This is a genomic window from Lutaonella thermophila (genome assembly GCF_055387725.1).
Map to the genome: position 1 here is coordinate 1,848,187 of NZ_AP043783.1, position 57,671 is coordinate 1,905,857.

The following is a 57,671-nucleotide window of genomic DNA, read 5'->3' on the forward strand; positions in this document are numbered from 1 at the left end:
TTCGTTTTTAATAATAGTATCTTTGCAATTTTACTACCTAAGGTATGACAGATATAGCTCAATTAAATCCAAAAGAAAATATAATAATTAAAGGCGCTAAGCTTCATAATTTAAAGAATATTGATGTTGCAATACCCAGAAATAAATTGGTTGTAATAACCGGTTTATCGGGTTCAGGAAAATCTAGTTTAGCCTTCGATACGCTCTACGCAGAAGGACAAAGACGTTATGTAGAAAGTTTGTCGTCGTATGCCAGACAGTTTTTAGGAAGGTTAAACAAACCTAAAGTAGATTATATTAAGGGGATTGCGCCGGCAATAGCTATAGAGCAAAAAGTAAATGCAACCAACCCACGTTCTACCGTAGGCACTACAACAGAAATTTACGATTATTTAAAGCTTTTGTTTGCAAGAGTTGGTGACACCTTCTCTCCTATTTCAGGCAACTTGGTAAAAAAACATACGGTTACAGATGTTGTAAATCATATCACGTCTTATTCTGAGGGCACCAAACTATTGTTGCTTTCTTCTGTTCATATTCCTGAAGATAGAAGTGTGTTGCAGGCTCTTAAAATTTTATCGCAACAAGGTTACGCAAGAATAAAATACAAAGGAGAAATTATTAGAATATCTGATATAGATAGTGAGATTGAGCATGATTTTTATTTAGTTGTAGATAGAATAGTTGTTCAACACAACGAAGATTTTAATAATAGACTTGCAGATGCTGTAGATACCGCTTTTTTTGAAGGTAAAGGAGAATGCTTGGTAGAAGAATTATCTACAAACACCATACATACATTTAGCAATAAGTTTGAATTAGACGGAATACAGTTTTTAGAACCAAACACACATTTATTTAGCTTTAACAATCCGTATGGGGCTTGCCCTAAATGTGAAGGTTACGGAGACGTAATTGGTATAGATGAAGATTTAGTTATACCTAATACCGGGCTTTCTGTTTTTGAAAACGCTGTTTTTCCGTGGCGTGGCGAAAGTATGAGTTGGTATAGAGATCAACTTGTAAACAATGCTTATAAATTTAATTTCCCAATTCATAAACCTTGGTATGAACTTACCGAAGAGCAAAAACAATTAGTTTGGGATGGGAACGAATATTTTATAGGGTTAAATCAATTTTTTAAAGAGTTAGAAGAGAAAAGTTATAAAATTCAAAACCGAGTAATGCTATCTCGTTATAGAGGTAAAACTAAATGCCCGGAATGTAAAGGAACTCGGTTACGTAAAGAAGCTAATTATGTAAAAATTAATGGCAAAACCATCACAGAATTAGCTAACATGCCTTTAAAGGAGCTTAGTTTATTTTTTAAAAATTTAGAACTTTCAGAATACAAACAAAAAGTAGCTAAGCGCTTACTAAAAGAAATTAATAACCGACTTGAGTTTTTAGCCAATGTAGGATTAGATTACTTAACACTTAACAGAAAATCTAACACGCTATCTGGCGGAGAATCTCAACGTATTAATCTGGCTACCTCGCTCGGAAGCAGTTTAGTGGGTTCTATGTATATTTTAGATGAACCCAGTATTGGTTTGCATCCTAAAGACACCGAAAAACTTATTAGGGTTTTAAAACAATTACGTGATTTAGGTAATACCGTTATAGTTGTAGAGCACGATGAAGAAATAATGAAAGCAGCCGATGTGATTATAGATATTGGCCCGGAGGCCGGAACTTATGGTGGTCGTGTAGTTGCCTCCGGAGATTACGCTACTATTATAAACGCTAACACGTTAACAGCAAATTATTTAAGTGGTAAGGAGCAAATCACTGTGCCGGAAAAAAGACGAGACGGTAAAAACCATATAACTATTGTAGGTGCCAGAGAAAATAACTTAAAAAATATTACTGTTACATTCCCGCTAAACAGGCTTACTGTAGTTACCGGTGTTTCCGGTAGTGGCAAAAGCACGCTCGTAAAAAAACTGTTATACCCAATTATACTAAAAGAAACCGGAGGTTATGGTGAAAAAGCCGGAGAATACACTAAAGTAGAAGGCAAATACAGTACTGTAAAATCTGTAGAATTTATAGACCAAAATCCAATAGGGCGCTCATCTCGGTCTAACCCGGTAACATATATTAAAGCATATGATGACATTAGAAACTTATTTGCTTCGCAAAAATTAGCAAAGCTAAGAGGCTATAAACCCAAACATTTTTCGTTTAATGTAGATGCCGGACGTTGTGAAACTTGTAAAGGTGAAGGCGAAGTTACCATAGAGATGCAATTTATGGCCGATGTACATTTAGAGTGCGAAACCTGTAATGGGAAGCGCTTTAAAAAAGAAATCTTAGAAGTTACTTTTGAAGACAAAAACATAGACGATATATTAAATCTTACTATAGACGATGCTATTGCATTTTTTAGAGCCCACAAACAAGATAAAATAGTTGGTAAATTGCAACCTTTACAAGATGTCGGGTTAGGGTATGTAACATTAGGGCAATCTTCTTCTACTCTTTCCGGTGGTGAAGCCCAGCGTATTAAGTTGGCTTCTTTTTTAATAAAAGGAAACACTAAAGACAAAGCACTTTTTATTTTTGATGAGCCAACAACAGGTCTTCATTTTCACGACATTAAAAAACTTTTAAACTCCTTTAATGCCTTACTTGAAAAAGGGCACTCTATAGTAGTTATAGAGCACAATTTAGATTTAATTAAATGTGCAGATTATATAATAGATTTAGGTCCGGAAGGTGGTAAAGAAGGTGGTTATTTAGTTGCCGAAGGTACTCCGGAAGAAATAGCTCAAAACCCAAACTCATACACAGGCAGTTATTTAAAAGAAAAACTACCTATGCTGCAATTAAAATAATCATCTGATTATTAGGCAATTACATATAACTGAAATTTTTTGGCACGTTGTTTGGTTTTAATTACGTGTAGCGTAAACCACTTAAATGTGGCAACGTAAGTAGTAACCCAAAATTTTTCAGTTATGAAAAAAATTGCATTATTAATTACAGCTTTGCTCCTGGTAGGAACAACTGTAACAGCACATCAAAAAGAAAACAAAAAAGGTATTGTTAAAGATGGGTTCACATTACGCTATCGTTATGCACAACCGGTGCATTTTGTTGAGCGCGGTGTTGAATTTTTTATCTACCCAAATGGAGAGATAGCTTTCAATACTCAAGCATTTGTTAGAAACCATTATCCTAACAGAAGAAATCCATTTTACGATAAATCAACAAGAAGATGGTACAATAAATCTAGAAATGTTCCGGTTTTTTACAACCGTTTTGGAGAAGTTGTTAGAGTTGGTAATGTAGCTATTGCTTACAATAAATTCGGACAAGTAAGGCGTGTGGGTAATGTGTGGGTATCTTATGATAGACGTGGCCTTGTTCACAAAGTTGGTGGTTTATTTGTAAGGTACTCTCATAAAGGCAAGTTAATTAAAAGGCATGGCTATGTAAACAGAAATAGTATTTGGTATAATAAACATGTATATAGAAAAAGACATAAAATGGCATATATAAACACTAAAAAGTTAAAGAAGAATAGACATATAATAAATAGACACTTTGATGATGATTACTTTGATGATTAATCTACATTAGTTTTGGTTGGTTGGTAAAAGCCTCAAGTATTTGTAAAACAAAGCTTGGGGCTTTGTTTTTTAATAAATAATAATGTTTGGCACGCTGCTTGATTATTAATTATTACCCAACCAATTATTGTTAAACTTAAAATACAACACTATGAAAAAAACAATCTATTTAATCGCTTTACTTGTTGTTGGTGGGTTGGGAATACCTTCTGTAAAAGCAGCAAACAATAGTTTAAAAGTTAATTCATTTATAAACGGCAATTCGTTTGTGTTTGTAGAAGATGGTATTACGTTTTCTGTATACCCAGATGGTGAGTTTGATTTTTTTATAAATGATAGAGTAAATAATTTACACTTAAATGCAAACGTAGGCAATGTTAATATAACTTTTAACTCTGGTTATAACTACGATCCTTACGTTCAGTATGATGACTATGGTGCTGTAATTCAAGTAGAAAATGTACCTATTTATTATGATTATTACGGAAGAGTTTCTCAAATAGGAAGTGTAAACATTTTTTATAATAACCGTCGTGTAGTTAGAATCGGTGGTATGTTTATTCATTATAATCCTTATGGAGCCTTTAGTCACTACACCGGTTATATAAACGTGTACAATAGGTATTATGTTTACAGACCGTGGTATAGGTTTTTTGTACGCCCTGCTTTTGATTTTTGTTTAGTTAGTTATAGGCCTTATAGAAGATATTATACCCCTGTTAGATATACTTACTACAGACCCTACAGGCAAAACTTTAGAAGAGCTTATGTTAAAGTAGGCAGACCTTATAGAAACCACAATAAAGTTCATAGAAGAGATGCTATTTACAGAAATGATAAGCGTGTAACCAGAAGAGATTACAGAGCTAACAACAGAATAAACAGCCGAACGAATGCCAGAAGTGTTAACAGAACAAGGCTAAGACATGAAAAGGCTAATTCTAATGCTGTTAGAAGCCAGTCTAGAGCACCAAAAAAAGACATTACTAGAAACAGTAGACAAAAACAAAGAGAGTATACTGTAAATAGAACTAGAACACAAGTTAATAATAACAGAGGTTATTCGGTAAATAGAACAAGAACGCAAGCTAAAAATAACAAAGGTATTATTAAAAGCAGACAAAAAACTAGTAAAGCAGTTAGACCAAACAATAAGGTTAGACAGCGTGATTATGCACACAATAAATCTAACAGAAGTGTACCAAAGGTTAAGCATAGAAAACAAGTTTCAAGAAAAGCTGTTAGTAGTAAACCTTATAGAAGCTCGTCTAAAAAAAGTACAAGAATTAGTCAGTCACGAACAAAAAAATCTGCATCATCTAATAGAAGCAGATCACGTTCAAGAAATAGAAATTAAACACTCACTATAAGTTAAACGTTTTTTGGTTGGTTAGTAAAGCCCGCAAAGTTGTTTTTACAATGAGCGGGTTTTGCGCTTTAATACACTAGAAATCATTGTAGTTACATCTTCAGAAATATTAAAATAATACGTAACTGCTAAGTAAAAAATGCTAATTAGGGTAGATTTTAAAATAATGTTTACAATAGGGTGAAAATTAAAATCCCAGAAATAAAAAACAATAACACTTGCTATTATTGCAGCAATAGCTTTAAGTGTATTAAATGTAAACGGGAGCATTTTGAATGTAAATTTTACAAATAATAGTTTAATAGTATTATAAATACTAATAGCCAAAAAGGTTGCAATAGCAGCACCGTTAATACCATATTTCGGGATTAAAACTATATTTAAAACTACAACTAAAAAAACTAAAATGACCCCAAATAAAAGTACCATTCTGTAGTAGTCTGATGAGAACAAAATAGCATTATTATTTCCCATGGCATTATCAAACAATTTGACTGCAGAAATAAAGAATACCACGTTTACAGCAATGCTATATGCAGAATCTATAAGTGTATATAACTGATGGATATTACAAACAATTAAAACAAAAATAATTCCGCCAATAACTAACAATGTTAGTGAACTTTTTTTGTATAGTTCTTTAAGTTTGTCGGTGTTTTTTTGATTTATAAATTGTGCTGTTAGTGGGTGTGTAATTTGATGCATCGCTCTAGAAGGTACTATTATAACGGTGCTTATATAAACGGCAACCCCATAAAATGCCACGTGCTCTATTGGTAAATACCTGCCAATCATAAATTTATCTACATCTAAAATTACTAAAGCTATAGAGCCGGCAATTATTATTAAACCTGCATATTTAATTACAGCAAGGGCATTTTTGGGCAGTACAAAATCTAATTTAGGGAGTTTAATACTAAATGCTGTTATTTTCATTAAAAACATGCGTACATAATAAACTCCGGTTAAGCAATAAATAAACGTTTGTACACTAATAACAGATTGCCAAACACAAATAAGTAAAATGCTGATACAAATTCTGTGAAATACTTCTTTTAAGAAGTTACCGTACATGCTTTTCATTTGTACTTTGGCCCAAGCATAAAAAATCTCAAAATAGGCCATAGCAATTGCAGTAACATAAATTAGCCAAACATAGTTTTTTACAATCGTATTTTCTTTGCTTAACCAAGTGGCAAAAGTTTCATAAAAGGTTGTGCCAATAAATCCTATAAAAACAATAAAAACTAAGGGCAAAAAAAGCATGAACGTTAAAAATCTATTTTGCTCTTTTTCTTGTTTGTATGATGAGTAAAACTTAACCAAAGCATTGTGCACTCCAAACGCTATTAAAGGCATCATTAAATTGGCTGTAGATAAAATAAATGTTACTAACCCATAATATTCTTTAGATAGAAAATGTGTATACAAAAACAAGGTGTTTATTGCACCAATCCCAAAGCCTAAATAAGTGCTTATGGTATTGGCAATAGCTTGTTTTTTTACAATTCCCATATTACAGTTGTTTTAAATAATTAGCCAAGGTTTGGGTTAGCACTCTCCTACTATACTGTTGCAAACCAATTGCATTAACCTTTAATTTATTATCCATATAAGCTGTAAAAAGCTCATTTACCTGTGCTTTTATAGCGTCTTTATCTTTATATGTAAAAACACTTCCTGTGTTGGTTTGTTTGATTATTGTTGCTACATCCCAATTTACCGGACCAACCGCTACTATTGGGCGTTGGGCTACCATATATTCAAACAGTTTTCCGGGTATTATTCCTCTTGTATCTTCTCTATCAATTTCTAATAATAAAAGAACTTGAGCTGCCTGCTGTAGTTGCCTTACTTTCTGATGAGGCTGATAATTGATAACCGATGTATTGGCTTGTAAGCCGTATGTTTTTATGGTTGCCAAAACATCATCACTAATTGTCCCAATCAGCTGAATTTCTAAATGTTCTTGAAACAACTTGTTTTCTTGGCAGAGTTCTGACAATGCTTGCCATAATGCATCCGGGTTTCGCTCAGAAAGCAAAGAACCAATATGAGCCATAGTAAATCTATTACTTAAAGGTGGTTTAGTTTCATTATATTCATCATAACCATTGGTAATAGTTACTACAGGAGCATTCGTTTTTTCTTTAAAATCTTCTGCTGTTGTAAAGCTTGTTGTTATAACAAAATCTGCCTCTTGTAAAACCTTTTCTTCTAACGCTTTATGCTTTTTTCTAGCCCATTGGGTTAATTTTAAATGTTTGTGATAACCAATTTGTGTCCAAGGATCCCTAAAATCGGTAACCCATTTTACTGAAAGCTCTTTTTTTAATGCTAAACCTATTAAATGCAAGCTGTGTGGAGGTCCGGTAGTAATAACACAATCTACATTATTTTTAGCTAAATAATTTTTTAAATACAATACAGATGGTTTTACCCATGATTTTCTTGCATCAGGGATAAAAAAATTTCCTCTAACCCAAAGTAAAAGTTTCTCTGTAAGTGTTTGTTTTTTTTTAGATATTATTCCGGAGCTTATTTGTTTTGTTTTTTGTTTTGATAGTAGTTTAGCCCATTTGTAAGGCTCTTGTATGGGCATTTTTATAATTTCTATGTCTTTGGGAACCTCATTTTTTAAAGAGGTGTCTTGTATTGGATAATTAGCATTTTCGGGGGCAAAAACTATAGGTGTTATCCCAAATTCCGGTAAGTACTTAACAAATTTAAGCCAGCGTTGTACTCCCGGGCCTCCTGCCGGAGGCCAATAATATAGTATTATGAGTACTTTTTTCATTTATTTTTTGGCTTGCTTTGTATTATAAACTAAACCGCCAACTAAAATTAATCCTAAAAGTACAGTGCTTATTAATGCAATTGTACTTCCTGTTTTAACAACATCCGGATCAAAAACAAAGGTAATTGTATGATTTCCTTCAGGTACTTGTATAGCTCTTAGTACATAGTTTACCCTAATAATAGGCACCGGTTTGTTATTTATAAATGCTTTCCAACCGTGCGGATAATACATTTCTGAAAATACGGCCAATCCGGAGTAATTATTAGTGCTTTTATAAACTAATTTATTGGGTTTATAATTTATTAATTGTATGGTAGCGGTACTATCTACCTCGTATCTGTTTTTAATAGTAATATCACTAAAATCTAAAGTATTAAAAACTGCCGTTGTTTTAGTATTAATACTATCTAATGCCAACAGCTCATCATTTGCAGAAACTACTTTTAAAACATCTTGAACAAACCAAGCATTACCATTTGCATACGGATTTCTGGCTGGATATACTTGTTGATTATCATTTTGCTGAATTATGTACTTAACATTTAACATATTAAGCACTCCTACATTATTTTTAGCAATATGAAAATCGTATAACTCTTGAAATCTTCCGGGTTTGGCAGCATGATATCCTCCTATTGATTTATGAAAATAAGATGCTCTTGCACTGGCTAAAGCTCCTGCAGGCTCAAAAACTCTAAAATGTGATGTGTCTTTTAAAATTTCTGCATCGGCTGCATTCATCTGAAAAGGTTTTTCCATAATTCTAGCCGACACAAAATCTTTATTATTTACATAACGTCTATCTACCCCAACTAAATCTATAACTATTAATGCAGCTATGGCAAGCAATGCCATTCCTTTTTTTACTTTTTGCTTAATAAATAGCCATACAAATAAAGCGGTAGCCGCAATAAACATCACAGAGCGCAAAATATCTTGTGTGTACAAGCGCATTCTATCCAATCTTATGGTCTCTACAATATCGTTCCCATAATACTGTCTTAAAATGGCATCACTTGCACCAACAAAATCAAACATATTTTTTGCCAATAGTAATACTGCTGCAATTCCTAAAATAATTACACTACTGTAGCGTAGTGCCTTCAGTTTTTCTTCTGTTTTTACCATATCACTTAATAATTTATGAAGTGAAAAAACAGCTAAAACAGGAATACACAGTTCAAGTATTACTTGAATAGATGAAACGGCTCTAAACTTATCATACAACGGGAAAAAATCTATCATAAAATCCGTTAACAACGAAAAGTTTTTGCCCCAAGAAAGTAATAGTGATATAATTGTACCGGAAAGCAGCCACCATTTTAATCTGCCTTTAACTAAAAACAAGCCCATAATAAATAAAAACACTACTACAGCTCCTATGTAAGCAGGTGCTGCAACAATGGGCTGGCTCCCCCAATACATAGGTAAGCCTTTTACAAATTCTCTCGCTTGGTTTCTGTTTACGCCTTGCGCTACTAAAAATGTATATGTTTCTGAATCTTCTCCAACAAACTCATTATTAGAGCCTCCGTAAAGTCGTGGAAAAATCAGGTTTAACGATTCTAAAATACCATAACTGTATTCTGTTATATATTCTTTAGATAAACCTGATTGTTTAACTTTTTCAGAGCCGTCAGGATTAATAGTTAACTCTGTTTTACCCCGCGTACTCCAATCTGCATATTCTTTAGTAGCCATTAAATTTGTGGCATTAACCCCAATAGCTAACACAACAGCAGCTATACTAATGCCTACAGATTTAAAATAATGTTGAAGCTGATTTTTTTTATAAGCATCTATAGCATATACAATACCTAAAATGGCTACTAATAACCCCAAATAATAGGTCATTTGAAAGTGGTTAGCGTTAATTTCTAACGCCATTGCTAAAGCAGTAACAATAAATCCTAAAAAGTATTTATGCTGAAAAATTAAAATTATGCCCGCCAATACAAAAGAAAAATAGCCAATGGCATGCGCTTTAGCATTATGCCCTACACCTAAAATAATTATTAAATAGGTAGAAAACCCAAAAGCCAGTGCACCAACGGCAGCTAATTTCCAATCTACTTTTAGCACTAATAAAAACAGGTAAAATCCAATAAAATATAGGAATAAATAATCTGCCGGCCTGGGTAAAAACCTAATTAAAGAATCAAGCTTTTTAATGTAGTTATGCGGGTATTGTGCCCCTAATTGATAAGTTGGCATACCACCAAAGGCACTATCTGTCCAATAAGGTTCTTCTCCGGTTTCTGCTCTAAAATCATTTTGCTGCTTAGCCATTCCGGTATATTGAACAATATCGCTCTGGTATATTTTTTTTCCTTGTAAAACCGGATTAAAGTAAAGTAAAGAAGTAACAACAAATAACAACGTTATTAATATATGCGGAAGATAGCGCTTTGTAATATTCATAGTTTGTGCAGCCCGTATTTAATTATTCTATTTCTTCAAACTCAATATATTCACCAACTTTTTTATCGGATTTGGTTTTTTGCTCCGGAACAGAATCAATACTAACATCTCCTACTTTACGTTCTTGATTAGGATGTTGGTTTTGTTGTGCATTAAAAGTATTAAAAAAATGTTTTTCTGCTTTTTTTGAAGCATACCGTATTAGCCATGGCGCTAATAACCTTAATAAAATTTTAAAGCCAAAATAAAGTAAAGCAATTATTAATATGGTTTTTATAAACCCCATTGTGTTATTAAATTAATTATATGCCAAAAATACAATTATACCCTTGTTTAGGCTCTTAAAAAAGTTAAAAAATAATAAAAACACCCTATATTTGATATAATAATTTTACCATGAAAAAACTCACAAAAAACATACTTTGCGGCCTACTTTTTCTTCCTTTTTTTAGTTTAGCACAGTATACAGATGTTATAAACTCTAATCGCCCGGGTGCTTCGGTAAGTGCTTTTAGTGTTGGTAAAAATGTGGCGCAAGGTGAATTTGGTCTTGCACTCGAAAAACAAAAACACGACAGATTATTAAACAAAACAAATGTTTTTGCTGTTGATTTTGCTTTTAGATACGGATTGTTTTTTGAAGAATTAGAAATTGTTTGGGATGGTACATATTTGTTTGATAAGCTTACGGACAATAGTGCGATTCCGCCCGAAACAAAAAAAAGAAACGGTTTTTTAAAAAATACAATTGGTGTTAAATATCTGTTTTTTGATCCCTTTAAAGACCCCGAAAGAAATAAGCCAAATCTGTATAGTTGGCGTGCCAATAATACGTTTAAGTGGCGTGATTTAATTCCGGCTGTTTCTGCTTATGTTGGTATAAACTTAAATGTTTTTGATTCTCCGTATGCTTACAACAATTTATTTGTAACTACGGCATCAAATTTTTTAGTATCACAAGAAGAACCCTTGGTAAGCCCTAGAGTAATGCTTGCTACACAAAGTCATTTAGCAGGTAGATGGGTTTTAGTAACAAATATTATTTACGATAAATTTACTTCTGATTTTCCTGAGCTTAGCTACATTATTACTGTTACACATGCTTTAAACAATCCGAAATGGACAGTTTTTGCAGAAAATCAAGGTATTAAAAGTGATAGGTATGCCGATGCAATTGTTAGAGCCGGTGCAGCACATTTAATCAATAAAAATTTACAAGTTGATGCTTCTGTAGGTACAAATTTCAAAAACACGCCTTCCAGATTATTTGGTGGTATAGGGGTTTCTTACAGAATAGACAATCATACAGATACTCCCGTTTTATTAGATGAAGGACGTGCTAAAAAACGTATTAAAAAACAACAGCGTAAGCAGAAGAAAAAGAACAAAAAAAGCACATTAGATAAATTTGATGATTTTTAAACCAAATTATAACTAACCCACTATTTTGAATATGATAGAAATTAAAGAAGTCAAAACCAAAAAAGACCTAAAAAGGTTTGTTCTTTTTCCGTTTAGCTTGTATAAAAACTCTCCATATTGGGTGCCACCAATTATATCAGACGAGATTGAAAATTTTGATAAAACTAAAAATCCGGTATTCCATAATGCTGATGCCACGTTGTTTTTAGCATACCATAACAATAAAATTGTGGGTAGGGTTGCCGCTATTATAAACTGGCATGAAGTAAATAACCAAAACCTAAAAAAAATGCGTTTTGGCTGGTTTGATGTGGTTGATGATATTAACGTAACCAAAGCACTTTTAGATAAAGTAGAAGAAATTGCAAAAGCTAATAATTTAGAGTACATAGAAGGCCCCATGGGTTTTTCTAACCTAGATAAAGTGGGAGTACTAACTGAAGGGTTTAATGAGCTAGGAACCATGATTACTTGGTATAACCACCCTTATTACGCTAAACATTTTGAAGCGTTAAATTTTACAATAGAAAAGCAATATCAAGAGAGCCATTTTAAGTTTAGTGATGTAAAACCAGAACTCTTTTCTAAAGCACAAGAGTTAATTAAAAGGCGCTATGGTTTAACACCCTTAAATTTTACTTCTACAAAACAAATTATGCCGTATGTAGATAAAATGTTTGATTTGTTTAATGAATCCTATGCTAAACTATCTTCTTTTGTTGCAATATCAGATGTTCAGAGAGATTATTTTAAGAAAAAGTACATTAATTTTATAAATCCGGAATATATAAAATTTGTTGTAGATAAAAACAATAATCCTATTGCATTTTCTATTGTAATGCCTTCATACTCAATGGCTTTACAAAAAGCAAAAGGCAAGTTATTTCCGTTTGGTATTTTTCATTTATTACGGGCTAGAAAGCACAGTAAAGATGTAATTTTCTATTTAATAGGAATTCACCCTGAATATCAGAACAAAGGTGTTACAGCAATTATTTTTAATGAGTATTATTCGGTTTTTAAGAAAAAAGGAATAGAAAATTGTATTAGAACTCCCGAACTGGAAGATAACATTGCTATACAGCAAATATGGAAACATTTTAACCCTAAGGTTAGAAAACGAAGAAAAACGTACAGAAAAAATTTAGTTCAATAAAAAAGCCAAGTGAACAAACACTTGGCTTTTTCAATATCTATAGCTAATTTTTATTCTCCCATAGCAGCAGAAACTGCAGCCGACAATCGTTTATATGTTCCATTTTCTAAACGTTCTCTAATGGCAGAGAAAGCATTTAGCGTCTCTTCTATATCTTGTGCAGTGTGGGAAGCTGTAGGAATCATTCTTAATAAAATTAATCCCTTAGGAATTACCGGATATACTACAATAGAACAGAATATACCATGGTTTTCTCTAAGATCTTTTACTAACGCCATTGCTTCTGGGATGCTTCCTTTTAAGTATACAGGCGTTACACAACTTTGTGTTGTGCCTATATCAAACCCACGCTCTTTTAAACCAGATTGTAACGCGTTTACGTTTTGCCAAAGTTTCTCGCGAAGCTCCGGCATTGTTTTAAGCATTTCTAAGCGTTTTAATGCTCCTTCTACCAATTGCATTTGCAATGACTTAGCAAACATTTGAGAGCGTAAATTATACTTTAAATAATCTATAACTTCCTTATCTGCCGCAATAAATGCTCCGGTACTTGCCATTGCTTTTGCAAATGTTGCAAAATATACATCTATCTCATCTTGCACGCCTTGCTCCTCGCCTGCTCCAGCACCGGTTTTTCCTAATGTACCAAAACCGTGAGCATCATCTACAAGTAATCTAAATTTGTATTTTTTCTTAAGTGCTACTATTTCTTTTAAAATCCCTTGCTCACCTCGCATTCCAAACACACCTTCAGAGATTACTAAAATTCCTCCTCCGGTTTGTTCGGCCATTTTAGTAGCACGCTCTAAATTTTTCTCTAAACTAACAATATCATTATGCTTGTACGTAAAGCGTTTACCCATGTGTAAACGAACTCCATCTATTATACAAGCATGAGAATCTACATCGTAAACTATAATATCATCTTTGGTTACTAAAGCATCAATAGTAGAAACCATACCTTGGTAACCAAAATTTAAAAGGTAGGCAGCTTCTTTATTTACAAAGGCTGCTAACTCATTTTGTAGTTTTTCGTGAAGGTCTGTATGACCAGACATCATTCTGGCACCCATTGGGTAAGCAGAACCATATTTTTTTGCAGCTTCTGCATCTACTTTTCTAACTTCTGGGTGGTTTGCTAAGCCTAAATAATCATTAACGCTCCATGTAATTACATCTTTACCTTGAAATTTCATTCTATTTGAAATTTCTCCTTCTAACTTAGGAAACACAAAATACCCTTCTGCTTGTGATGCCCACTTTCCTAATGGGCCTTTGTTTGCTATTATTCTATCAAATAAATCTTTCATGCAAAATGCATTTTTTAACTTAAAAAGTACCTATTATACCCGGCAAAAGTATGTAATTTTAGTATTCTGTCATAATAATTTGCCGAGGAGTTTTTTTGTTTTTATGCACAATAAAAAAGCAGCCTAAACAGCTGCTTTTCGGGTTTGCTGTACGTGAAGTTTTATTTTACAAACTCAATTTTTTGAGTTTCTTCTATATTCTTACTATCAAAAAATCCTTGATCACGCATCCATTCATCACTATATACTTTGCTCATATATCTTGAACCATGATCCGGAAAAATTACAACTACTCTACTATTATCATTAAATTCTCCTTCTTCTTGCAGTTGTTTTACAGCTTGTAGTGCAGCACCACTGGTATAACCTATAAAAAGACCTTCTGTTTTAGAAATTTCTCTTGCTGTATGCGCACTTTCTTCGTCTGTAACTTTTATGAATTTGTCTATTACATCAAAATCGGTTGCTGTTGGTATTAAGTTTTTACCAAGACCTTCTATTCTGTAAGGATAAATTTCATTGGCATCAAATTCACGTGTTTCGTGATACTTTTTAAGAACAGAGCCATAAGCATCTACCCCAATAATTTTAATGTCTGGGTTTTGTTCTTTTAAAAATCTGGCAGTACCTGAAATAGTGCCACCGGTACCACTACAAGCAACTAAATGCGTTATTTGCCCTGCTGTTTGCTCCCAAATTTCTGGTCCGGTAGTTTTGTAATGAGCATCAATATTTAACTCGTTAAAATATTGATTTATATAAACAGATCCTTTAATTTCTTCGTGAAGACGTTTTGCTACTTGATAATAAGAGCGAGGATCGTCTGCACTAACATGAGCTGGACAAACATACACCTTTGCTCCCATAGATCGAAGCATGTCTATTTTATCTTTTGAAGACTTAGAGCTTACCGCCAAAATACACTCATAGCCTTTAATAACACTTACCATTGCTATACTAAAACCGGTATTACCTGAAGTAGTTTCTATAATGGTATCACCAGGTTTTAAAATTCCTCTGCGCTCTGCTTCTTCTATTATATAAAGTGCTATTCTATCTTTAGTTGAATGCCCGGGGTTAAAGGCTTCTATTTTAGCATAGAATTCACCCGGAAAGCTTTTTGTAATGTGGTTTAACTTAATTAGAGGAGTATTACCTATAAGTTCTAATATGTTGTTATACGCCTTTATTTTGTTCTCCATAAGGTTTAGGTTAGGAATGTTTTATGAATGAAAGTAAACATTTTCTTAACAATTCACAAAACCTTGCAAAGTTAATAATTTTTTTATTTATGCCTTTATCCCCTCTAAATCAAGTAAAAAGGCATATTCTTCTGCAATTTCTTTTAATGCTTCGAACCTCCCGGATGCTCCACTATGTCCTGCATCCATATTAATGTGAAATAGCAGTTTATTGTTATCTGTTTTAAGCTCTCTGAGTTTTGCTACCCATTTTGCCGGTTCCCAATATTGTACTTGAGAATCATGATATCCGGTGGTTACTAATACATTTGGGTACTCTTGTGCCGTAACATTATCATATGGAGAATACGATTTTATATACCAATAGTACTCCTCATCGTTTGGATTTCCCCACTCATCATATTCACCTGTTGTAAGTGGTATAGAGTCGTCTAACATAGTTGTTAAAACATCTACAAAAGGTACTGCTGCTATAACTCCTTTATATAATTGGGGAGCCATATTAATAACAGCACCAATAAGCAACCCTCCAGCAGAACCTCCCATGGCATACAAATGGTTTGCAGATGTGTAATTATTGGCTATTAAATATTTTGAGCACGCAATAAAGTCCGTAAATGTGTTTTTCTTTTTTAAAAGTTTACCATCTTCGTACCAAGCTCTTCCTAAATATTCTCCTCCCCTAATGTGTGCAATAGCAAAAATAAACCCTCTGTTTAACAGTGATAATCGTGATGATGAAAAATACGGATCTATGGTTGCACCATATGAACCATATCCGTATAGTAGTAGAGGTGCGCTACCGTTTAAAGGTGTTCCTTTTTTATAAACTAAAGAAATTGGAACCTTTACACCATCATCTGCAGTTGCCCATACACGCTCAGACACATAATTATCTTTATTAAAATCTCCTCCTAATACTTCTTGTTCTTTTTTAATGGTTTTCTCTCTTGTAACCATATTAAAATCTATTGTAGATGGAGGTGTTGTTAAAGAGTTATATGAATATCTGAGTATATGCGTATTAAAGTCTAAATTTACAGATGTATAGGCCGTGTAAGTTTCATTGTCAAAAGGCAAATAATAATCGTCTGTATTATCCCACCTTTTAATCCTTATTTTATTTAAACCATTACTACGTTCTGATATTACTAAAAAGTTTTTAAAAATATCTATATCTTCTAGTAACACATCTTCTCTATGTGCTATTACTTCTTGCCAATTGTTTTTTGTAGTAGCATTTACGGGCGCTTTCATTAATTTAAAATTGCTTGCCCCATCTGCATTAGTTACTATGTAAAAATGTCTGTCAAAATGATAAACACTATATTCTAATCCTCTTATTCTGGGCTGTAAAATAGTAAACTCACCCTCTGGGTTGGTAGCATCTAAAAACCTGTATTCTGTAGTTAAAGTGCTTACAGAGCCAATTACTAAAAATTGCTTAGATTTTGTTTTGTAAATAAAGGTATTAAAGGTTTCGTCTTGCTCATAATACACCAACTTATCTGTAGCAGGATCTTCTCCTAGCCTGTGTTTAAAAATTTTTTCGCTCCTTAGTGTTTTCTCGTTTTTCTGTGTATAAAACAGTGTTTTATTATCGTTAGCCCAAGTGCTAGATCCTGTAGTGTTTGTTATTTTTACCGGATAAACTTCTCCGGTTTCAAGATTTTTTATTTGAATTGTATAAATTCTTCTCCCAACAGTATCTGTAGCAAACGCAACCAGCTTATTATCTAAGCTAATATTGATACCTTTTAAATGAAAGTAATTATGCCCTTTAGCTAATTCGTTGCAATCAAACAAAAGTTCTTCCGGGGCCTCTAATGTATCTTTTTTTCTAACGTAAATTGGGTAATCTTTACCGGTTTCGTATTTCGTTATATACCAGTAACCATTGTATTTATAGGGAACAGATTCATCATCTTCTTTTATTCTCCCTTTCATTTCGGTAAACAATGCTTTTTGTAACTCTTGGGTATGAGCCGTCATAGCGCTATTGTACTCGTTTTCTTGCTGTAAATAATCTAGTACATTTTTACTATCGCGCTGGTTCATCCAAAAGTAATTATCTATTCTTACATCGCCGTGCTTTTCTAATTTCTGTGGAATTTTATTAGCTTTTTGTGCTTGCATTTTGTACCGTTTTAATAGCGTTTGCGAAAGTAGCAATTATTGTTTGTTTTTATATTTTTTTATGATACAATTACTTTGTTTTAATTTTACGCTCTAATTTTAAATTGTAACAGTATGTTTGGAGATATTATGGGTATGATGGGTAAACTTAAAGAAACCCAAAAAAAAGTAGAAGAAACTAAAAAACGTTTAGATACTGTAATTGTTGAAGAAAACTCTGCAGATAATCTTTTAAAAGTTTCTTTAACTGCTAACCGAGCTATTAAGAAAATAGATATAGACGAGTCTTTACTTTCTGATAAAGAGCAGTTAGAAGATTATTTAATTTTAACACTTAATAAGGCAATAGAAAAAGCTACGAAAGTACAAGAAGCAGAACTTACGGCTGTAGCTAAAGAAGGTATGCCTAATATTCCGGGATTAGATTTTTTAAAATAAATAACGGCTCACAAAAGTGAGCCGTTGTCTAAAAAATAAACCAACCTAAAAAGCTTATAGTATAAGACTGCTAACCAAATAAAAACGCCTATACTTTACTTTGCTTTTTACTGTAACATATATAGTAATTTTTTTTAAGAGTAAGAATTATTTTATTACCGATTTGTAGTAAAATTAGACCAAACCACTTATATAATCGATTAATAACCAACAATATACTTATACCAATCTCTTAAAAATCTCAATTAAAAAAAACTACCCTTTTTTGCTGTTTAGTTGATTTTTTACCTTCAATTTTTTTATATTTAAAACATAATTAAAATCACACAAATTATGTTCGAATTATTTCAAAGCGAAAACAATCAGAAGTACTATTTTAATCTCAAAGCAAAAAACGGACAAATAATTTTATCTAGTCAAGGATATGCTGATGCAAGCGGAGCTAAAAACGGGATAGAGTCAGTTAAAAAAAATTGTGGTGACGATAGTAAATATGAACGTAAAACGGCTTCTAACGGTAAGTTTCACTTTAACTTGAAGGCTGCCAACGGACAAATTATTGGAAGTAGCCAAATGTATGCTTCTGAAGCCGGTATGGAAAATGGTATTGAGTCTGTTAAAAACAATGCACCTAATGCAGAGGTGGTTGATAAAACCAAATAGGCTAATTAATCATTTTAAAAAAGCCTTAGTGTTACGCTAAGGCTTTTTTTATGGTTATATTTTTAATAGTATTTAAAAAATATTCATGCTGGCTGTTGGTATAATCTAAATGGGTAACCATTCTTAGTTTTCCCTGCCCCATAGAAATTAGGTAGACACCTTTTTCTTTAAGAGCTTCAAAAAAAGCAGTCTCATCTACATCTGTGTTTAATGTAAAAATTACAATGTTAGTTTCTATTGGTTCTACTTGCTTTATAAATGGTAGTGTAGTTAATACCTCGCCTATTTCTTTTGCTTTTTTATGATCTTCTTCTAATCTGTTTATATGGTTGTCTAATGCATAAATACCTGCTGCAGCTAAATACCCAGATTGACGCATTCCACCACCTAAAATCTTTCTAATTCGGAGCGCTTTATCTATAGTTTTCTTATCTCCAACCAAAACAGAACCTACCGGACATCCTAATCCTTTAGACAAACAAACTGAAATAGTATCAAAAAGATCGCCGTATTGACCTGCCGTTTCGTTTTTTGCAACAAGCGCATTCCATAATCTTGCTCCATCTAAATGGTATTTAAGATTATGTTTTGTGCAAACATCTTTTATTTTTTTTAGCTCAGAGAATTCCCAACAAGCTCCACCTCCTTTATTGGTAGTGTTTTCAATACAAACTAAAGCTGTTTTTGGGCTGTGATAAAAATCAGGTGGGTTTATAGCTTCTTCTACCTGTTTAGCTGTAATCATTCCTCTTACTCCGTCAACCAACTTGCAAGATACTCCGCTGTTAAAACTCACGCCACCACCTTCATAATTGTATACATGAGCGTATTTATCGCAAATAAGCTGATCTCCGGGTTCTGTGTGCAGTTTAATTGCAGTTTGATTGGCCATTGTACCACTCGGAAAAAACAAGGCTGCCTCTTTATTAAACATTTTAGCCACCTTGTTTTCTAATGCATTAACAGTCGGGTCTTCTTTAAAAACATCATCGCCCACTTGAGCTTGCATCATTGCATTAAGCATTTGCTTTGTGGGTTTTGTAACGGTATCGCTAATTAAATTTACTTTCATAAGTGCTTAATAACAGTCCATTCCTATTGGTGAACCATCGGGTATTTTTGGAGATGGTTGTAGTTTATATGATTCTGGCTTTTTTAAATAAGTATCAATTTCTTTAGCCATGGCCAATGCGTAATCATCTTTTTGGTTTATTAACCACGTTTTTAACGATTGTAAATGTGCTGTTACAATGGCATTTACTTGAGGTAAGCTACTACTGTTTGCAGCTGCTTTGAGTAAATGTTTAACTACTCTAAAAGAGATTGTTGCATTTATTTCGTTTAAATAGGCATCTTTATAATTTGTTTTTATTGTTGCATTTGTTATTTGTTCTAAAACTTCTTGTAATCCTAAGTTATTTTTATCAAGCGCTTTTTGCTGAACTAATCTTGATAAACGCTCCGGATGTAGTAACAAAGACAAGGTAAAATCACTCGCTGTTTCTGCTGCACTTAAAGCATCAAAAGCAACTCCTGTTCTACTTTTAAAACTTTCTCTGGTTCTATTATATCCCATAGCTCTTGGCGGAAACAGCTTTAATTTATCTTTTGGGATTGCTAATGTAGTTACAGAGAGTGTTTTTAGTACTTGATTTAAAGCGTTTTGCTGTACGTCTTTATTTAAATAAGATGTGATTAATTGATTATCTCCTTTAACAGCGTAATTGTAATCCATACCGGCAATAAGCTTTACTGTAGCTTCTGTTTGATACCTATGAAAAAAATACAATGGAACAAAAACATCTTCTAACACCGTATAAGGTTCATTTGTTCTAATATTATGTTCGGAGAAATTAGTAATAGCAGCTTCTCTTATAGCCAAAACATTATTAAGTTCTGCAACCGCTTCTTTACCATTATCCCATAAGTGTGCATATGCATGTGCACCTCCTTTTGCTCTTGCATCGGCATCTGTAATGTACCTAAAGCCTTTTTGTTGTGCATCTTCTAAAATGGCATTGAGCGCCTGCTTTTCATCAATATTTTCATTAAAAGTTTGGTATGAGTATGCTACCGTAACTTTGTCCCAAGCTCCTATTCCGGTATCATAGGCTTCACTAAAATCTACCTCTCCATTTTTTAACAATAATTTTGGATGCGGATAATCCATCACAGAAGCTCTATTATTTGTGCTGGCAGCAAAATTATGTGCAAATCCTAATGTATGACCAATTTCGTGGGCAGAAAGTTGTCGTATTCTTGCTAGTGCCATGTTGAGCATAGCTTCGTAGTTATCATCACGCTCTTTAAAAGGTTGATTCATGAGCGCCTGAGCAATCATAAAATCTTGTCTAATTCTTAAACTTCCTAAGCTTACATGACCTTTTAAAATTTCTCCTGTTCTAGGGTCTATAATGCTTCCTCCGTAACTCCACCCTCTTGTAGACCTGTGCACCCATTGTATTACATTATACCTTACATCCATTGGGTCTGCATCGTCCGGCAATATTTTTACCTGAAATGCATTTTTAAAACCAATAGCCTCAAAAGCTTTATTCCACCATTTTGCACCATCTAACAAGGCACTTCTAACTGGTTCTGGCGTTCCGTTATCTAAATAATAAATTATGGGCTCAACCGGTTCGCTTACAGCTGCCTCTGGATTTTTTTTCTCTAATCTATGTCTTGTTATAAAACGTTTAAGAATAGGCTCTTGCACCGGCGAAGCATAATCATAATACGATATATAAAACGAACCACATCTTGGGTCAAACGCTCTTTCTTTGTAACCATCATCCGGTAACGCAATAAAAGAATGATGTTCTGTTACTGTAACTAAACTTGGGTTCGGGGCTACAGACCTAATATAATAACCTTGGGGCTCTCCTTTAAAGGTTAACAAAACATCTATTTCTGTATTTTTAGGAAAGTTTTTTGTTCGTTCTAAATTAAAAGCGCTTTTACTTTTATCTAAATTGTAATTGCCTTGTTTGGTTTGTTTTAATCTTCGGGCAACGCCATGCACATCTTGTTGTAAAAAATCAGTAGCATCTATTATATACTTTCCGTTTTTTTCTTCTTTAATATTAAATCCAAATAAAACAGATTTGGCAAATGCTTGCTCTACCGATTTTTTTTCTAACTCATTATCTGTTAGCGCTCTAAATTTTAAATTAGGTTGTATTAACAATAGCTTATTTCCTGCTTTTTTAAAATACACAACTTGCTCGTTACCAAGCTGTCCTCTGTCTAAGCCAATATCATTACTACCAATTCCGCTACTGAGCGAGTACACATACAGAAACTCTTTGTTTAAATCGGTAATTTCAAAATAAATTTTATCAGTTTGTTCATCATAATAAAAAGGAATAAACCCTTCATACTTTTTTACCGACTCTTTCTGTAACGAAAATTGAGCTGCTGCAGGCAAACTACAAATAAATAAAACAACTAAGAAGATGCGTATTTTAATCATGATTTATGTTTTGATTGGTAGAAGTCATAAATTTATACAAAATTGTTTTTACTGGCTTTATTAAATCCTATTTTTGCCAAAAATAGACACTATGGTTACAGCAGACCAAGTAAAAGATCTTATTGAACGCCTGGGTGCGTTAAGGAGGTATCTTTGACATAGATGCCAAACTTATAGAAATACAAAACGAAGAAGAAAAAACCTTTGCACCAAACTTCTGGGATAATCCTAAAGAAGCCGAAGTAATCATGCAAACCCTAAAAGGCAAAAAAAAGTGGGTTGAAGATTATGAATTGGCTAAATCTTTAGTGGCAGACCTCGAAGTACTTTACGATTTCTACAAAGAAGGTGAAGCGTCTTTAGAAGATGTGCAAGCACATTACAATAAGGCCCTTACGCAAATAGAAGACCTTGAGTTTAAAAATATGCTTTCTGATGAAGGTGATAATATGAGTGCTGTATTACAAATTACAGCCGGAGCCGGTGGTACAGAAAGTTGCGATTGGGCGTCTATGCTTATGCGCATGTATTTAATGTGGGCAGAAAAACAAGGGTTTAAAGTAAAAGAGCTTAACTTTCAGGAAGGCGATGTTGCCGGAGTAAAAACCGTTACTTTAGAGATTAATGGAGAGTATGCATTTGGATATTTAAAAGGAGAAAATGGTGTGCACAGACTTGTTAGAATTTCTCCTTTTGATAGCAATGCAAAACGTCATACCTCGTTTGCATCGGTGTATGTATACCCATTAGTAGATGATAGTATTGAGATAGAAATAAACCCTGCAGATATAGAAATAACTACTGCTCGTTCTAGTGGTGCCGGCGGACAGAATGTAAATAAAGTAGAGACTAAAGTTCAGTTATACCACAAACCAACCGGTATACAAATTTCTTGTTCAGAAACACGTTCTCAACACGATAACAGAGAACGTGCCTTACAAATGCTAAAATCACAACTTTACGAAATAGAACTAAAAAAACGTAGAGAGCAACGAGATGAAATTGAAGCCGGAAAAATGAAAATTGAGTGGGGTAGCCAAATAAGAAATTATGTAATGCACCCTTACAAGCTTGTAAAAGATGTTAGAACAGCTTATGAAACTGCCGATGTAGATGGCGTTATGAACGGAAATATTGATGCCTTTTTAAAAGCATATTTAATGATGATGGGCCAAAAAGAAAACAACCTATAAAAAATTACAATCATGATCACAATATATCACAATCCACGCTGCAGAAAATCCAGAGAAGGGTTAGAAATACTTGAAAACTCAGGAAAAGATTTTACCGTTGTTAAATATTTAGATACTCCTTTAAATGAAGCTGAATTAAAATCTATTTTAAACAAGCTTAATATTAAGCCAATAGATTTAGTTAGAAAAAACGAAACCATCTGGAAAGAAGAATATAAAAACAAAACGCTTTCTGATGCAGAAATTATTAACGCAATGGTTAAACACCCAAAGCTCATAGAGCGCCCCATAGTTGTTAATAATGATAAGGCTGTTGTTGGTAGACCTCCCGAAACAATTAAGAATATCTTGTAAGTATTTTAACAATCATTTAACTAAAGCCCGTTAAACCCCAAGTTATTTTTGTGGTCTAACACATAGTAACCACAACATAACCTTATACATTAATGAGAACTTTACATGTTGTTGTATTGCTGTTGGTAACAGTTTTTACAACGTATGCCCAGAGACCAAACTTTGCTAATGTTAAAAAAATTACACTTACCGGAAAAGTAGTAGATAAGGCAACCAACGAGCCTTTACCATATGCTACAATTACATTACAGCACACGCAAAGAGAACGACTACTAACAGGTGGAATTACAAACGAAGAGGGAGAATTTGAAATAGAAGCTATCCCCGGTGTGTATAATATTAAAGTAGAATATATATCATACAATCCCATTGTTATATCGTCTAGAAGGCTTACAAGTAGTGCCGATTTAGGAACTTTCTCTTTAGAGATAGATGTGGCTGCTTTAGATGAAGTAGAAGTTATTGCCGAAAAATCTACAGTAGAGATTAGACTAGATAAAAAAGTTTTTAATGTTGGAAAAGACATTACTTCGTTAGGAGGCTCTGCTACCGATGTGCTAGATAACGTTCCCTCTGTTTCTGTAGATGTAGAAGGTAACATATCGTTACGTGGTAACGATAACGTTAGAATATTAATTAATGGTAGGCCATCTGCCCTTGTTGGATTAAACGGTACCGATGCATTGCGTCAGCTTCCGGCAGAAGCAATAGAGAAAGTAGAAGTAATCACATCGCCATCAGCTCGTTATGATGCCGAAGGTACTGCAGGAATCTTAAACATTATTTTAAGAAACAATAAACTAAGTGGCATTAATGGCTCTATTAACACCAATTTTGGTTACCCAAACAGAGCCGGTGCTAATTTGAATCTTAATTTCAGAACAGAAAAGGTTAACTTTTTTACCAATACAGGCTACTCATACAGAGAGGGTCCAGGAAACTCTTTTAACGATACAGAATACTTAAATGGCGATGCTCCAAGTACATTTACCATAGAGGATAGAGAGTTTGACAGAATTAGAAAAGGACTAAATACAAGTTTTGGTGTAGAGTACTTTATAAATAAAAGTTCATCGTTAATTGCAAGTGTTTTGTACAGATCCGGCGATAACGAAAACACAGCAACTAACAATATTTTTAATTACGACAGTAACAGAACGCTTACCAGCCAAACAAGACGTATAGATCCGGAAGTTGAAGAAGACAAAACTCTTCAGTTTTCAGTTAACTATATTAAAAACTTTAAAAACGATGCAAAGCTAACTATAGATTTTCAGCACGAAGATAGCTCTGAAGAAGAACGCTCGTTTATTACTAACTCATCTATTTTTCCTACCGAAGAAATAATTGCACAAGAAACTGTTACAACTATTGATGATGAACGCAGAATATTACTGCAAAGTGATTATGTGTTGCCTATTGGCGAAAACGCGCAATTTGAAGCTGGTTACAGAGGTAATTTTGTAGATTTAACTACAGATTATGAAGTAACTATTGCCAACGATGAAGGAGTTTTTGAAATAGACACAAATCTGAGTAATGTTTTAAATTACAGAGAATATGTTAATGCTTTTTATACCCAGTACGGTAATAAAATTGGAAAGTTTTCGTACTTGCTGGGGTTAAGAATGGAGCACTCTAACATTACAATAAATCAAATTACATCGGGTGATTTTGCTCGTAAAAACTATACTAACCTATTCCCTACTGTAAACTTAACATACGAGTTTAGTGATACAGAAAGTATCTCTTTAGGATATAACAGACGTATTAGGCGTCCACGTTCACGCTTTATAAATCCGTTTCCTTCTCGTTCAAGTATAAGTAACATTTTTCAAGGAAATCCGGACATAGATCCAAGCTATTCTAACGGTATTGATTTAGGGTATTTAAAGCGTTGGAAAAAATTTACCTTAAATGGTTCTGTTTATTATCAAAAAGAAACGCAATCTTTTACATTTATTACAGACGAGACAAACGAAACTGCTGTAATAAGTGAAAATCCTTTAGTTGAAGTTCCTGTGCTTAGACGTTTTCCAATAAACCTTTCTAAAAATAACCGATATGGATTTGAGTTTACCCTATCGTATAACCCAAGCAGAAAGCTACGTTTAAATGGTAACTTTAATTTGTTTCACAACCAAGTTAGAGGAACTTACGAAGACATAAGTTTTGATGCAGATAACACCAGCTGGTTTGCACGTTTTAATAGTGTGTATGTGCTGCCGGGTAAAATTAATTGGCAAACCAGATTGTTTTACCGTGGACCATTTGAAAATGCCCAAAGCAAGAGTAAAGGAATTTTATCTACAGATTTAGGCTTTAGTAAAGATTTATTTAGCGAAAAGGCTACAATTGCTTTTAACATAAGTGATTTGTTTAACAGCAGAAAACGCCGTACAGACTCTTTCACGCCAAATACTATTAACTATAGTGAGTTTCAATGGCGTGTAAGAAGCTACAATGTAACATTTGTATATAGATTTAATCAAAAGAAAAACGAAAGACAGCGTAATAGACAACGCATAAACGGAGATGATGACTTTGAGTTTGAAGGAACATAAAATTACGCCTCAGAATAAAACAAAAAAAGAAGCCAAATTGGCTTCTTTTTTTATGCTTCTCTTTTAGCGCGCTTAGCTTCTCTTTTTTCTTTTATAAGCTCCATAATAGAGCCTCCCACCCAATAAGGAATTACAAAAGTGAGTAAGAAAATCATTAACCAAAAACCAATGGTTAAAATGGTTAAAAATGCTAAGAAGCCAAGATACTGATCAAATTCAAACATAATTCCGGAATTTTCTGAATTCGTGTTCAAAGATACCACATAAGTTTTAAATATGTAAAGCTTCCTTAATTTTTTATATATAATTAGTCTTATACAGCAATCAAAAAAATAAAAACAACTAACAATCTGCCTGAAAATTAGTAGTAAAAGCTGTAAATTTGCGCTCAAAATAAAACCAACATTCATGGAATACAGAATAGAAAAAGATACAATGGGCGAGGTTAAAGTACCTGCCGATAAGTATTGGGGAGCTCAAACAGAACGTTCAAGAAACAACTTTAAAATAGGCGCTCCGGCTTCTATGCCACTAGAAATTGTTTATGGTTTTGCTTATTTAAAAAAAGCTGCAGCGTACACTAATTGCGAGCTTGGAGTTTTACCGGTTGAAAAAAGAAACCTTATAGCTCAGGTATGCGATGAAATTTTAGAGGGTAAGCACGACAACCAATTTCCGTTAGTAGTATGGCAAACCGGAAGTGGTACCCAAACAAACATGAATGTTAATGAGGTGATTGCCAACAGAGCACATGAGCTTGCCGGTAACACTATTGGAGAAGGAGAAAAAACCTTGCAACCAAACGATGATGTAAACAAATCGCAATCATCTAACGATACCTTTCCTACAGCAATGCATATTGCTGTTTATAAAAAAATAGTAGAAGTTACTATACCTGGCATTAAGCAGCTTAGAGATACACTTCAAAAAAAATCTGAAGCCTTTAAAAATGTAGTTAAAATTGGTCGTACGCACCTAATGGATGCTACGCCATTAACACTAGGGCAAGAGTTTTCAGGCTATGTTTCGCAATTAGACCATGGTTTAAAAGCTTTAGAAAACACCTTACCCCACCTATCTGAGTTGGCTTTAGGTGGTACAGCTGTTGGAACCGGAATTAATACGCCAAAAGGATACGCTAACCGTGTAGCAGAATACATTGCAGAGTTTACCGGATTACCATTTGTAAGTGCTCAAAATAAGTTTGAAGCATTAGCTGCACACGATGCATTAGTAGAAACCCATGGCGCACTTAAGCAACTTGCAGTATCATTAAATAAAATAGCTAACGATATTAGAATGATGGCTTCTGGACCACGTTCCGGTATTAGCGAAATCATTATTCCTGCCAACGAGCCGGGTAGCTCTATTATGCCGGGCAAAGTGAACCCTACCCAATGTGAAGCTCTTACCATGGTATGCGCTCAAGTTATGGGTAATGATGTTGCCATGACAATTGGTGGTACGCAAGGTCATTATGAGCTTAATGTATTTAAACCAATGATGGCTTACAATGCATTACTTTCTGCCCAATTACTTGGCGATGCATGCGTAAGTTTTGATGTAAATTGTGCGCAAGGAATAGAGCCAAATCATACCAGAATTAAAGAGCTTTTAAACAATTCGTTAATGTTGGTTACGGCACTTAACACAAAAATAGGATACTATAAAGCAGCAGAGATTGCCAATGCAGCACACCAAAATGGTACTACATTAAAAGAAGAAGCTATCAGACTTGGTTATGTAACAGAACAAGAGTTTGATGAGTGGGTTAGACCAGAAGATATGGTTGGCGAAATGAAATAGTAAATTGCAATTAAATAACAATGCCTCTCTATGTTGGAGAGGCTTTTTTTTGCCCGTAATTTATACTTACTTTTATCCTTAAAATATACGTTGTGAAAACACTTTTTACGAATATAAAACAGCTTGTTCAGGTTAGAGATAAAAATGTAGATAAGGTTTCCGGTAAAAATATGGGAACGTTACCCATTATAGAAAACGCTTATTTACTTGTTGAAAATGATATAATTGTAGATTATGGCAATATGGCTCCTACTCTACAAGTAGAAGCAGACACAGTTATTGATGCTTCTAATAGAATTGTTATGCCAACATGGTGTGATAGTCATACTCATATTGTTTATGCCGGTACAAGAGAAGCAGAATTTGTTGACCGAATTAAAGGATTAACATACGAAGAAATAGCAAAACGTGGTGGCGGCATTTTAAATTCTGCAAAACGACTGCAAGAAACCCCAGAAGATATTATTTACAAAGAGTCAGAACAAAGATTACAAGAGGTAATTAAACTAGGAACCGGAGCAATAGAAATTAAAAGTGGCTACGGACTAACACCTGACGCCGAACTTAAAATGCTTCGTGTAATTAAAAAGCTAAAAGAAAATTACTCCTTACCTATAAAAGCTACTTTTTTAGGAGCTCATGCGGTTCCGGCCCACTACAAAAACAATAAAGCAGCTTACATAGATGAGATTATAAACAAAATGCTTCCGGAGGTTGTAACCAATAATTTGGCAGAATATATTGATGTGTTTTGCGAAGAAGGATATTTTTCTGTAGAAGACACAAAAAAGATTTTAGCAGCTGCAACTCAAAAAGGCCTAATTCCTAAAATACATGTAAACCAATTTAATGCTATTGGAGGTGTTCAGGTTGGTATAGATTTTAATGCGCTTTCTGTAGATCATTTAGAGGTTGTTAGAGATCAAGATATTGAAGCTTTGCAAAATAGCAATACAATGCCTGTTGCACTGCCTTCTTGTTCATTTTTTCTTGGCATCCCATACACTCCCGGAAGAAAAATTATAGATGCCGGATTACCTTTAGCACTGGCAACAGATTATAATCCGGGTTCTACACCAAGCGGAAACATGAATTTTGTGGTAAGCACAGCTTGCATTAAAATGAAACTTACCCCAGAAGAAGCTATAAATGCTGCCACCATAAATGCAGCCTATGCGATGGGTATTAGTAATACACACGGAAGCATTACGAAAGGAAAAAAAGCTAATTTAATAGTAACCAAACCCATTTCTAGTTACAACTTTATACCATATGCCTTTGGGAACTCTCAAGTAGATATGGTTTTTATTAATGGTGCTTTATTCTCATAAAAAAAGCGCCTTATGCAAGGCGCTTTTATAATATTTAGGCTTTTTTATTTTACTTTAAAGTAAACTTAGATGTACCTAATAATCTTAAGTTATCATCATATAAGTTTACAGTATAATTTCCTTTTGCAAATTCATCGCCTGGCTTGTTAATGTAATCACAAACATCTAACGATTTATTCTCATAGAAGAAGTTAGTTGCTTTACTGTAGTTAATTGCAGTACCTTCTTCGTTAGTAACAGTTGTATTCTCTCCAAGAACTCTTCCGGTAGGATCTAACACTTCTATAAAGAATTGACGATCACCAGACTTAGAAATTTTGTTATCTGCAACTGTAAAGCATACTTTAAATTTATCTGCACGTCTTGCTCTGCTTGTAGACACTAATTTTCCGCTAGAACGCTCTCTTACAGCATCTACATTAATTTTAGATAAGCTTAATGCAGATCCTAACTCTACTACTTTGGCTAATTCTGTATTCTGTACTAAAAGAGAATCGTTATAAGAAACTTGCTCCTCTAACAATACCATTGTACTGTCTCTTTGCATGGCAAGCATAGAGTTAGAACGCTTTAATGAATCCATTTGTGCCATTAACATTTCGCGTTCTTTTTTAAGAATGTTTACCTGACGTCTGTATTTCCAAAGTGCAGAAATATCTGCTTTCATGGTTTTTACAGAGTCTATATACAACGCAATTCTATCGCGAGCTTCTACTAATTCTTGATTGGTTGCGTTGCTCTCTTCAATAGCTTTATCGTACTCAGACTTAAGACTATTTAAATCTTCAACTACTAATTGCTTTTCTTCTAAAAGCTTAGCAGTTGTGTTTTTCTTGTCTTGATACAAGCTAATAGTATAAATTAAAGTGGCTACAAGAACTACCCCAAGTAATCCTGCCAAAACCTTTAATCCGTTGTTGTTTTTGTTATCAGTCATAACTGTAAATTTTTAAAAATTTTCTTTTTTTAAACTTGTTTTGTGATGTATATACGATTGTATTGGCTATTTAGATTTTTAAAACTACATTTATTTTCTGGAAATCGTGTAAAAAAATTATAAATACTGTATTAATGACCTCTAAGTTAAAGCTCCTCACACTCAAAAAAATAAGTCCTTTTATACACCACAGAAAAGGAGAAACTAAATTTGGAGAAAAAGTAGTTACGTTTACAGATACAGCACCTTTGCATGAGCAACTTGAACAAACCGAAGCTAAATTTATAGTTTTAGGTATTGCTGAAGACATTGGTGTTCAGGCTAACTATGGTACCCCAGGAACAAAAAATGCATGGCAAGTTGCCTTACCGGCATTGTTAAATGTACAATACAATAAATACAATAAAGCCAAGAAAGTAGCAATTTTAGGCTATTTAGATTTTTCGGAAGAGTATGCTCTTTTAGAAAACACTTTATTAGATGAAGCCCCTAACGTAACCAAACTGAGAAAAATTGTTAGTGAAATAGATAAAGAAGTTACTCACCTTGTAACCAATATTGTAAAAGCAGGAAAAATACCTATTGTTATTGGTGGTGGGCATAATAATGCTTATGGATTATTAAAAGGTTGTAGTCTGGCTTTAAACAAAGCTGTTAATGCTATTAATTTTGATGCTCATTCAGATTTTAGGGCTTTAGAGGGAAGGCATAGCGGTAATGGTTTTTCGTATGCTTTTAATGAAGGCTTTTTAAACAAATATTACATGTTTGGACTGCATTATAATTATACCTCTAAATCTCTTTTTAAGGAGTTTAAAAATCTCTCAGATAAAATAGCATATACCTGTTTTGAAGATATTGATCTACTTTCTTCAGACAGTTTTGAAACTGAGCTACAACGAGGATTAAATTTTGTAGCCAACAGGCCGTTTGGTATAGAAATAGATTGTGATGCTATAGCCAATATTCCGTCTAGTGCTGTAAGCCCAAGTGGGTTTACTGTTAACCAGGCTAGAAAATTTGTAGCACAGTGTAGCGCACAACACAATGCAGTGTATTTACACATTTGTGAAGCAGCACCAAATTTAGATAACAGACTAGAAAAACAATTGGTTGGTAAATTAATTGCTTATTTAATAACAGATTTTATTAGATATTATAATGATAATGAAGTGTAATACTACAGAGATAGTTTCTTATAAATCTGAGTACGCTACTTATTTTTATGAGTTAAATATAGAGTGGTTAGAAACGTATTTTTATGTAGAATCTTTTGATAAAGAAGTTTTAAGTAACCCTGAAAAGTATATAACTAATAAAGGAGGTCATATATTTTTTGCAAAGCAAAACAATAACGTTTTAGGTACAGTTGCCTTAATGCCAACACAAAAAAAAGCAATATTTGAGCTTACCAAAATGGCAGTTTCTCCTAGTGCTAGGGGTAAAAAAATTGGTCAGCAATTAATGCAATTTTGTATAGACTTTGCCAAAAAGCAAAACTACAAAGCGCTTATACTTTACTCTAACACCAAATTAGAAAACGCTATACATATTTACAGAAAGTACGGTTTTAAAGAAATTCCGGTAGAAGCTAATAGTCCTTATAAAAGAAGCAATATAAAAATGAAGTTAATGTTGGATTAGCTATTAACAGAAACCGTTGTTTTTAAGTGCTTATATATAATTTGAAAGAATTCTTTTTCATCATATGGTTTAACAACCACATCGTTAATTCCGGATTCTTTTGTTTTGGTAAGTACTTCAGAGAATTCTACAGCAGTTAATGCAATAATTGGTATGGCATCATTAAATTCTCTAATGGTTTTAGATGCCTGGTAGCCATCCATTTTAGGCATGTTTAAATCCATTAAAATTAAATTAAACTCTTGCTGTTGGGCTAAGTTAACGCCCTCTTCTCCATTATTCGCTATTGAAACTAAAAAGCCTTCTTTTTCTAATATTTTTTTAGTTACAATTTGGTTAATTCTATTGTCTTCTACCACTAAAATGTGCTGCTTATTGAATGCCGGGTTTTTAGAAGTTTCTTGGGGTTTAACCATCGGATTCTTATCAATATCAAAAACAATAGAAAAACTGAATTTAGCACCTTCTCCTTCTTGACTTTCTAAATAAATTTTACTGTTAAATTTCTCTATTAATTTCTGAACTATAGATAAGCCCAATCCGGTGCCTTGGTACTCTCCTTCTTTTCTGTTAAGCTGTGTAAAACTCTCAAAAATCTTACACTGCATTTCTATTGGTATACCAACACCATCATCTTTTACAACAAAAAGAATTTCTACCTCGTTATCTCCTATTTTATTAGTATGTAGCGTAAGCCATACATTACCGTTTTCTGTAAATTTAACAGCATTACCAACAAGGTTAATTAAAATTTGAGAAAGCCTAACAGGGTCTCCTAACAAAATTTGTGGAATACTATCATCTACGGCGATATGAATTTTATTGTTGTTTCGTTTTAATTGATGTTTAAAAGAAAGTTTAATGTTATTTAAAAGTTCTCTTACATTAAAACTAACGTGTTGTAATTTAACTTTATTAGATTCTATCTTGCTAAGTTGTAATACATCGTTAATTAAATTGATTAAATAATCTCCCGAAAACTTTAAAGAAGTAAGGTGCTCTTTTGAAGATTGGCTGATATTTTTATCGTCTAGTAAAATATTTGTAATTCCAACAATACCATATAAAGGGGTTCTGAGCTCATGACTAATAGTAGATAAAAACTTAGTTTTTACCTCTGCTAAGGCTTTAGCTTTTTGGGTGGCAAGTTGTAGTCTTTCGTTGCGGTTTTTTAGAGCCTTTGTTAGTCGGCTTCTAGATTCTTGATTTTTATAAAGTACTATAACTAATATTAATAATACCGCTACTACAAAGGTTGCTAAATACGCAAATTGCTTTGTTTTTTGTGTAATCTTCTCTGATAACTCATTAGCTTCTTTGGCAATTGCAAGTTCTCTTTTATACTCTTCTGCACTAAATTTTACATTTGCAAGGGTAGCTTCTTTAATTTTTTCTTGCTCATAGCTCATTTCTGTTAAGCTATCGTAAACAATAAAATTATCTAATGCTTCTTTATGCCTGTTGGTTTTTTTTTGAAGCATTGATAAATTGTAATATACATTAGATAAGTCTCTATAAAATTTAGTGGTATCACCAATTTTTAAAGCATTTAAATAGTGTTGCTCTGCAAGTTTAAAATTATTAATGCCTTCGTAATAAGCACCTAACAAATATTCAATTTGAATTTTTGCCGATACATCTCCTTTTTTCTCAATAAACCTCTTTGCTTTTTGTAAATACGGTAATGCTTTGTTGTATTCTTTATTATCTACATGAGTCCAACCAATGTTTAAAACCGGAGTTAACATATCGGCTGTATCATTAAGCTCTTTTGCATACTTATACGATAGTTGGTAATGCTCTATTGCTTTATGACTATGCTTTTTGTTGTAAGAATATAAATTAGCTAAGTTGTTATATGCACCGGCTAACAAGGCCTTGTTATCTGTTTTAAGGGCATGATATAATGCCTTATTATAGTTACTCCTTGCAGCTGCTGTATCATATACCATTTCGTTGTTTTGAGCAACAATGTTATAGCCTTTAGAAATGTAATACTGATTGTCTAATTTTTTTGCAGCAGTAATAAGCTTATTGGCAGTTTCTATAGATAGCCTATAGTTATACTCATCTAAATAAGCATACGCTTTAGTAGATAAACTATCTAAATACTCTTTTTTTTGGGCGTTAGCTATCCCAAAAATCATTACAAAAATTACATGTAAAATAATGCTTTTTCTGAGCATAAAATTAATTATGGTTCGATTTGGGCTTGGCATCAAACTTAAAAAAATATGTTTGTTTTTAAAAAACATTTTTAAACGCTAACTTTAAGCAAAACATTACATTATGAAACCTTTTCTTTTTACTTTACTACTATTAGTTAGCATTAATGCAAATTCTCAAGTTACAGATACCGATACTATTAACGACATAACAATACATCCTATTGTACACGGTACCTTAGTTTTATCATATAAAGAGCATATAATATATGTAGATCCCTACGGTGGTGCAGAAAAATTCTCTTCAATACCCAATCCTACAATGGTATTAATCACAGATATTCACGGTGATCATTTAAATATTAAAACCTTAAGTGGCTTACAAACAAACCAGGCCGTTTTTGTTGTACCCGAAGCCGTTGCTAACAAATTACCCGATAGCTTACCAAGAGCTAAAACAATAATTTTAAATAATGGTACTACAACAAAAGTAAATGGTATTAGCATAGAAGCTATCCCGATGTATAACCTGCCTGAAGATGAAACATCCAGACACCCTAAAGGCAGAGGCAACGGTTATGTGCTTACAATAAACAACACAAAAATTTATATAAGCGGAGATACAGAAGATATACCAGAAATGCGAGCACTTAAAGATATTGATGTTGCTTTTATTTGTATGAATTTACCTTTTACAATGACCGAAGAGCAAGCTGCAAGCGCAGTTTTAGACTTTAAACCAAAAGTTGTGTATCCGTATCATTACAGAGGTAGACCCAACATGAGCGACACTCAAAAGTTTAAAACATTAGTAGAAAGTAAAAATTCTAACATTGAAGTTAGACTAAAAGATTGGTATAAAAAGTAAAAAGCTCCGGAATACTCCGGAGCTTTTAATTTTATCGTGTTAGCTTTTTGTATTTAATTCGTTTTGGCATTATATCTGCCCCTAAACGTTTTTTCTTGTTTTCTTCGTACTCACTAAACGAACCTTCAAAGAAATATACCTGAGAATCTCCTTCGAAAGCCAAAATATGCGTACAAATTCTATCTAAAAACCATCGGTCGTGACTTATAACAACTGCACATCCGGCAAAATTTTCAAGCCCTTCTTCTAAAGCACGTAAAGTATTTACATCTAAATCATTTGTAGGCTCATCTAACAACAACACGTTACCTTCTTCTTTAAGTGTCATTGCTAAATGCAAACGGTTTCTTTCTCCTCCGGATAATAACTTTACCTTTTTATTTTGCTCGCTTCCGCTAAAGTTAAATCGGCTTAAGTAAGCTCTAGAGTTAACGGTACGGCCACCCATTAAAATTTGCTCTTGCCCATCACTAAAGTTTTCCCAAATGGTTTTCTCAGGATCTATGTTAGAGTGGGTTTGATCTACATAGGCAATCTTAACGGTGTCTCCAACTATAAATTCGCCTTTATCAGGCTTTTCTTCGCCCATAATCATCTTAAAAATTGTGGTTTTACCGGCTCCATTCGGACCAATAACTCCAACAATTCCTGCTTGTGGCAGTTTAAAGTTTAAATCTTCATACAGAAGCTTATCGCCATAAGCCATACTAACTCCTTTAGCTTCAATTACATTTGTACCTAAACGAGGTCCATTAGGAATATAAATTTCTAATTTTTCATCTAGTTGTTTTTGATCTTGACTTAAAAGTTTGTCATAGTTTTTTAAACGTGCCTTTTGTTTAGCTTGACGTCCCTTTGGGGCCATTCTAACCCACTCTAATTCTCGTTCTAATGTTTTTTGGCGTTTGCTGGCTTGTTTTTGTTCTTGAGCTAAACGTTTAGCTTTTTGGTCTAACCAAGAAGAGTAATTACCTTTCCATGGAATACCTTCACCTCTATCTAACTCTAAAATCCATCCTGCTACGTTATCTAAAAAATAACGATCGTGTGTTACGGCTATAACTGTTCCTTTGTATTGAGCTAAATGGTGCTCTAACCAATGTACAGACTCTGCATCCAGATGGTTGGTAGGCTCGTCTAATAACAACACGTCTGGTTCTTGTAATAGCAATCTACATAATGCTACTCTTCTGCGCTCTCCTCCAGAGAGTACACCAATTTTTTTATCGGGCTCCGGAGTTCGTAAAGCATCCATTGCAATTTCTAACTTGGTATCTAACTCCCACGCGTTAGAAGCATCTATTTTATCTTGTAATGCTGCCTGCTTATCCATTAGCTTCTGCATCTTATCCGGATCTTCATAAACTTCAGGCAAAGCAAACATATCGTTTATTTTGTTGTACTCATCTAAAATAGCAACGGTCTCTGCTACTCCTTCTTTAACAACTTCAAGAACGGTTTTATTATCGTCTAACTTTGGCTCTTGTTCTAAATAACCTACTGTATATCCGGGAGCAAAAACAACATCTCCTTGATAGTTTTTATCTACCCCTGCTATTATTTTTAATAAGGTAGATTTACCAGAACCATTGAGTCCTAAGATTCCTATTTTAGCTCCGTAAAAAAAGCTTAAATAAATATCCTTTAAAACCGGAGTGTTTGCACCTTGAAATGTTTTGGTAACTCCGGACATTGAAAAAATTACCTTCTTATCATCGCTCATCTTACACTCTACCTTTTAATGCGTTAAATACCCATGCAATTGCAAAAAAACCTACTCCTACAGCTCCGAATCCGTACCCTGCTACTTCATCATATCTGAATGCACCTAAAGCTATTAATGCTATTCCAACAATAATCATTATGGTAGTAGCCCATGCTAAAACCGTATTCTTATTCATTGCCATAATTGTATATAATTTTGTGGTTAGTAATAATTTAAGGCTTGCTCAGGTTGTTTAAAGTAAACAAAAAGCAAGCCTACAAATATCGTATTTTTAATGTAAATACCTGTTGTATAACACTTATTAGCGTATTAAATCTATGCCATAGGCACTTCAATAAGTAATAACTCACTGTCTGTTAGTGCAGTAATGTTAAATTCGTTAGTGCTTTCAATACCAATGGCGTCTCTACTTTCTAATTGGTGCTCTGCAATAGAAACTTTACCATTAATAACCATAGCGTAAACTCCGTTATTTTTATATTTAAGCGAGTATGTTGCTGATCTGTTTTCACTTAAATCTATGCGAGATATTACAGCTTCTTGATGAATTTTTAAGCTCTCAGAAGCTATATCATTTGTAGATGCAACAAGGGTTTGAAAGTTGTTTTTTCTGTTGTTTTCAGAAAACGACTTTTGGTCGTATCGTGGTTTTACATCTTTTGTGTTAGGTATAATCCAAATCTGAAATAAGCTTAAGTACTCGTTAGGAGAACCATTAATTTCTGAATGAACAATTCCAGTACCGGCAGACATTACTTGTACTTCGCCGGGTTTAACTTCTTGCCACTCATTATGCATAGAGTCTTTATGCTTTAAAACTCCTTTTAAAGGTACTGTTATAATTTCCATATTATCGTGCGGATGCATTCCAAATCCCATGCTGGGGGCAATTAAATCGTCATTTAAAACCCGTAAAGCGCCAAACTGCATTCTGTCGGGATTGTAATAATTTGCAAAACTAAAAGAGTAGTTGGCCTGTAACCATCCGTGGTTTGCAAATCCTCTTGTATTGGCTTTATAAATTGTTGTTTTCATAATAATCTGTTTTTAAAGTAAAAATTTTTTAGCCCCTAAGCTTGTCTAGTAAATCACTAAGTTTTTGAGCTTCGTTTTCTGTAATATGTTGTAATAATGTGTTGTTAAAAGTTTCTAAATCTGCTATCTGTTTTAAAAGACTAATACCTTGCGGTGTTATGGCGGTTTTAACCACTCTCCTATCTGTTTCACAGGGTATACGCTTTATTAAATTTTTAGCGCAAAGCTTATCCATTAGCCTTGTTGTGTTAGGAGATTTTTCTACCATTCTATCTTTAATTGTTTGTATTTTGAGTGGTTTTTTAGCGCCTTTTAAAATTCGTAATATATTGTACTGCTGTGGTGATATTCCGTATTTTTTAAAAAATATATTTTGATGATAGCTTAACCAGTTTGCTGTATAAATTATGTTAAGCAAGGCTTTAACTTTAGCATTGGGAAATTTAGAGTTGAGATCTTTAGATAAATCAGCCATTATTAAATATTTTCAGAAAAAATTGTTACTGCTTCATTTAACTGTTGCTCTAACTGCGTGTTAGTTATACCATCATCATTAAAATTATCTTGAAAAAAAGGTAGCGAGAAAGTAGCTACAATGTTAGCTCCCATTCTTGGGAATCTATCACTTGCAATTGCTAAAACTGAAGCCCCTCCTCTTCCTCCGGGAGAAGTAGCCATTAAAAGCATAGGTTTTTGCTGCCATAATTTCCCGTCTATTCTAGAAACCCAATCAAAAATATTTTTAAATGCCGTACTGTAAGCCCCGTTATGTTCTGCCAGAGAAACTACAATTCCACTACTCTGTGTAATTAAATTGTAAAAATCTTTAGCTTTATCGGGGATACCACTAGCCTTTTCTAAATCAATACTATAAATAGGAAGCTCAAAATCATTTAAATCAATAATATCTAGTTCAACATTGTTTAACTTTTTAGCAGTATAAATAGCTAATTTTTTATTGATAGATTCTTTGCTATTGCTGCCTCCAAAAACTAATATTCTCTTCATAATGCTTTTGTTTTGATGCAAATATACACAAAAATATTTACCATGGTAAATATTACCGTGTTAAATATATGTTAGCGTTTTTATCTGATAAACAACTTTTGTACTTTAGTGCCAAACTTGACACATATGGATTTAAACTTCAATAAAAACGAAGATCATAATAAATTACTTGTCTCAGATTTAAAGAGAAAATTAGCTAAAGTAGAGCTTGGAGGTGGAAAAAAAAGAATAGAAAAACATCACGCTAAAGGAAAATTAACCGCCAGAGAGCGTATAGATTATTTGTTAGATAAGAATGCCGAGAGTATAGAAATTGGGGCGTTAGCAGGAGACGGCATGTACCAAGAGCACGGAGGGTGTCCATCTGGTGGCGTTGTTGTAAAAATTGGCTACATAAAAGGCAAACAATGTATAGTTGTTGCAAATGATGCAACTGTAAAAGCTGGTGCTTGGTTTCCTATAACCGGTAAAAAAAATCTTAGAGCACAAGAGATTGCCATAGAAAACAAAATTCCTATAATTTATTTAGTAGATAGTGCCGGTGTTTACTTGCCAATGCAAGACGAGATTTTTCCGGATAAAGAACATTTTGGTAGAATTTTTAGAAACAATGCCGTTATGAGCAGTATGGGTATTACCCAAATTGCTGCTGTAATGGGAAGTTGTGTGGCAGGAGGTGCCTACTTACCTATAATGAGCGATGAAGCTCTTATTGTAGATAAAACAGGAAGTATTTTCTTAGCCGGAAGCTATCTGGTTAAAGCTGCTATTGGTGAAAACATTGATAATGAAACGTTAGGTGGTGCTACAACTCATTGTGAAATATCCGGGGTTACAGATTACAAAGCTAAAGATGATAAAGATGCTTTAGACACCATTAAGAATATTGTTGATAAAATTGGTGATTTTGATAAAGCAGGATTTAACAGAGCTAAACCGACTAAACCAAAAGATAACCCGGCCGACATTTATGGTATTCTTCCTAAATCTAGAACAGAACAGTACGATATGTACGAAATTATTAAACGCTTAGTAGATAACTCTGAGTTTGAAGAATACAAAGCAGGTTATGGTAAAACCATAATAACAGCCTACGCTCGTATAGATGGCTGGGCAGTTGGTATTGTAGCAAATCAGCGTAAAGTGGTAAAAAACAAAAAAGGCGAGATGCAATTTGGAGGGGTTATTTACTCTGATGCGGCAGATAAAGCTACCCGATTTATTGCCAATTGTAACCAAAAGAAAATTCCTCTGGTGTTTTTACAAGATGTAACCGGATTTATGGTTGGAAGTAAAAGCGAACATGGCGGAATTATAAAAGACGGGGCTAAAATGGTAAATGCCGTTAGTAACTCTGTTGTCCCAAAATTTACTGTTATTGTAGGCAATAGTTATGGCGCAGGAAATTATGCTATGTGTGGTAAGGCATACGACCCCCGACTAATTGTTGCTTGGCCAAGTGCAGAGCTTGCTGTAATGAGTGGTAATAGTGCTGCCAAGGTTTTATTACAAATAGAAACAGCATCATTAAAAGCTAAAGGAGAAGAAATTACCAAAGAAAAAGAGGAAGAGCTCTACAACAAAATAAAATCTCGATACGATGCCCAAGTTTCACCATATTATGCTGCAGCAAGATTATGGACCGATGCAATTATTGATCCGTTAGAAACAAGAAAATGGATTTCTATGGGTATTGAAGCTGCAGACCATGCCCCCATAGAGAAAAAGTTTAATTTAGGGGTGTTACAGGTATAAACAAACTTTTTAATAATTAACCTTGATAATCATAGTTTATTAATTTGTTAATTAAAAACTAAACTTTACCAATGAAAACATTATCTCCTTATCAATTTATAAGTGAGCTTCTTGATTTAATTATTGAATCCAAAACAAAACTAGTTTTTATATCTCCTTATGTTGACTTTAATTATTGTGAAAGAATTAAAGTTGAAATTTTAAATGCTATCCGAAGAGGAGTTAAAATTGACTTTTACATAAGATTGGATAATGAAAACTTCAAAAGTTGGGAACAAATCGAAGAATTAGGGCTAAAGCCAAAGCTTGTAAAAAATCTTAACACCAAATTATATTTCAATGAAAAGTTAGGTATTGCAACACCTGTAAATTTGTTGTCAAGTTTTAACTCAAATCTAATAGAGTTTGGTGTAATTTATAATACCGAACAAGAATTAGCTGAATTAGAAAAATTTGTACAAAAGCATTTAGATTCAAGTATTATTTACAACAAACCTTATAAGGAAGATATTTATTTAGCAAAGGAAAAATTCACTGAAATTCTTTCAAGTTTTTTGAAAGACAAATTTAATATACGTTATGTAAATCCAAGATGGCAAAATGGAGCTATAGAATTTAATGTTAAAAGTTTCTATTACTTAAACGTCAATAAAGATTGTAACACAGTTTGCGTAAGCGGAATAGCTACTAAATCAGAATTACAAAAATTCAATAAATTACATAAAATATTTAGGTTTAAAGAGGTTTATATTAATGAAAGTCTAAATAGAGTTTATGCCAAATCTGATTTTATGGTTTCAAATATTGATTTGAATTCCATTTCTATTACAGAGAAAAAGAAACTTATTGAATTTATAGGAAAGTTTATAGAGGATTTGACCGAATACAAAAATCAATGTAGAAAGTTTTTAATTAGCAATGTATAACTACCAACAATCATTTCTAATTCGAATACAAACTAATCTATTCATCATATTCTACTTTGTATTAAATAGTGAAAGAGTACTGATTTAAGCCATAACTAACAGATATGCAAGGTCACTATAAACTACCTCTCTTTTTTTAATTTCCTAAATGATTTTTTACTCTTGGTATGGTTAGTAGTTTTTTTTGGCGGCCATTTACGTATCTAAATCCGTTTTCACCTAAAAATCCGGCTTCTTCTAACATAATCCTAATATCTCTATCCCACTCTTTTAAATACACAGTAGTATTTAACTCTATTGCATAAACTGTATTAGCATGTAACGGATAATCTCCATCGCCGGGCACGCCTCCTTGTGCGTCCCACATACCAATTGTAGTTCCGGCAGAGTGGCCATACATTCCCAATGGGTGTGTATAGATTGATGGGCGTAATCCCTCTGCTTTAGCCTCGGATAAAGATTGTAATAAAACCTCGTTACCCGTTTTACCTACTTGCATAGTATTCGTTAAAATGTCTTGTAGCCTGTTTCCTTTTTTAAGCGCATTACTTAAAAAATCAGGAGGTGCTACTTCATTAGGCTTTAACACATAAGCCAGTTGCTGACAATCTGTATTTAGTCTTAAATAGGTAATTCCAAAATCACAACGAACCAAATCACCGGGCATAATAATCATGTTTTCCGGTCTGTTAGAAAAAGAATACAGATGGTTTCCTAATTCATTATTGCTTCGTTGTACATCAACCGATGGGTGAAACCATGTTTTTAAACCAAGTTGTGTTACTTTATCACGCATCCACCACTCTACATCTGATGTTGTGGTAACACCTGGGGTAATTACTTTTTCTGAAAAGGCTTCTTTAATTATATTATGTGTTATTCTAACTAATTGGTTGTATATAACCATTTCACGTTGTGTTCGTGTTTCTATCCAAGCAACAGCAAGTTTTTCGGCCGATATAATTTTGTCTTTATATTTTTTGGGTAAATAGCTTATAAACTCATTGTAATCTGTTTTTACTAAACCATCTGCAATATTAAAATGCTCAGAATAGTTTAGAGCAATCACGTTTGGGTTTCGCTCTTCAATAAGTTCAACCAATCTTTTCCATTGGTTAGGCTGTTTTTCTTTATCCCAAGCAGATATAATATTATCTCCAAAGTTATAACGTGCAACAGCCAATTTATCTATAGTATTTTTTGCTTTATCTCTGTAAAAAACTAAAATGGTTCTTCGCCTTGCATTAAGCCAAGTAGCCGGAAGCATGGTTTTTAATACCGGATCTTCGTTGTATTCTCTCGAAATTAAAATCCACATATCTATCCCGGCATCATCCATTAATTTAGGCAGTAAATTATTAAATCTATCTGCCAGAATTTCATCAATAACCTTAGCTCTTTCTCGCTCCGGTAGTATAGCTTGAGAGAAACAAATTAACGAGAAACATAAAAACAAAAGTGAAAGTTTGTACTTCATTTTAATAGCTTTTTCAGAACAAAATTTGATAACCAATATACAATTATAAGACGTTACTATTTCATTTTTAAACAAAATTTGAGTACCTTAATAACTGGTAATCAATAAAAAACCATCATGGGATTAGTTAAAACATTAAACAAGTGGGCAAATGCTCACACCTATTTTCCCTTAGATTTGGTTAGGATTGCTTTGGGTGTTTTTTTATTTATAAAAGGAATTCACTTTATGAGTAATAGCCAAATGCTAATAGACCTTATTAAACCCATACAAAGTATGGCCGGTGGGATGATAACCATTCATTATGTTGCTCCGGCACATTTAATTGGTGGAATTTTAATTGCATTTGGCCTCTTAACACGTTGGGCGATTATTGCTCAATTACCCATTTTAATTGGCGCTATTGCTATTAATTTTTTAGGAGAAATGAATGCCTCTAACTTAACACAAGCTTCAATTGTGTTTTTAGTTTGTATATTTTTTATGGTATACGGTTCCGGTAAACATTCTGCAGATTATTATTTTAAAATGCAACAATAAGTTAAACGTTTTGTTTTAAAGCATTTTGCAGTGTTATTTGTCGGTTTATTTTACCGGTGTGAGTTTCTGTAAATTTTTCTATAACCAAGATCTCCTTTGGAGTCTCATATTTGGTTAAGTTAGTTTGTTGTTGAATTAAATTTTTAATGTCAGTTACGATTGAATTGTTTCCTTCTACAACCAAAACAACTCGTTCTCCTAATACATTATCAGGCAAGGAAGTAATAAAAAACCTTTGATTAATGACTGATGCTAGTTTTTTTTCTACTTGTTCAGGATGAATTTTAATCCCTCCGGAATTTATAACATAATCAAACCTGCCCAACCATTCAAATTGCAAATTGCCATGAAGCTTTACCACATCATTAGTAACCAGCGTTTTATTACTTACCTTAGGTGCAGATATAACTAAGCAGCCTCTTTCATCTTGACTAATATTTACGTTTGGTAGTACTGTAAAATAATCGCTTTTATCTTTTCCGTTTATTGGTTTAACAGCTATATGGCTTGTAGTTTCGGTCATACCATACGTTTCGAAAACGTTAGTGCTGCAATTAGCTATTTTTTCTTTTAGTTGTTGTGATACCGGTGCGCCACCTATTATAACTTTTTTAATTTTAGATAATAAGTTTATGCTGTTTTCTAATTGCAATGGTATCATTGCGCAAAAATCATATTTAATATTTCTTGGAATGTTTTGAAGCGGATTAGATGTTGGCTCAACAAGGTCTAACTCTAAACCTAAAATGAGGGCTCTAACCAACATCATTTTACCGGCAATATAACTCACCGGTAAACAAAGTAATGCTTTGTGACCAATGGTAATATTAAAAAAGTCTCCTGTTGCTATGGCAGAATTCACCATATGCTGCTTTTTTAATTTAATAGTTTTTGGCGCTCCCGTAGAACCAGAAGTTTTAACCTTTATAAAATCATTATCGTCTAACCAATCTAAAAGAAAAACTCCGACAGCTTGTTCATAAGGCAACCCTTCTTTTATAAAACTATAAGCAGCTTCTTTAAGTTCGTTTTTAGTATAATGTTCTCCGTTAAGTTTAAATCTATTATGAATTTTGTTATATGTTGGTGTCATCTTGTATTAGTTCTACAGTATTTGGAGGTTGTACTTTACCGAATAATTTTTCACGCCAATTTGTCCAATTATATTTTTTGGCAAACCACAATAAAATAAGCGGGTAGACCACAAAAATTGGTATTAAAACATCAAAACCGGCAGAGGGCTCAGAAACATCTTTTAATATAGAATGTGTCTGGAAAGCTGTCCAGTCTGCCGTAACTAAAAGCGCTGTAACAACATTAATACCGGCATGAAAACCTAATGCCAACTCCAGCCCTTCATCCATTAGTGTTATTACTCCTAAAAATACACCTGCACCTATGTAGTAAATCATTACCACGTTACCCATTTTAGTTACTTCAGGATTAAAAAAGTGAAGACCACCAAATATTAATGATGTTAACAATAACGGAGCCCATCTGTTTTTAAATAGCACCCCCATACCTTGCATTAAATATCCTCTAAACATGTACTCTTCAAAACTAGTTTGTAATGGTATTAACAAGAGCGCTATAACTACAAGCACTAAAAAAGGTGCGAGGTTAAAGTTTATTTTATAATCTTCTGGTGATAAAAAATAATCTAATCCAATCATTACACTATTTAATACAACTACTACCATAAAGCCAAATAGCACTCTACTCCAATCTATTTTTACGCGAGATGTAGTTAGTTTGGTAAACGATTGGTTGTGTATAAATTTTACCGCTATTAGCAAAAAAATAAGGCCTCCCACAAATGGTAAAAGTATATATATTAAGTTCACATTTGGCTCAAACACTGACATTAAATACTGCACATTGTTAAGCCTGCTTTCATCTACTTCACCGCTTAAAACTTTAATTGCAAGTGCTAAATAGTGTGGTAATGAAAATATTACAACACCTACTATTGCAACTGCCACCCCTATTAAATAGCGCCACCAATCGTTTTTTACAGAAAATGCTTGAGCTATATACATATTAACATATTATAGTTTTATACTACATGGTTTATTGGATTGGTAATGTAAGCATCCGTTTGTTACTAACAAAGGGCTCTCAAAATTATTTGTAAATAAACTTCCGGTGCCAAGACCTTGGTACATTTTATTGTTTAATGTAAATGTCCATTGGGCTATTGCATTAAGACCAATATTGCTTTCTAAGGCACTGGTTACCCACCAGCCTATATTTTGGTGTTCTGCAAAAGTAATCCATTCTGTTGAGCCATGTATACCACCAACTAAACTAGGCTTTAAAATAATATATTGTGGATTTATTACTTGTAACAACTCCTTTTTTTGATCTGGATTTGTTACCCCAATTAACTCTTCGTCTAGAGCTATTGGTAATGGACTTAATTCACATAGCTTAGCCATGTTTTCCCATTGCTTTGGCTTAATAGGCTGCTCTATTGAGTGAATAGTTAAAGTTGCTAATTTTTCTAATTTTTTTAAAGCGTCATCATTTTTAAATGAAAAGGCCCCGTTTGCATCAACTCTTATCTCAATTTCATTAGGCGAAAATGATTGTCGTATAGATTTTAATAATGTAAATTCTGTATTAAAATCTATCGCTCCTATTTTCATTTTTATGCAAGTAAAGCCTTGCTTTATTTTTTGCTCAATTTGATTTTTCATGAACAATTCTGAACCCATCCAAACTAAACCATTTATAGGAATGCTTTTCTGTCCTTTTGTAAAGGCAGACGGGAAAAGCTCCATTGGATTTTTAGCTTCTACTGATAAAAAAGCTTGTTCTAAACCAAATTGAATACTTGGATAATTAACTAATTCTTGTAACAGTTTTTGCTTGCCCAATTGAATATTATTACAAACCCACTGTAGTTTTTGCTCGTAGTCAGGAACATCATCAAAACTTAATCCTCTTAAAATACCGCATTCACCTATCCCTTGTTTATTGTTTTGCTGTAAAACAATAAAATAGGTTTCTTTTTGGGTTAAAACTCCTCTCGATGTTCCGCTGGGTTGCTTAAACTGTAAAATATATTTATGGTAAGAGGCTTTCATTTATAACTCAATACTCTCTCCTATTTCTAAAAGCATTAAGTCTTTGCCTTTATCGTAAAATTTCTTTTTGGCTTCTTCGTGGTTTATTTCTATAAATCCGAAAGTATCAAAATGATATCCCAAAATTTTGTCGCATTCTACAAAATCTGATGCAATAATAGCTTCATCTATTCCCATGGTAAAGTTGTCACCTATTGGCAAAATTGCCAAATCTAATTTGGTGAACATTGGGATTAGCTTCATATCCATTATCAAGCTGGTATCTCCGGCAATGTAAATATTTTTATGCTCTCCTTCTATAACAAAACCTCCCGGCTGCCCGCCATAAGACCCATCAGGAAAAGATGATGTATGCATGGCCGGTACATACTTTACTTTACCGAATTCAAAATCCCAACTTCCACCGTGATTCATTGGGTGATGGTCAAATCCTTTATTACCAAAGTATGAAGCTATTTCAAAATTAGAAACAATAACTGCATTGGTACGCTTTGCTATAGTTTCTACATCTAAAATATGGTCTTGATGTGCGTGCGTGATTAAAATGTAATCTGCCTTAAGTGCGTTTATATCAACTTTACCTTCTGCTTTAGGGTTTCCGGTTATAAACGGATCAACTAATATATGGGTATTTTTAATGGTAATTGCCAAGCTGGCATGACCTAAGTATGTGATTTTCATGGGTTGTTTAGTATTTTGGTCTGTGCAACTAAATTACGCATTAGTTAAAATTAAACCAAAATTTTACACCCTCTCCAGGCTTACTCTCTATATTTAATTTTGAACGAAGTTGATTTACTAAACGTTGAATTAAATGAAGCCCCATAGATCCCTTGCCTATATTACCATTATCTTCACGTAATCCAACCCCATGAATACTCAAAATAGAATTCGTTGTCATCTATTTCTGAGATATTGATGTAAATTTTACCGTTTTCAGGGTTTTCAGGGAAAGCATACTTATAAGAGTTAGAAACCAACTCGTTTAAAATTAACCCAATAGGTATAGCTCTATCTATATCTAATTCTGTATTTTCTGCATCTATAGTTATTTCTACAGGGCTATTTGTTTTTTTATAAACCGATTGCACACTGGTAACTAAAGACTCTATGTACCCTTGCATTTCTATCACAGATAAATCATCATTTTGATATAATTTTTGATGAATTAACGCCATAGCTTTAACCCTGCTTTTACCCTCTTCTAATGCTTCTATTGCAGCTTTGCTTTTGGTGTTTTTAGATTGTAAACTCAGCAAGCTAGACACCATTTGAAGATTATTTTTTACTCTGTGATGAATTTCTTTAAGTAACGAGTCTTTTTCTATTAATGAATTCTCAATAATTTTCTTTTGCTCTGCAATAAGTTTTTGGTTAGTAATACTTTTTCTGTATGCTAAAATTAAACCTCCTAAACCTAAAAGCGTGAAAATCAAGGCAATTATACCATAATTAATTTTTTTGTCTCTTGCCTCTATTTCACTTCTGGTTTTTTCTATATCAAGCCTTTGTTGCTCTATCATTTCTTTTTGATTCTCTAAATCGTAAGTAACAACAAGACCTAATAATTGTTTTTTCTTTCGGCTTTTTTCAACAGAGTCTCTAAGTTTAATATAATTTTGATAGTAATATGTGGCAGCTTCATGATCTGCAACTTTAACATAATAATCTGCTAAGAGTTTATTAAACTCTTCCATTCTGTTTGCCTTAGAGCTGTTTAGCTTAACGCTATCTAAATAGGCTTTTGCTTCTTCTAAATTACCTAACTCCAGATGACATTTTGCAAGTTCTTTCCATACTTGAACGGTATTGCTTAAATACCTGCCTTTATCATATGCCTTGCTGCTTTCTGCATTAGCTTCTAATAACGGTATTGCCTCACGATACTTTTTCATTTCCATATCGCATCGGCCTATATTACCTTTTATAACGCCTTGCAAGAACAAGGCTTCGTTAAGCTCTTTATCTGTTTTTTTCTTGTTGTAATCGTTTATATACAAATCAATATAGCTTAATGCCATATTAAAATGCTTCTTAGCAGTGTAGGTTATACCGTCTAACAGTAAATATTCTCCTAGCTTATTATTGTATTTGGCATGCGCAAAATGGTCTCCGTCTTTTAAATCTTTGCCATTTTCTATAACATAATCTACTCTAGCTTGGTTATACAAACCTAAATTTGCATAAATATCATATAGTGAAACGTCTCTGTCTCCTAAAGCCTTCTTAAGTTTTCTAATCTCTAATTGTTTGTCATACAATTGTAGCTCTGCATACGATTTATCTAAAATATCTAATAAAACTATCTTGGTAGAGTCTGCAATTTTATCGGCATTGTTATTATATAAATCGTTAGCCAGTATTACACTCTTATCAAAGTTCCCCATATCGTACTGAATTTGGGAAAGCATAATTCTATAATGTTCTGCAGCAATAGAGTCTTCTTCTGCCAATGCAGTTTTCATGTACTCATCTACCTTGGCTTCCCAAAGGCTTGCAGAACTTAGAGAATATCTGTCATCACTCTTAAAGAAAAGATTAAATCTGCTCTCGTAATCCGAAAGGTTTTGAAACTTAGAAAATACATCAGCCGATGCGTTTTGAGCATATATAACAAAACACGAAGTCGCCATTAAAAAAACAGCGAAAAATTTAATGCACCTTTCTAGTATTTTAAACATTGTAAAGTAAAGCTAACAATATTAAATAAATCAAAAAAAGTGTTAATGATTTTTTCTAAAAAAAAGCCTAAATGTAATTGTATTTAGGCTCTTTTTCAAACACATATACTAAACGTAAAATTGGGTTTGGTAATAAATACCATATCACTAACAACACTTCAAACATAAACCAAATAAAACTACTGTATAAATTTTTGTTGTAAAAGAGATTTTTTTTGTTGTGTACTTATCCTTAAAAGTTGTCTGTTAGACGTAATGCACTTTTATTTTATTACAATATATAATTTTCTGAAATAGTGCGTAAATAAAGGGATATAAAGGGATTGCAAAACAAAAAAGGACCTGAACATTAAATGCTAAGATCCTTTTTAAGAGAACACTATATGAAAATGATAAGATTTGGGTCTTTTTTCAAAGTGCTGTTTTTGTTAAACAACAGTATAAACATAAAACAGAAAAGCTTGTTTACAAAAATTATGTTGTAAACAGCTCTGTTTTTGTTGTAAATAGTGTAATGTGTGATGTTTACTGATTGCTTTTTTAAGAATTCATTGAAGAAAGTATGAACTCTTTAAACTCTTTAGATATAGGAATTAATTCTCCGTTAATCATAATATCTTTAGAGTTTATAGCTTGAATGTGATCTAAATTTACAATGTAAGATTTGTGCGCTCTGTAAAACTTGTCTGATGGTAATTTCTCTAAATAGTCTTTTAAAGCAGAACGTACCAGGTATTTTTTTTCTTCGGTGTTAATTTCAAGATATACATTATCTGCTTTAATGTACTGTATATCATCAAATTGTATTCTATAATACAAATGTTGTTTTTTTACAAAGATTGAATCTTTTAATACAGCATTTGATATAATTTTATCTTTCTCGTCTTCTTGGCTTTCTTCATCTTCTTTTAAACGCTCTTCTACCTCATAATTAAAATTAGAAATTGCTATTTCTATAGCTGTGTAAAGATCTTGTTGCTCAAAAGGCTTAACTAAGTATCCGTTAGGCTTAACGTCTTTAGCCTTTTCTACAGTAGCCCTATCTGAGTTTGAGGTAACAAAGATGAACGGAATATTGTAATTTTTTCTGATGTGTTTACCAAGGTCAATACCCGTTTTTTCTGAAGCTAAAATAATATCTATTAACACTAAATCTACCTTGTTGTTTTTTAGTGCTCTTACTGCTTGCTCGTAATCTATTACATTATCAACAATTGTATATCCAATCTCCTCTAACTGAGACTGAATATCGTCTGCAATAATTACATTATCTTCTACAATAAGAATTTTAATAGCTTCTTCCAAGGTAAGTTGTTGTTAGTGGTTTGTTATGTTAAATCTACAAAAAAATATTAAATCCAATAAAAAATAATACAGCATAAATGAAAGTGCTAATAGCTAATTTTTTTAACTCCGGATCTATCTCTTGTAAGTTTTTTTGTTTTGCTATACGGTTTGCATGAATAAAAACTGGTACAAAGGCTAAGCAAAAAATAGCATTAGTGTAATGTGAAAAATTAAGTGCTAAATAGAGTAAAGAACCTAAAAAAGCAATTGCCAAAATTAGCAAATGGTACTTTTTAGCTTTGTTTTCGCCCAGCTTCACGGCAAGTGTAATTTTACCTGCTTTTTTATCAGCCTTCATATCGCGCATGTTATTAAGGTTAAGCACTCCAACGCTAAGTAAACCAACTGTTATTGCAGGCAAAAAGACATCAAAATGTAATGTTTTTGTATATAAAAAATAACTGCCGGCGACAGCTAATAAGCCAAAGAATAAAAAAACAAACAAATCGCCTAAACCAACATATCCGTAGGCGTTATCACCAACAGTATATTTTATGGCTGCCACAATAGCTAACACACCCAGCAAAATGAATATTGTAGTATAAAAAATGTTCCCGTTAAAAGCTTTAATAATAACAAAAATGGCACTAATTAGTGATAAAACAGCAGTAATAATAATGCCTCTTTTCATGGCTTTAGCAGAGATTGCTCCGCTTTGTAGCGCTCTCATCGGCCCTACTCTATCGTTATTATCGGTCCCTTTTATACCATCGCCATAATCGTTGGCAAAATTAGATAACACCTGAAACAGTATTGTGGTGAGTAAAGCCAATAAAAAAATTGTAGTGTTAAAGTAACCGTTGCCGGCTGCTATGGCCGAACCTACAATAATTCCGGATACCGATAAGGGTAATGTACGCAAACGTGCTGCCCGAACCCACGCTTTAAATGTACTCATGCAATTAATACGGTTCTTCTATTTCTATACGTTTTCCGTTTTTGTACGATGCCACAAAAGCATCTTTAAATCCCATTTTTACTAGCTCATACCTAAATTTTTGGGCCTCTTCTAAGGTTTCAAAATTTCCTAGAGAATATCAATAAAACGGATTTTCTTTTACAAAACGCGAATTGGCAAGACTGTTAGATATTAAAGGAATATTATTCTCTGTAAATGCAGTAACCTGAACAGCGTAAATGCGTTCTCCTTCTAAAAAGTTTTTAGCTAAATAAAAGTTTTTAATAATGTCTAGATCTTCTTTTTCTTCTTGCAAGGTTTCTAACTTAGTTTTAATAGCGTCTAAACTATCTATAGATACTAAAACTGTTTGATCTGATTGAAATTTTAGTTGCTTAACAGCACTATTAACTCCAAAAGAAAAAGATACGAGAACTAATGTTAAGAGCACAAATAAAGAGGTAACAAGCCCCAACACATTGCGTTGGCGCTTGCTTCTCTTTAACTCTTTATTTTTGTATTTAATTTGATCTAAAAGACGTTCGTTAACAGCTTTTGCTTTGTCTATATCTTTATGAAGCTGTAACAAGTCTTGTTCCTCTACAAAAGGCATAACAAGTAATTTTTACGGGAATTTTGGATATTGTTTAAAGTTAGGATCTCGCTTCTCGAGGAATGCCTGTTTTCCTTCGTGAGCTTCATCCATTAAGTAATACATTAATGTTGCATCTCCGGCTAATTGCATTAAACCGTGTTGACCGTCTAATTCTGCATTTAAGCAGCGCTTAATCATACGTAACGCTAAAGGCGAACGTTTTTGCATAATCTTGCACCACTCTACTACAGTATCTTCTAATTTTTCTAAAGGTACAACTTTATTTACTAATCCCATCTCTAATGCCTCTTGTGCAGAGTATTGTTGGCATAAAAACCATATTTCGCGAGCCTTCTTTTGGCCAACATGTCTTGCTAAGTATGATGATCCGAAACCACCGTCAAAGCTTCCCACTTTAGGTCCGGTTTGCCCAAAAATTGCATTTTCACTTGCTATTGTTAAATCACAAACTACATGAAGCACATGCCCTCCTCCTATGGCATAACCGTTTACCATTGCTATAACCGGCTTTGGTAACTCTCTAATTTTTTTATGAAGGTCTAGAACATTTAGTCTTGGTACTCCGTCTTCTCCTACATAACCTCCTATTCCTTTTACATTTTGGTCTCCTCCGCTACAAAATGCTTTATCGCCGGCACCTGTAAATACTACCACATCTATATCGGTACGTTCTCTACAAATGTCCATTGCTTCTAACATTTGCATGTTAGTTTCCGGTCTAAAAGCATTGTAGACTCTTGGTCTGTTTATGGTAATTTTTGCAATCCCCTCAAAAAATTCAAATTTAATATCAGAATACTCTTTAATTGTTTTCCATTCACGTTTACTCATTGGTGTAGATTTTGTTACGGTTTTGAGCAAAAATAATACTTAACCGTTATATGATAAAATAACCCTTTAAAGTTTTATATATGTTAACGTAAATACGTAAAATAGTTTAGTAAAATCTCGTCGTTTAGTGTTCTTGGAGTAAAAATTTCTAAAAGCTTTGGTTTGTTACTTTTGTTATAAAAATCAGCAATGGCTTTTTGTAGCTCATCTTCGTTTTCTGCTTTTAAATAGCTAAACCCGTAATGTTGGCACATTGCTTTTGATGAGTAGTTGTGCTTGGTTTCAAAAAAAGTATCAAACTCTGGAGTATTCTTATTGCCCGGTAAAATTCTAAAAATACCTCCACCACTATTATTAATAACAATAATCCTAAAATCTTCACGCAAATAGGTATTCCAGAAAGCATTACTGTCGTAAAAAAAGCTTAAATCTCCTGTTATTAAAAGTGTAGGATCTTTATCTAATTTAGCGTATCCAACGGCTGTAGAACTACTACCATCTATACCACTTGTACCTCTGTTGCAAAAAACTTTTAATGTTGGATTTAAAGTGAATAACTGTACGTACCTAATAGTAGAACTGTTACTTAAATGCACATTGTAATTATCTGGAATGCTATTTAGCAAAATGCTAAATGCTTTCAAATCAGAAAACGGAATTTTTTTCAAATATGATTCATGACGATGTGCCCTGTGTTTTTTTACGCTCTGCCAATAAGTTTTATAATCTGATGATTGTTTTTTGGTTTTAGGCAATAACTCTGTAAAAAAATCTTGTGGAGCTTTTTTAACATGTTCTGTTAAACTAAAATAAGTATTGTAGGCTTTTTTGGGATTTATATGCCAGTGTTCTTTGGGTTTGTATTTACGTAAAAAGGCTTTTATTTTTTTAGAAACAACCATCCCTCCAAAAGTAATGAGCAACTCTGGTTGTAACATTTTAAATTGAGCATCAGCATCTTCAGATTTTTCAATTGGAGCAATAATTTTATCTATACTTTCAAAAAAGGCATCATGATATAAGTTAGATGTAGTTTCTGTAAATACTACAACAGATTGGTCTTTTGCTAATTCATTTAAAACCGATTTGTTAATTTGATTTGGTGGCAATGCCCCTACCAAAATCATTTTTTTTGTGGCACTATTCCACCTTTTTACAAACGATGTTAAATCTATCTCTGCTGTTAGCTTTTGGGCTGGTATGCTTTCACTAATTTTTACGGTTGTTTGTTCTTGTGTTTGATACAAAGGCTCATGAAAAGGCGCGTTTATATGGACCGGACCATTTTCTAAAATGCAAATATCTAAAGCCTTTGTTATTTCTTGCTCATTATATTGTTGAATTTGATCCTGTAAAGCACTGAGCTCCTTTTGGTTTAAAGTGTTATTATTTAAGTAAACTTCTGCAAGCAACGCATCTAAATTAGGTTGTACATCTAATTTAGCAGAAACAGAACACAACACATGACTTGCCAAAGCGTTTGGCTGCCTTATGGTTTGCCCATCGCCAATATCAATTAAAAATTCAGGTCTATCTGCAGAGATTACTACCAACGGAACGTCGCTATAAAAAGCTTCAGCTACTGCAGGGTAATAGTTTAATAATGCACTCCCCGAAGTACAAACTACTGCTACGGGGCTTTGTGTTTGTTGTGCCATTCCTAAAGCAAAAAAAGCAGCACTTCGTTCATCTACAATACTGTAGCATGTAAAAAAAGGGTTATGAGTAAAACCTATGGTTAGTGGTGCATTTCTGGATCCCGGAGAAATTACTATATGTTTTATATTCTTGGCCTTACAAAGTTGTACCAAGGTTTGCGCTAAAGGAATAGTTGAGTGCTTCATACAGCCCGTAAAAATACGAACAATAGTGTTACAAGAAAACACTAAGCATGGTTTGTGCTTTGTTTTGTGTTTCTTGCCATTCTAATTCTGCATTAGACTGAGCCGTAATACCACCACCAACATAAATATTTACGGTATTTTCTTCCCATTGCATACAGCGCAGATTAACATATAAATTATGGTTTTCAGAATTATTTATTACTCCTAAAAAGCCGGTATAATATGTTCTTTTGTAATTTTCATTATTACAAATAAAGTCATAGGCTTGTTGCTTTGGTAATCCACAAACTGCAGGTGTTGGATGTAAAGCTTTTGCAAGCTTATAAGCATCTTTATTGTTTTTTAATTTGCCTTGTATTAGAGTTTTAATATGATATAAACTTCCTGCCTTAACGGTTTTAGGCTCTTGTATATTAACCGCTGTACAATATTTATTTATAATATTGATAATATAATCTGTTACTAATTGCTGTTCTTCTTGTTCTTTTGTACCCCAAGTAGCCGGAAATTGCATTTCTGACTTTTGAGTACCGGCTAAAGACATTGTGCTTACAACATTACCGGTAACTTGTAGTAAAGTTTCTGGGGTTGCTCCCATCCACAATCCAACAGCTGGATGAAACCACATGTAACAAAACGCATCGGGGTATTTATATACTATATTGTTAAAAGCTTCAATAGGATTAGGATTATTAACAGCACATGTTACTTTATTAGAAACTACAATTTTTTTAATGTTAGTTTTTTTAATTTCTGTAATGGTTTTATTAACTAAATCTATATGCTGTTGCTTATTTTTTGTGACTGATTGAAGTATGTTGTTGTTAGTTTTGCCTAATGACTTTTGATTGATTTTAAGGCTGCATTTAAGAATATTGTCGGGCTGTATAACCACCTCTTTTTTATCTATAGTAAAGGGAGCAAAAACAAACCCTAATTGGTTTTTACAATCTTCTAATGTATATAATTTAGTTGTGTTTTGAAAAAAAGCAGTTATACTATTCTCTCTGGGTAATTTAAAAGCAACAAAGGGTAATTTTTGCTTTAAATGGTGCTCAATACCTGCAAATAAATCTATTTTCATGAACGCTTTGGTAACGCTATTGTTGTTAATTTACAAACCGAAATAAGATTGTTGTCTTGATCTGTTATTTTAATATCAAAAAGCTGGGTAGTTCTGCCTTTATGTATAAAAGTTGCTTTGGCAAACACGGTTCCTTCTTTTATACTTTTAACATGATTAGCAGAAATTTCTATTCCTCTTACAAAAAAATCGTCTGTATTTAAAAATAATTGTGCAGCAAAGCTCCCGGTGGTTTCGGCCAAAGCTACTGTTGCACCACCATGTAAAACTCCATCCGGCTGATACACTCTGGAGTTTACCGGCATTTTTGCAACTATATAATCATCGCCATAATCAACAAACTCTATTTGTAAAGTTTCCATTAAAGTATTTTTACAAATAGCATTAGCCTTTTTTAGTATTGCTTCTTTACTAAGTTTTGTAGTCATGTAATTTGTAGTTAGGTTTGTAAAAGTACAAAACAACGCAAAAATGCTAAATTCTTCAGAAAAAGAAGTTTTTTACACTACATCTAATACGTATACAACTTTAAATGCGCTAACACCTAACACACAAAATATTTGGTTTGCGTGTCATGGTATGGGATACTTAAGTAAATATTTTGCTAGGTATTTTAGTAGTTTTAATGCAGATGAAAACTATTTTATTTTTCCGCAAGCTCAAAGCAAATACTACTTACCCCCAAAATTTAAATATGTTGGAGCATCATGGCTTACAAAAGAGAATACTATTAAAGAAACTGAAAATGTAATGCGTTATTTTGATGCTGTTTTTGCCTTAGAAAACATACAAAATACCGATAATTTAATTGTTCTAGGCTTCTCTCAAGGCGTTTCTGTTGCAATGCGATATGTTGCAAAACGCAAATTACATTGTAAACATTTAATTATTATGTCTGGTGGAATACCTAAAGAATTAACAGCATCAGATTTTAAATTTTTACCTGAGGCTACTAAAATATCTCTTATTTATGGTACTAATGATGAGTATTTTGATGCCTCCAGAATGGAATATGAAATTAATCGTGCTAGAGAGCTGTTTGGCAATAAAGTAGCTATTTATTCTTTTGAAGGAAAGCATGAGGTTAATAGCTCTTTACTACAAACTATATTATAAAATATATTTTCAAGGTTATAAGTTTTTAATGTTTTTCATGATTTTAAGCTTTAAGACTACGTTTTAAGCTTTTTACTTACAATCGCTCTTACGCCTTTGTTTTTCTTATACCATCGATTAAATACACTTTTTAAGCGTGCAGTTCATCGATGTTAAGTTACAATTCAACTTGCATTTCGTCGAAAAAATTTGCCCTTTATCCCTTTTATTCGCACCTTTGGTATACCAAATCGGGTAAAAACCTTTAGTTATGAACAAGTTAACCTACATTTTCGTCGCTTTCTTTCTTACTTTCTCTCTTTCGGCTCAAGTTTCTGAGCAAGAAAAGCAAGCTCTTATAGACTTATATAAAGCTACCAATGGTGACCAGTGGAGAAATTCTTGGAATCTTGACGAAGATGTTGCTAAGTGGCATGGGGTTACTGTTCATCAAAACAAAGTAGTTAGCATTAAATTAATGTTTAACAACTTACAAGGGTCTTTACCGGCTTCTATTGGTAACTTAACTCATTTAAGAAGATTAGAACTTTCTTTTAACCAATTACAAGGTACTATTCCTGCAGAAATTGGTAACCTTAAACAATTACGTGTATTATCGTTTAACGCTAATAACTTAGAAGGTGAGCTTCCGGCTACTATTACTCAGCTTAAAAACTTAAAAGAATTACACTTAAGCAGCAACAAGCTTACCGGAAGTCTGCCTGAAGGACTTACACAGTTAAGTAAGCTTACGGTGTTAAATGTTTTTGACAACAATTTCTCTGGCGATATCCCTGAGCATATTAACCAATTTAAAAACTTAAAGCAGCTATTAGTAGCAGAAAACAACTTTAACTACTACAAAGCTTTCTTTTTAGAAGGTATGG

The 57,671-nt window shown here is 33.2% G+C and carries 51 protein-coding genes (1 of these 51 running past the window's edge); 20 read left to right on the top strand and 31 right to left on the bottom strand.

Annotated features, from left to right (window positions below; genetic code table 11):
- The first annotated feature begins 44 nt into the window (after window positions 1-44).
- From uvrA to ACZ5CF_RS08695, 3 genes are all read left to right on the top strand, one after another.
- Complete coding sequence (gene uvrA, locus ACZ5CF_RS08685; protein ID WP_464578899.1) at window positions 45-2,840, top strand: excinuclease ABC subunit UvrA; 2,796 nt, start codon at window positions 45-47, stop codon at window positions 2,838-2,840.
- 123 nt (window positions 2,841-2,963) lie between these two features.
- Window positions 2,964-3,578: a hypothetical protein gene (locus ACZ5CF_RS08690; RefSeq protein WP_464578900.1), complete on the top strand. Its 615-nt coding sequence runs from the start codon at window positions 2,964-2,966 to the stop codon at window positions 3,576-3,578.
- A gap of 151 nt (window positions 3,579-3,729) precedes the next feature.
- Window positions 3,730-4,935, top strand: coding sequence for a hypothetical protein (locus ACZ5CF_RS08695; protein WP_464578902.1), 1,206 nt, complete (start codon window positions 3,730-3,732; stop codon window positions 4,933-4,935).
- A 57-nt stretch (window positions 4,936-4,992) separates the two neighbouring features.
- Here ACZ5CF_RS08695 and ACZ5CF_RS08700 read toward each other — a convergent pair whose 3' ends face one another.
- From ACZ5CF_RS08700 to ACZ5CF_RS08715, 4 genes are read right to left on the bottom strand one after another with little or no spacing between them, the layout of a single operon-like run.
- Window positions 4,993-6,462, bottom strand: coding sequence for a lipopolysaccharide biosynthesis protein (locus ACZ5CF_RS08700; protein WP_464578903.1), 1,470 nt, complete (start codon window positions 6,460-6,462; stop codon window positions 4,993-4,995).
- A 1-nt stretch (window position 6,463) separates the two neighbouring features.
- The gene (locus ACZ5CF_RS08705) at window positions 6,464-7,744 is read right to left on the bottom strand and encodes a glycosyltransferase family 4 protein (protein WP_464578904.1); all 1,281 of its coding nucleotides are present in this window, start codon (window positions 7,742-7,744) and stop codon (window positions 6,464-6,466) included.
- Window positions 7,745-10,168, bottom strand: a complete 2,424-nt coding sequence (locus ACZ5CF_RS08710; RefSeq protein ID WP_464578906.1) for a YfhO family protein — start codon at window positions 10,166-10,168, stop codon at window positions 7,745-7,747.
- Between the two features lie 22 nt (window positions 10,169-10,190).
- Window positions 10,191-10,454 (bottom strand): DUF4834 family protein, encoded by a 264-nt coding sequence (locus ACZ5CF_RS08715; RefSeq protein ID WP_464578907.1) that lies wholly within the window; start codon window positions 10,452-10,454, stop codon window positions 10,191-10,193.
- A 110-nt stretch (window positions 10,455-10,564) separates the two neighbouring features.
- On the opposite strand from ACZ5CF_RS08715, the gene ACZ5CF_RS08720 reads away from it, so the two are divergent.
- Both ACZ5CF_RS08720 and ACZ5CF_RS08725 read left to right on the top strand, forming a co-directional pair.
- The gene (locus tag ACZ5CF_RS08720) at window positions 10,565-11,590 is read left to right on the top strand and encodes a transporter (protein ID WP_464578909.1); all 1,026 of its coding nucleotides are present in this window, start codon (window positions 10,565-10,567) and stop codon (window positions 11,588-11,590) included.
- Between the two features lie 31 nt (window positions 11,591-11,621).
- Window positions 11,622-12,746, top strand: coding sequence for a GTP cyclohydrolase (locus ACZ5CF_RS08725; RefSeq protein ID WP_464578911.1), 1,125 nt, complete (start codon window positions 11,622-11,624; stop codon window positions 12,744-12,746).
- A 50-nt stretch (window positions 12,747-12,796) separates the two neighbouring features.
- Here ACZ5CF_RS08725 and ACZ5CF_RS08730 read toward each other — a convergent pair whose 3' ends face one another.
- The 3 genes from ACZ5CF_RS08730 to ACZ5CF_RS08740 all read right to left on the bottom strand — a co-directional run bounded on the left by ACZ5CF_RS08730 (window position 12,797) and on the right by ACZ5CF_RS08740 (window position 17,394).
- A complete protein-coding gene (locus ACZ5CF_RS08730; RefSeq protein WP_464578912.1) occupies window positions 12,797-14,056 on the bottom strand; it encodes an aminotransferase class I/II-fold pyridoxal phosphate-dependent enzyme in 1,260 nt (419 codons plus the stop codon).
- A gap of 161 nt (window positions 14,057-14,217) precedes the next feature.
- Window positions 14,218-15,258 carry a PLP-dependent cysteine synthase family protein gene (locus tag ACZ5CF_RS08735; protein WP_464578913.1) on the bottom strand — a complete coding sequence of 347 codons (1,041 nt, stop codon included), beginning with the start codon at window positions 15,256-15,258 and terminating at the stop codon, window positions 14,218-14,220.
- Window positions 15,259-15,345: 87 nt separating this feature from the next.
- The gene (locus tag ACZ5CF_RS08740; RefSeq protein ID WP_464578915.1) at window positions 15,346-17,394 is read right to left on the bottom strand and encodes a S9 family peptidase; all 2,049 of its coding nucleotides are present in this window, start codon (window positions 17,392-17,394) and stop codon (window positions 15,346-15,348) included.
- 114 nt (window positions 17,395-17,508) lie between these two features.
- Between ACZ5CF_RS08740 and ACZ5CF_RS08745 the strand changes: the two genes are divergently transcribed.
- Complete coding sequence (locus tag ACZ5CF_RS08745; protein ID WP_464578916.1) at window positions 17,509-17,832, top strand: YbaB/EbfC family nucleoid-associated protein; 324 nt, start codon at window positions 17,509-17,511, stop codon at window positions 17,830-17,832.
- Between the two features lie 333 nt (window positions 17,833-18,165).
- The gene (locus ACZ5CF_RS08750; RefSeq protein ID WP_464578917.1) at window positions 18,166-18,495 is read left to right on the top strand and encodes a YegP family protein; all 330 of its coding nucleotides are present in this window, start codon (window positions 18,166-18,168) and stop codon (window positions 18,493-18,495) included.
- Window positions 18,496-18,526: 31 nt separating this feature from the next.
- Here ACZ5CF_RS08750 and ACZ5CF_RS08755 read toward each other — a convergent pair whose 3' ends face one another.
- Window positions 18,527-19,567 carry a threonine aldolase family protein gene (locus ACZ5CF_RS08755; protein WP_464578918.1) on the bottom strand — a complete coding sequence of 347 codons (1,041 nt, stop codon included), beginning with the start codon at window positions 19,565-19,567 and terminating at the stop codon, window positions 18,527-18,529.
- A gap of 6 nt (window positions 19,568-19,573) precedes the next feature.
- Window positions 19,574-21,970: a zinc-dependent metalloprotease gene (locus ACZ5CF_RS08760; protein WP_464578920.1), complete on the bottom strand. Its 2,397-nt coding sequence runs from the start codon at window positions 21,968-21,970 to the stop codon at window positions 19,574-19,576.
- A 91-nt stretch (window positions 21,971-22,061) separates the two neighbouring features.
- Between ACZ5CF_RS08760 and prfB the strand changes: the two genes are divergently transcribed.
- The 3 genes from prfB to ACZ5CF_RS08775 all read left to right on the top strand — a co-directional run bounded on the left by prfB (window position 22,062) and on the right by ACZ5CF_RS08775 (window position 26,081).
- Window positions 22,062-23,163, top strand: a protein-coding gene (gene prfB, locus ACZ5CF_RS08765; protein WP_464578921.1) for a peptide chain release factor 2 whose coding sequence is annotated in 2 segments (ribosomal slippage) — window positions 22,062-22,124 and window positions 22,126-23,163 — 1,101 coding nt in all. Because the reading frame shifts where the segments join, the coding sequence is not laid out codon by codon here.
- Window positions 23,164-23,175: 12 nt separating this feature from the next.
- A complete protein-coding gene (arsC, locus tag ACZ5CF_RS08770; RefSeq protein WP_464578923.1) occupies window positions 23,176-23,517 on the top strand; it encodes an arsenate reductase (glutaredoxin) in 342 nt (113 codons plus the stop codon).
- Window positions 23,518-23,609: 92 nt separating this feature from the next.
- Window positions 23,610-26,081, top strand: a complete 2,472-nt coding sequence (locus ACZ5CF_RS08775) for a TonB-dependent receptor (protein WP_464578924.1) — start codon at window positions 23,610-23,612, stop codon at window positions 26,079-26,081.
- 50 nt (window positions 26,082-26,131) lie between these two features.
- Here the strand turns inward: ACZ5CF_RS08775 and ACZ5CF_RS08780 are convergent, their stop codons facing one another.
- Entirely contained in the window at window positions 26,132-26,335 is a 204-nt protein-coding gene (locus ACZ5CF_RS08780) for a hypothetical protein (protein WP_464580861.1), read from the bottom strand.
- Window positions 26,336-26,489: 154 nt separating this feature from the next.
- Between ACZ5CF_RS08780 and fumC the strand changes: the two genes are divergently transcribed.
- Both fumC and hutI read left to right on the top strand, forming a co-directional pair.
- The gene (gene fumC, locus ACZ5CF_RS08785) at window positions 26,490-27,887 is read left to right on the top strand and encodes a class II fumarate hydratase (RefSeq protein ID WP_464578925.1); all 1,398 of its coding nucleotides are present in this window, start codon (window positions 26,490-26,492) and stop codon (window positions 27,885-27,887) included.
- A 92-nt stretch (window positions 27,888-27,979) separates the two neighbouring features.
- A complete protein-coding gene (gene hutI / locus ACZ5CF_RS08790) occupies window positions 27,980-29,218 on the top strand; it encodes an imidazolonepropionase (RefSeq protein ID WP_464578927.1) in 1,239 nt (412 codons plus the stop codon).
- A 49-nt stretch (window positions 29,219-29,267) separates the two neighbouring features.
- Here the strand turns inward: hutI and ACZ5CF_RS08795 are convergent, their stop codons facing one another.
- On the bottom strand, window positions 29,268-30,155 hold the full coding sequence (locus tag ACZ5CF_RS08795; protein WP_464578928.1) for a hypothetical protein: 888 nt from the start codon (window positions 30,153-30,155) through the stop codon (window positions 29,268-29,270).
- Between the two features lie 134 nt (window positions 30,156-30,289).
- On the opposite strand from ACZ5CF_RS08795, the gene ACZ5CF_RS08800 reads away from it, so the two are divergent.
- Window positions 30,290-31,333, top strand: a complete 1,044-nt coding sequence (locus ACZ5CF_RS08800) for a formimidoylglutamase (protein ID WP_464578929.1) — start codon at window positions 30,290-30,292, stop codon at window positions 31,331-31,333.
- Window positions 31,323-31,799 carry a GNAT family N-acetyltransferase gene (locus ACZ5CF_RS08805; RefSeq protein ID WP_464578930.1) on the top strand — a complete coding sequence of 159 codons (477 nt, stop codon included), beginning with the start codon at window positions 31,323-31,325 and terminating at the stop codon, window positions 31,797-31,799. Before ACZ5CF_RS08800 ends, ACZ5CF_RS08805 begins: the two co-directional genes overlap by 11 nt.
- On the opposite strand, the gene ACZ5CF_RS08810 is transcribed toward ACZ5CF_RS08805, so the two are convergent.
- Entirely contained in the window at window positions 31,796-33,985 is a 2,190-nt protein-coding gene (locus tag ACZ5CF_RS08810) for a tetratricopeptide repeat-containing hybrid sensor histidine kinase/response regulator (RefSeq protein WP_464578931.1), read from the bottom strand. The two genes, ACZ5CF_RS08805 and ACZ5CF_RS08810, sit on opposite strands and share 4 nt — an antisense overlap.
- Before the next feature lie 103 nt (window positions 33,986-34,088).
- Here ACZ5CF_RS08810 and ACZ5CF_RS08815 point away from each other — a divergent pair, with 103 nt between their 5' ends.
- Entirely contained in the window at window positions 34,089-34,832 is a 744-nt protein-coding gene (locus tag ACZ5CF_RS08815) for an MBL fold metallo-hydrolase (protein WP_464578933.1), read from the top strand.
- 31 nt (window positions 34,833-34,863) lie between these two features.
- On the opposite strand, the gene ettA is transcribed toward ACZ5CF_RS08815, so the two are convergent.
- From ettA to ACZ5CF_RS08840, 5 genes are all read right to left on the bottom strand, one after another.
- The gene (ettA, locus tag ACZ5CF_RS08820; RefSeq protein ID WP_464578935.1) at window positions 34,864-36,555 is read right to left on the bottom strand and encodes an energy-dependent translational throttle protein EttA; all 1,692 of its coding nucleotides are present in this window, start codon (window positions 36,553-36,555) and stop codon (window positions 34,864-34,866) included.
- Between the two features lies 1 nt (window position 36,556).
- Complete coding sequence (locus ACZ5CF_RS08825) at window positions 36,557-36,733, bottom strand: CAL67264 family membrane protein (RefSeq protein ID WP_464578937.1); 177 nt, start codon at window positions 36,731-36,733, stop codon at window positions 36,557-36,559.
- A 140-nt stretch (window positions 36,734-36,873) separates the two neighbouring features.
- Window positions 36,874-37,593, bottom strand: a complete 720-nt coding sequence (locus ACZ5CF_RS08830; RefSeq protein ID WP_464578939.1) for a pirin family protein — start codon at window positions 37,591-37,593, stop codon at window positions 36,874-36,876.
- A 28-nt stretch (window positions 37,594-37,621) separates the two neighbouring features.
- Window positions 37,622-38,068: a MarR family winged helix-turn-helix transcriptional regulator gene (locus ACZ5CF_RS08835; protein WP_464578940.1), complete on the bottom strand. Its 447-nt coding sequence runs from the start codon at window positions 38,066-38,068 to the stop codon at window positions 37,622-37,624.
- Window positions 38,069-38,070: 2 nt separating this feature from the next.
- Window positions 38,071-38,601, bottom strand: a complete 531-nt coding sequence (locus ACZ5CF_RS08840) for an NADPH-dependent FMN reductase (protein WP_464578941.1) — start codon at window positions 38,599-38,601, stop codon at window positions 38,071-38,073.
- Between the two features lie 126 nt (window positions 38,602-38,727).
- On the opposite strand from ACZ5CF_RS08840, the gene ACZ5CF_RS08845 reads away from it, so the two are divergent.
- A complete protein-coding gene (locus ACZ5CF_RS08845) occupies window positions 38,728-40,356 on the top strand; it encodes an acyl-CoA carboxylase subunit beta (protein ID WP_464578942.1) in 1,629 nt (542 codons plus the stop codon).
- 71 nt (window positions 40,357-40,427) lie between these two features.
- Entirely contained in the window at window positions 40,428-41,282 is an 855-nt protein-coding gene (locus ACZ5CF_RS08850; protein WP_464578943.1) for a phospholipase D-like domain-containing protein, read from the top strand.
- Between the two features lie 136 nt (window positions 41,283-41,418).
- Here the strand turns inward: ACZ5CF_RS08850 and ACZ5CF_RS08855 are convergent, their stop codons facing one another.
- A complete protein-coding gene (locus ACZ5CF_RS08855; RefSeq protein ID WP_464578945.1) occupies window positions 41,419-42,759 on the bottom strand; it encodes a M24 family metallopeptidase in 1,341 nt (446 codons plus the stop codon).
- A 117-nt stretch (window positions 42,760-42,876) separates the two neighbouring features.
- Between ACZ5CF_RS08855 and ACZ5CF_RS08860 the strand changes: the two genes are divergently transcribed.
- On the top strand, window positions 42,877-43,299 hold the full coding sequence (locus ACZ5CF_RS08860) for a DoxX family protein (protein ID WP_464578947.1): 423 nt from the start codon (window positions 42,877-42,879) through the stop codon (window positions 43,297-43,299).
- A gap of 1 nt (window position 43,300) precedes the next feature.
- Here the strand turns inward: ACZ5CF_RS08860 and ACZ5CF_RS08865 are convergent, their stop codons facing one another.
- From ACZ5CF_RS08865 to ACZ5CF_RS08925, 13 genes are all read right to left on the bottom strand, one after another.
- The gene (locus ACZ5CF_RS08865; RefSeq protein WP_464578948.1) at window positions 43,301-44,392 is read right to left on the bottom strand and encodes an AMP-binding protein; all 1,092 of its coding nucleotides are present in this window, start codon (window positions 44,390-44,392) and stop codon (window positions 43,301-43,303) included.
- Window positions 44,376-45,338 carry a lysostaphin resistance A-like protein gene (locus ACZ5CF_RS08870; protein WP_464578950.1) on the bottom strand — a complete coding sequence of 321 codons (963 nt, stop codon included), beginning with the start codon at window positions 45,336-45,338 and terminating at the stop codon, window positions 44,376-44,378. Before ACZ5CF_RS08870 ends, ACZ5CF_RS08865 begins: the two co-directional genes overlap by 17 nt.
- 9 nt (window positions 45,339-45,347) lie before the next feature.
- The gene (locus ACZ5CF_RS08875) at window positions 45,348-46,388 is read right to left on the bottom strand and encodes an o-succinylbenzoate synthase (RefSeq protein ID WP_464578952.1); all 1,041 of its coding nucleotides are present in this window, start codon (window positions 46,386-46,388) and stop codon (window positions 45,348-45,350) included.
- Entirely contained in the window at window positions 46,389-47,069 is a 681-nt protein-coding gene (locus ACZ5CF_RS08880) for a metal-dependent hydrolase (protein WP_464578953.1), read from the bottom strand. It lies immediately after the preceding gene.
- A gap of 40 nt (window positions 47,070-47,109) precedes the next feature.
- A complete protein-coding gene (locus ACZ5CF_RS08885) occupies window positions 47,110-47,271 on the bottom strand; it encodes a hypothetical protein (RefSeq protein ID WP_464578955.1) in 162 nt (53 codons plus the stop codon).
- Complete coding sequence (locus ACZ5CF_RS08890) at window positions 47,243-49,021, bottom strand: tetratricopeptide repeat-containing sensor histidine kinase (RefSeq protein ID WP_464578957.1); 1,779 nt, start codon at window positions 49,019-49,021, stop codon at window positions 47,243-47,245. The genes ACZ5CF_RS08885 and ACZ5CF_RS08890 overlap by 29 nt, the downstream gene beginning before the upstream one ends.
- A gap of 588 nt (window positions 49,022-49,609) precedes the next feature.
- Window positions 49,610-50,374, bottom strand: coding sequence for a LytR/AlgR family response regulator transcription factor (locus ACZ5CF_RS08895; protein ID WP_464578958.1), 765 nt, complete (start codon window positions 50,372-50,374; stop codon window positions 49,610-49,612).
- 34 nt (window positions 50,375-50,408) lie between these two features.
- Window positions 50,409-51,314, bottom strand: coding sequence for a 1,4-dihydroxy-2-naphthoate polyprenyltransferase (locus ACZ5CF_RS08900; protein WP_464578959.1), 906 nt, complete (start codon window positions 51,312-51,314; stop codon window positions 50,409-50,411).
- Between the two features lie 139 nt (window positions 51,315-51,453).
- The gene (locus ACZ5CF_RS08905; protein ID WP_464578961.1) at window positions 51,454-51,927 is read right to left on the bottom strand and encodes an SPOR domain-containing protein; all 474 of its coding nucleotides are present in this window, start codon (window positions 51,925-51,927) and stop codon (window positions 51,454-51,456) included.
- Between the two features lie 12 nt (window positions 51,928-51,939).
- Window positions 51,940-52,761, bottom strand: coding sequence for a 1,4-dihydroxy-2-naphthoyl-CoA synthase (menB, locus tag ACZ5CF_RS08910; protein WP_464578963.1), 822 nt, complete (start codon window positions 52,759-52,761; stop codon window positions 51,940-51,942).
- A gap of 83 nt (window positions 52,762-52,844) precedes the next feature.
- Complete coding sequence (menD, locus tag ACZ5CF_RS08915) at window positions 52,845-54,605, bottom strand: 2-succinyl-5-enolpyruvyl-6-hydroxy-3-cyclohexene-1-carboxylic-acid synthase (RefSeq protein ID WP_464578964.1); 1,761 nt, start codon at window positions 54,603-54,605, stop codon at window positions 52,845-52,847.
- Window positions 54,606-54,633: 28 nt separating this feature from the next.
- Window positions 54,634-55,689, bottom strand: a complete 1,056-nt coding sequence (locus ACZ5CF_RS08920) for a chorismate-binding protein (protein ID WP_464578965.1) — start codon at window positions 55,687-55,689, stop codon at window positions 54,634-54,636.
- On the bottom strand, window positions 55,686-56,117 hold the full coding sequence (locus ACZ5CF_RS08925) for a PaaI family thioesterase (RefSeq protein ID WP_464578966.1): 432 nt from the start codon (window positions 56,115-56,117) through the stop codon (window positions 55,686-55,688). Before ACZ5CF_RS08925 ends, ACZ5CF_RS08920 begins: the two co-directional genes overlap by 4 nt.
- 43 nt (window positions 56,118-56,160) lie before the next feature.
- Between ACZ5CF_RS08925 and ACZ5CF_RS08930 the strand changes: the two genes are divergently transcribed.
- A complete protein-coding gene (locus ACZ5CF_RS08930; RefSeq protein ID WP_464578967.1) occupies window positions 56,161-56,805 on the top strand; it encodes an alpha/beta hydrolase in 645 nt (214 codons plus the stop codon).
- A gap of 250 nt (window positions 56,806-57,055) precedes the next feature.
- Window positions 57,056-57,671, top strand: partial view of a leucine-rich repeat domain-containing protein gene (locus ACZ5CF_RS08935; RefSeq protein ID WP_464578968.1) — the 5' portion only. 101 nt of this gene lie beyond the right edge of the window; 616 of the gene's 717 nt are visible here — the first part of the coding sequence; its start codon is at window positions 57,056-57,058; its stop codon lies beyond the right edge, outside the window.

What these genes read in the sequence shown, in the direction of transcription:
- ACZ5CF_RS08875 (WP_464578952.1), bottom strand. Translation starts at nt 46,388, where the DNA reads ATGAAAGCCTCTTACCATAAATATATTTTACAGTTTAAGCAACCCAGC.
- ACZ5CF_RS08760 (WP_464578920.1), bottom strand. Translation starts at nt 21,970, where the DNA reads ATGATTAAAATACGCATCTTCTTAGTTGTTTTATTTATTTGTAGTTTG.
- ACZ5CF_RS08845 (WP_464578942.1), top strand. Translation starts at nt 38,728, where the DNA reads ATGGATTTAAACTTCAATAAAAACGAAGATCATAATAAATTACTTGTC.
- ACZ5CF_RS08890 (WP_464578957.1), bottom strand. Translation starts at nt 49,021, where the DNA reads ATGGCGACTTCGTGTTTTGTTATATATGCTCAAAACGCATCGGCTGAT.
- ACZ5CF_RS08720 (WP_464578909.1), top strand. Translation starts at nt 10,565, where the DNA reads ATGAAAAAACTCACAAAAAACATACTTTGCGGCCTACTTTTTCTTCCT.
- menD (WP_464578964.1), bottom strand. Translation starts at nt 54,605, where the DNA reads ATGAAGCACTCAACTATTCCTTTAGCGCAAACCTTGGTACAACTTTGT.
- ACZ5CF_RS08695 (WP_464578902.1), top strand. Translation starts at nt 3,730, where the DNA reads ATGAAAAAAACAATCTATTTAATCGCTTTACTTGTTGTTGGTGGGTTG.
- ACZ5CF_RS08715 (WP_464578907.1), bottom strand. Translation starts at nt 10,454, where the DNA reads ATGGGGTTTATAAAAACCATATTAATAATTGCTTTACTTTATTTTGGC.
- ACZ5CF_RS08710 (WP_464578906.1), bottom strand. Translation starts at nt 10,168, where the DNA reads ATGAATATTACAAAGCGCTATCTTCCGCATATATTAATAACGTTGTTA.
- arsC (WP_464578923.1), top strand. Translation starts at nt 23,176, where the DNA reads ATGATCACAATATATCACAATCCACGCTGCAGAAAATCCAGAGAAGGG.
- fumC (WP_464578925.1), top strand. Translation starts at nt 26,490, where the DNA reads ATGGAATACAGAATAGAAAAAGATACAATGGGCGAGGTTAAAGTACCT.
- ACZ5CF_RS08810 (WP_464578931.1), bottom strand. Translation starts at nt 33,985, where the DNA reads ATGCTCAGAAAAAGCATTATTTTACATGTAATTTTTGTAATGATTTTT.
- ACZ5CF_RS08925 (WP_464578966.1), bottom strand. Translation starts at nt 56,117, where the DNA reads ATGACTACAAAACTTAGTAAAGAAGCAATACTAAAAAAGGCTAATGCT.
- ACZ5CF_RS08740 (WP_464578915.1), bottom strand. Translation starts at nt 17,394, where the DNA reads ATGCAAGCACAAAAAGCTAATAAAATTCCACAGAAATTAGAAAAGCAC.
- ACZ5CF_RS08800 (WP_464578929.1), top strand. Translation starts at nt 30,290, where the DNA reads ATGACCTCTAAGTTAAAGCTCCTCACACTCAAAAAAATAAGTCCTTTT.
- ACZ5CF_RS08880 (WP_464578953.1), bottom strand. Translation starts at nt 47,069, where the DNA reads ATGAAAATCACATACTTAGGTCATGCCAGCTTGGCAATTACCATTAAA.
- ACZ5CF_RS08930 (WP_464578967.1), top strand. Translation starts at nt 56,161, where the DNA reads ATGCTAAATTCTTCAGAAAAAGAAGTTTTTTACACTACATCTAATACG.
- ACZ5CF_RS08705 (WP_464578904.1), bottom strand. Translation starts at nt 7,744, where the DNA reads ATGAAAAAAGTACTCATAATACTATATTATTGGCCTCCGGCAGGAGGC.
- ACZ5CF_RS08750 (WP_464578917.1), top strand. Translation starts at nt 18,166, where the DNA reads ATGTTCGAATTATTTCAAAGCGAAAACAATCAGAAGTACTATTTTAAT.
- ACZ5CF_RS08920 (WP_464578965.1), bottom strand. Translation starts at nt 55,689, where the DNA reads ATGAAAATAGATTTATTTGCAGGTATTGAGCACCATTTAAAGCAAAAA.
- ACZ5CF_RS08700 (WP_464578903.1), bottom strand. Translation starts at nt 6,462, where the DNA reads ATGGGAATTGTAAAAAAACAAGCTATTGCCAATACCATAAGCACTTAT.
- ACZ5CF_RS08745 (WP_464578916.1), top strand. Translation starts at nt 17,509, where the DNA reads ATGTTTGGAGATATTATGGGTATGATGGGTAAACTTAAAGAAACCCAA.
- ACZ5CF_RS08835 (WP_464578940.1), bottom strand. Translation starts at nt 38,068, where the DNA reads ATGGCTGATTTATCTAAAGATCTCAACTCTAAATTTCCCAATGCTAAA.
- ACZ5CF_RS08855 (WP_464578945.1), bottom strand. Translation starts at nt 42,759, where the DNA reads ATGAAGTACAAACTTTCACTTTTGTTTTTATGTTTCTCGTTAATTTGT.
- ACZ5CF_RS08840 (WP_464578941.1), bottom strand. Translation starts at nt 38,601, where the DNA reads ATGAAGAGAATATTAGTTTTTGGAGGCAGCAATAGCAAAGAATCTATC.
- ACZ5CF_RS08860 (WP_464578947.1), top strand. Translation starts at nt 42,877, where the DNA reads ATGGGATTAGTTAAAACATTAAACAAGTGGGCAAATGCTCACACCTAT.
- ACZ5CF_RS08825 (WP_464578937.1), bottom strand. Translation starts at nt 36,733, where the DNA reads ATGAATAAGAATACGGTTTTAGCATGGGCTACTACCATAATGATTATT.
- ACZ5CF_RS08725 (WP_464578911.1), top strand. Translation starts at nt 11,622, where the DNA reads ATGATAGAAATTAAAGAAGTCAAAACCAAAAAAGACCTAAAAAGGTTT.
- ACZ5CF_RS08735 (WP_464578913.1), bottom strand. Translation starts at nt 15,258, where the DNA reads ATGGAGAACAAAATAAAGGCGTATAACAACATATTAGAACTTATAGGT.
- ACZ5CF_RS08830 (WP_464578939.1), bottom strand. Translation starts at nt 37,593, where the DNA reads ATGAAAACAACAATTTATAAAGCCAATACAAGAGGATTTGCAAACCAC.
- ACZ5CF_RS08870 (WP_464578950.1), bottom strand. Translation starts at nt 45,338, where the DNA reads ATGTATATAGCTCAAGCATTTTCTGTAAAAAACGATTGGTGGCGCTAT.
- ACZ5CF_RS08850 (WP_464578943.1), top strand. Translation starts at nt 40,428, where the DNA reads ATGAAAACATTATCTCCTTATCAATTTATAAGTGAGCTTCTTGATTTA.
- ettA (WP_464578935.1), bottom strand. Translation starts at nt 36,555, where the DNA reads ATGAGCGATGATAAGAAGGTAATTTTTTCAATGTCCGGAGTTACCAAA.
- ACZ5CF_RS08795 (WP_464578928.1), bottom strand. Translation starts at nt 30,155, where the DNA reads ATGACTGATAACAAAAACAACAACGGATTAAAGGTTTTGGCAGGATTA.
- ACZ5CF_RS08755 (WP_464578918.1), bottom strand. Translation starts at nt 19,567, where the DNA reads ATGAAAGTAAATTTAATTAGCGATACCGTTACAAAACCCACAAAGCAA.
- ACZ5CF_RS08805 (WP_464578930.1), top strand. Translation starts at nt 31,323, where the DNA reads ATGAAGTGTAATACTACAGAGATAGTTTCTTATAAATCTGAGTACGCT.
- ACZ5CF_RS08815 (WP_464578933.1), top strand. Translation starts at nt 34,089, where the DNA reads ATGAAACCTTTTCTTTTTACTTTACTACTATTAGTTAGCATTAATGCA.
- ACZ5CF_RS08905 (WP_464578961.1), bottom strand. Translation starts at nt 51,927, where the DNA reads ATGCCTTTTGTAGAGGAACAAGACTTGTTACAGCTTCATAAAGATATA.
- ACZ5CF_RS08865 (WP_464578948.1), bottom strand. Translation starts at nt 44,392, where the DNA reads ATGACACCAACATATAACAAAATTCATAATAGATTTAAACTTAACGGA.
- uvrA (WP_464578899.1), top strand. Translation starts at nt 45, where the DNA reads ATGACAGATATAGCTCAATTAAATCCAAAAGAAAATATAATAATTAAA.
- ACZ5CF_RS08730 (WP_464578912.1), bottom strand. Translation starts at nt 14,056, where the DNA reads ATGAAAGATTTATTTGATAGAATAATAGCAAACAAAGGCCCATTAGGA.
- ACZ5CF_RS08775 (WP_464578924.1), top strand. Translation starts at nt 23,610, where the DNA reads ATGAGAACTTTACATGTTGTTGTATTGCTGTTGGTAACAGTTTTTACA.
- menB (WP_464578963.1), bottom strand. Translation starts at nt 52,761, where the DNA reads ATGAGTAAACGTGAATGGAAAACAATTAAAGAGTATTCTGATATTAAA.
- ACZ5CF_RS08900 (WP_464578959.1), bottom strand. Translation starts at nt 51,314, where the DNA reads ATGAGTACATTTAAAGCGTGGGTTCGGGCAGCACGTTTGCGTACATTA.
- ACZ5CF_RS08690 (WP_464578900.1), top strand. Translation starts at nt 2,964, where the DNA reads ATGAAAAAAATTGCATTATTAATTACAGCTTTGCTCCTGGTAGGAACA.